Source organism: Coprobacter fastidiosus (genome assembly GCF_982245605.1).
The window spans coordinates 1-57,671 of record NZ_CEVCIF010000011.1 but is presented as its reverse complement, the minus strand read 5'-3'; the positions used below and the strand labels follow the sequence as shown (position 1 = coordinate 57,671).

Annotated in this window: 36 protein-coding genes and 1 tRNA gene (1 of these 37 running past the window's edge); 18 read left to right on the top strand and 19 right to left on the bottom strand. The window is 38.9% G+C overall.

The features are described from left to right. The 5 genes from AC0UMU_RS04525 to AC0UMU_RS04505 all read right to left on the bottom strand — a co-directional run. A protein-coding gene (locus tag AC0UMU_RS04525; protein ID WP_416241626.1) for a glycosyl transferase family 90 crosses the window boundary here: on the bottom strand, nucleotides 1–304 show its 5' end (the start). The gene continues 713 nt to the left of window position 1, outside the view; only the first 304 of its 1,017 coding nucleotides appear in the window; its start codon is at nucleotides 302–304; the stop codon falls past the left edge of the window. A gap of 673 nt (nucleotides 305–977) precedes the next feature. Then, nucleotides 978–1,059: transfer RNA gene (locus AC0UMU_RS04520), tRNA-Leu, on the bottom strand. Nucleotides 1,060–1,120: 61 nt separating this feature from the next. Next, nucleotides 1,121–2,137 (bottom strand): S41 family peptidase, encoded by a 1,017-nt coding sequence (locus tag AC0UMU_RS04515; RefSeq protein WP_473979883.1) that lies wholly within the window; start codon nucleotides 2,135–2,137, stop codon nucleotides 1,121–1,123. 113 nt (nucleotides 2,138–2,250) lie between these two features. Further along, nucleotides 2,251–3,129, bottom strand: a complete 879-nt coding sequence (locus tag AC0UMU_RS04510) for a DUF3316 domain-containing protein (RefSeq protein WP_009319172.1) — start codon at nucleotides 3,127–3,129, stop codon at nucleotides 2,251–2,253. Between the two features lie 2 nt (nucleotides 3,130–3,131). Then, nucleotides 3,132–5,825 (bottom strand): DNA gyrase/topoisomerase IV subunit A, encoded by a 2,694-nt coding sequence (locus tag AC0UMU_RS04505; RefSeq protein ID WP_288640083.1) that lies wholly within the window; start codon nucleotides 5,823–5,825, stop codon nucleotides 3,132–3,134. 232 nt (nucleotides 5,826–6,057) lie between these two features. On the opposite strand from AC0UMU_RS04505, the gene AC0UMU_RS04500 reads away from it, so the two are divergent. The 3 genes from AC0UMU_RS04500 to AC0UMU_RS04490 are packed head-to-tail and all read left to right on the top strand — an operon-like array spanning nucleotide 6,058 to nucleotide 8,782. Further along, the gene (locus AC0UMU_RS04500) at nucleotides 6,058–7,608 is read left to right on the top strand and encodes a glycine--tRNA ligase (protein ID WP_288640084.1); all 1,551 of its coding nucleotides are present in this window, start codon (nucleotides 6,058–6,060) and stop codon (nucleotides 7,606–7,608) included. 11 nt (nucleotides 7,609–7,619) lie between these two features. Continuing rightward, complete coding sequence (locus tag AC0UMU_RS04495) at nucleotides 7,620–8,210, top strand: LemA family protein (RefSeq protein WP_270739035.1); 591 nt, start codon at nucleotides 7,620–7,622, stop codon at nucleotides 8,208–8,210. 26 nt (nucleotides 8,211–8,236) lie between these two features. Beyond that, nucleotides 8,237–8,782 carry a BamJ family beta-barrel-assembly machinery protein gene (locus AC0UMU_RS04490; protein ID WP_122304056.1) on the top strand — a complete coding sequence of 182 codons (546 nt, stop codon included), beginning with the start codon at nucleotides 8,237–8,239 and terminating at the stop codon, nucleotides 8,780–8,782. A 135-nt stretch (nucleotides 8,783–8,917) separates the two neighbouring features. On the opposite strand, the gene AC0UMU_RS04485 is transcribed toward AC0UMU_RS04490, so the two are convergent. The 3 genes from AC0UMU_RS04485 to AC0UMU_RS04475 all read right to left on the bottom strand — a co-directional run bounded on the left by AC0UMU_RS04485 (nucleotide 8,918) and on the right by AC0UMU_RS04475 (nucleotide 12,643). Then, a complete protein-coding gene (locus AC0UMU_RS04485) occupies nucleotides 8,918–10,519 on the bottom strand; it encodes a DUF4932 domain-containing protein (protein ID WP_009319177.1) in 1,602 nt (533 codons plus the stop codon). A 119-nt stretch (nucleotides 10,520–10,638) separates the two neighbouring features. After that, nucleotides 10,639–10,839 (bottom strand): PG1828 family lipoprotein, encoded by a 201-nt coding sequence (locus AC0UMU_RS04480; RefSeq protein WP_009319178.1) that lies wholly within the window; start codon nucleotides 10,837–10,839, stop codon nucleotides 10,639–10,641. Nucleotides 10,840–10,969: 130 nt separating this feature from the next. Next, the gene (locus AC0UMU_RS04475) at nucleotides 10,970–12,643 is read right to left on the bottom strand and encodes an AMP-binding protein (RefSeq protein WP_288640087.1); all 1,674 of its coding nucleotides are present in this window, start codon (nucleotides 12,641–12,643) and stop codon (nucleotides 10,970–10,972) included. 148 nt (nucleotides 12,644–12,791) lie between these two features. On the opposite strand from AC0UMU_RS04475, the gene mtaB reads away from it, so the two are divergent. Genes mtaB through AC0UMU_RS04460 form a run of 3 tightly spaced genes read left to right on the top strand, consistent with a single transcriptional unit; the run spans nucleotide 12,792 to nucleotide 16,074 of the window. After that, nucleotides 12,792–14,117: a tRNA (N(6)-L-threonylcarbamoyladenosine(37)-C(2))-methylthiotransferase MtaB gene (gene mtaB / locus AC0UMU_RS04470; protein WP_278716241.1), complete on the top strand. Its 1,326-nt coding sequence runs from the start codon at nucleotides 12,792–12,794 to the stop codon at nucleotides 14,115–14,117. A 10-nt stretch (nucleotides 14,118–14,127) separates the two neighbouring features. Further along, nucleotides 14,128–15,024: a lysophospholipid acyltransferase family protein gene (locus tag AC0UMU_RS04465; protein ID WP_278716242.1), complete on the top strand. Its 897-nt coding sequence runs from the start codon at nucleotides 14,128–14,130 to the stop codon at nucleotides 15,022–15,024. A 33-nt stretch (nucleotides 15,025–15,057) separates the two neighbouring features. After that, nucleotides 15,058–16,074, top strand: a complete 1,017-nt coding sequence (locus AC0UMU_RS04460; RefSeq protein WP_278716243.1) for a glycosyltransferase family 2 protein — start codon at nucleotides 15,058–15,060, stop codon at nucleotides 16,072–16,074. Between the two features lie 31 nt (nucleotides 16,075–16,105). Here AC0UMU_RS04460 and AC0UMU_RS04455 read toward each other — a convergent pair whose 3' ends face one another. From AC0UMU_RS04455 to AC0UMU_RS04445, 3 genes are read right to left on the bottom strand one after another with little or no spacing between them, the layout of a single operon-like run. Continuing rightward, nucleotides 16,106–17,518 (bottom strand): phosphohexomutase domain-containing protein, encoded by a 1,413-nt coding sequence (locus AC0UMU_RS04455; RefSeq protein WP_278716244.1) that lies wholly within the window; start codon nucleotides 17,516–17,518, stop codon nucleotides 16,106–16,108. Continuing rightward, nucleotides 17,515–18,222, bottom strand: coding sequence for an N-acetylmannosamine-6-phosphate 2-epimerase (locus AC0UMU_RS04450; RefSeq protein WP_022390487.1), 708 nt, complete (start codon nucleotides 18,220–18,222; stop codon nucleotides 17,515–17,517). The genes AC0UMU_RS04455 and AC0UMU_RS04450 overlap by 4 nt, the downstream gene beginning before the upstream one ends. 5 nt (nucleotides 18,223–18,227) lie before the next feature. Next, the gene (locus AC0UMU_RS04445; protein WP_270214546.1) at nucleotides 18,228–19,466 is read right to left on the bottom strand and encodes an MFS transporter; all 1,239 of its coding nucleotides are present in this window, start codon (nucleotides 19,464–19,466) and stop codon (nucleotides 18,228–18,230) included. A gap of 413 nt (nucleotides 19,467–19,879) precedes the next feature. Here AC0UMU_RS04445 and AC0UMU_RS04440 point away from each other — a divergent pair, with 413 nt between their 5' ends. The 7 genes from AC0UMU_RS04440 (at nucleotide 19,880) to AC0UMU_RS04410 (ending at nucleotide 30,779) form a co-directional block, all read left to right on the top strand. After that, the gene (locus AC0UMU_RS04440) at nucleotides 19,880–22,072 is read left to right on the top strand and encodes a DUF8202 domain-containing protein (RefSeq protein WP_278716245.1); all 2,193 of its coding nucleotides are present in this window, start codon (nucleotides 19,880–19,882) and stop codon (nucleotides 22,070–22,072) included. A 31-nt stretch (nucleotides 22,073–22,103) separates the two neighbouring features. Continuing rightward, nucleotides 22,104–25,166, top strand: coding sequence for a SusC/RagA family TonB-linked outer membrane protein (locus AC0UMU_RS04435; protein ID WP_278716246.1), 3,063 nt, complete (start codon nucleotides 22,104–22,106; stop codon nucleotides 25,164–25,166). Between the two features lie 11 nt (nucleotides 25,167–25,177). Further along, nucleotides 25,178–26,515 (top strand): RagB/SusD family nutrient uptake outer membrane protein, encoded by a 1,338-nt coding sequence (locus tag AC0UMU_RS04430; RefSeq protein ID WP_278716249.1) that lies wholly within the window; start codon nucleotides 25,178–25,180, stop codon nucleotides 26,513–26,515. Nucleotides 26,516–26,537: 22 nt separating this feature from the next. Continuing rightward, nucleotides 26,538–27,656: an SGNH/GDSL hydrolase family protein gene (locus AC0UMU_RS04425; protein ID WP_022390482.1), complete on the top strand. Its 1,119-nt coding sequence runs from the start codon at nucleotides 26,538–26,540 to the stop codon at nucleotides 27,654–27,656. Nucleotides 27,657–27,663: 7 nt separating this feature from the next. Beyond that, entirely contained in the window at nucleotides 27,664–28,494 is an 831-nt protein-coding gene (locus AC0UMU_RS04420) for an endonuclease/exonuclease/phosphatase family protein (RefSeq protein WP_022390481.1), read from the top strand. Nucleotides 28,495–28,565: 71 nt separating this feature from the next. Further along, on the top strand, nucleotides 28,566–29,426 hold the full coding sequence (locus AC0UMU_RS04415; RefSeq protein WP_022390480.1) for an endonuclease/exonuclease/phosphatase family protein: 861 nt from the start codon (nucleotides 28,566–28,568) through the stop codon (nucleotides 29,424–29,426). 129 nt (nucleotides 29,427–29,555) lie between these two features. Next, entirely contained in the window at nucleotides 29,556–30,779 is a 1,224-nt protein-coding gene (locus tag AC0UMU_RS04410; protein ID WP_278716252.1) for an ROK family transcriptional regulator, read from the top strand. 13 nt (nucleotides 30,780–30,792) lie between these two features. Here AC0UMU_RS04410 and AC0UMU_RS04405 read toward each other — a convergent pair whose 3' ends face one another. Then, nucleotides 30,793–33,261 (bottom strand): bifunctional UDP-N-acetylmuramoyl-tripeptide:D-alanyl-D-alanine ligase/alanine racemase, encoded by a 2,469-nt coding sequence (locus AC0UMU_RS04405; protein WP_022390478.1) that lies wholly within the window; start codon nucleotides 33,259–33,261, stop codon nucleotides 30,793–30,795. 4 nt (nucleotides 33,262–33,265) lie between these two features. Continuing rightward, nucleotides 33,266–34,258 (bottom strand): GSCFA domain-containing protein, encoded by a 993-nt coding sequence (locus tag AC0UMU_RS04400; protein ID WP_473979880.1) that lies wholly within the window; start codon nucleotides 34,256–34,258, stop codon nucleotides 33,266–33,268. A 524-nt stretch (nucleotides 34,259–34,782) separates the two neighbouring features. Between AC0UMU_RS04400 and AC0UMU_RS04395 the strand changes: the two genes are divergently transcribed. Continuing rightward, nucleotides 34,783–35,355 carry a hypothetical protein gene (locus AC0UMU_RS04395; RefSeq protein WP_122337369.1) on the top strand — a complete coding sequence of 191 codons (573 nt, stop codon included), beginning with the start codon at nucleotides 34,783–34,785 and terminating at the stop codon, nucleotides 35,353–35,355. 40 nt (nucleotides 35,356–35,395) lie between these two features. Here the strand turns inward: AC0UMU_RS04395 and AC0UMU_RS04390 are convergent, their stop codons facing one another. The 6 genes from AC0UMU_RS04390 to AC0UMU_RS04365 all read right to left on the bottom strand — a co-directional run bounded on the left by AC0UMU_RS04390 (nucleotide 35,396) and on the right by AC0UMU_RS04365 (nucleotide 50,513). After that, on the bottom strand, nucleotides 35,396–37,405 hold the full coding sequence (locus AC0UMU_RS04390; RefSeq protein WP_022390475.1) for a glycoside hydrolase family 97 protein: 2,010 nt from the start codon (nucleotides 37,403–37,405) through the stop codon (nucleotides 35,396–35,398). 157 nt (nucleotides 37,406–37,562) lie between these two features. Further along, nucleotides 37,563–39,836 (bottom strand): choice-of-anchor D domain-containing protein, encoded by a 2,274-nt coding sequence (locus AC0UMU_RS04385; protein ID WP_022390474.1) that lies wholly within the window; start codon nucleotides 39,834–39,836, stop codon nucleotides 37,563–37,565. 24 nt (nucleotides 39,837–39,860) lie between these two features. Further along, the gene (locus AC0UMU_RS04380; protein WP_147590018.1) at nucleotides 39,861–40,448 is read right to left on the bottom strand and encodes a hypothetical protein; all 588 of its coding nucleotides are present in this window, start codon (nucleotides 40,446–40,448) and stop codon (nucleotides 39,861–39,863) included. A 100-nt stretch (nucleotides 40,449–40,548) separates the two neighbouring features. Then, nucleotides 40,549–45,360 (bottom strand): endo-beta-N-acetylglucosaminidase, encoded by a 4,812-nt coding sequence (locus AC0UMU_RS04375; RefSeq protein ID WP_473979879.1) that lies wholly within the window; start codon nucleotides 45,358–45,360, stop codon nucleotides 40,549–40,551. A gap of 26 nt (nucleotides 45,361–45,386) precedes the next feature. Further along, a complete protein-coding gene (locus tag AC0UMU_RS04370; protein WP_473979878.1) occupies nucleotides 45,387–47,141 on the bottom strand; it encodes a SusD/RagB family nutrient-binding outer membrane lipoprotein in 1,755 nt (584 codons plus the stop codon). Between the two features lie 15 nt (nucleotides 47,142–47,156). Continuing rightward, nucleotides 47,157–50,513: a SusC/RagA family TonB-linked outer membrane protein gene (locus tag AC0UMU_RS04365; RefSeq protein WP_122337364.1), complete on the bottom strand. Its 3,357-nt coding sequence runs from the start codon at nucleotides 50,511–50,513 to the stop codon at nucleotides 47,157–47,159. 379 nt (nucleotides 50,514–50,892) lie between these two features. On the opposite strand from AC0UMU_RS04365, the gene AC0UMU_RS04360 reads away from it, so the two are divergent. From AC0UMU_RS04360 to AC0UMU_RS04345, 4 genes are read left to right on the top strand one after another with little or no spacing between them, the layout of a single operon-like run. Next, the gene (locus AC0UMU_RS04360) at nucleotides 50,893–54,135 is read left to right on the top strand and encodes a SusC/RagA family TonB-linked outer membrane protein (protein ID WP_472301067.1); all 3,243 of its coding nucleotides are present in this window, start codon (nucleotides 50,893–50,895) and stop codon (nucleotides 54,133–54,135) included. 19 nt (nucleotides 54,136–54,154) lie between these two features. Next, entirely contained in the window at nucleotides 54,155–55,579 is a 1,425-nt protein-coding gene (locus AC0UMU_RS04355; RefSeq protein WP_288640103.1) for a SusD/RagB family nutrient-binding outer membrane lipoprotein, read from the top strand. A 19-nt stretch (nucleotides 55,580–55,598) separates the two neighbouring features. After that, entirely contained in the window at nucleotides 55,599–56,129 is a 531-nt protein-coding gene (locus AC0UMU_RS04350) for a hypothetical protein (protein WP_288640104.1), read from the top strand. A 42-nt stretch (nucleotides 56,130–56,171) separates the two neighbouring features. Further along, the gene (locus tag AC0UMU_RS04345) at nucleotides 56,172–57,584 is read left to right on the top strand and encodes a calcineurin-like phosphoesterase C-terminal domain-containing protein (RefSeq protein WP_288640106.1); all 1,413 of its coding nucleotides are present in this window, start codon (nucleotides 56,172–56,174) and stop codon (nucleotides 57,582–57,584) included. Nucleotides 57,585–57,671: the final 87 nt, after the last annotated feature.

Here is a 57,671-nt window from a genome sequence, read left to right as displayed (position 1 = left end):
CGAAAGTATCGAAAAAATAAACCTTCTGTTTACACATCGGCTGCCTCCTCAAGGGTATAAGTTCATCCCTCCAACTATCATAAGCCGCAGATAAAGATAAGGAATCTCTATCAAGTTGATTATAATAGTTTACACGCTGCATAATATAGTCTTTATCTGTCGATTTATTTAATTTTTCCAGCTCCTTTTTCAACCGAATTCGAAAAAAGAACTTAGGAATTATCAACCTCAGATAATTAACCCCATAATACACAAATTTGGGATTTTTCCCATTTCGCAATAAATAGGAAAATTTAGAATTTATCATAAAACCCGATTTAGCATTCAAAAAAATATGAATGTGATCTTATTTCCAATAACAGCATCAGTATAAACATACTTACTCAACGACACGATCAACTATCTATATTTTCCATGATCGCAATCAAAACCGCAAAAAAAATAGCTTAGATTGCGACGAGGCAAACCTACATCTCCTCTTTTTTACAACAAAGATAGAAATTATCTCTACCTTAACAAACATTTGTATGCATTAGGTTAATATTGTGCTATTCTGCCATATTAGAAGCTGTTCAAATTCTGTATAGGGATTTTTTAAGAATGATTTTTCGAAAGTGTTTTTCATCCGATAAAAAGCGAACAAGCATGTAGGTATACAGAAATTGGAAAACATACCCCCGAAAGAGAGATTAATAGAGCACAAATATTCAGGGAATAAAAGCCTGTTTAAATTTTGCCCGGGTCAGGTTTTAAGAATTTCTTCCGAGTATGTTTTTCTGTTTTTAGGAGGATGATAGCGGGCTATCTGACGAGGGAAAACGGGGAAAAAGATTGGAAGAAAACGCAAAATGAGCTGATAGTATTTTTTATTGGAAAATTTAAACAGACGCTAAATACCCAAAATTTCTTTTTAAAGCTTAGCCGGCCCGGACTAACTAAAAAAACAAAAGCCTGCAGAATATTTTCTACAGGCTTTGTGCGGATGAAGGGACTCGAACCCCCACGGCTTTCGCCACTAGATCCTAAGTCTAGCGCGGCTACCAATTACGCCACATCCGCGTTTTGCTTTGCAAAGGTAATCGAAGTTTATGAATTTGCAAACATTATTCGCTTTTTTTCCTCATTTACCTCCAGACATAATCCATTCCTTCGCACGTTCTATGATCGCATCCCGATCTGGAGTATCTGCCATATTCACAAAAATATCGGGAGCAATCCCAAATTCAGTGTGTTCTTTATTAACATTATAAATGGGAGAAGCGGAAAAACGCACCGACCAGCCGTTCGGCAATTCAGAAGATACAGGAAGACCGCTTCCACCTCCGGTATAATCTCCTATAATTTTTACTTGCGGCAACTCTTTCATTACCGATACAAAATTATTCGTTGCACTATAACAACGGCGATTTGTCAGTACGGCAACGGGCTTCAGATAATGTATCCGATCAGAAGGAGCTGTTTCTAACCTGATTTCATGAAAATCGGAGAAGGCATCATGAGCCGGACCGGTTTTATGTCGAATATAGCCGCAAATCCGATCTTCTGTAATAAAACGAGAGGCTATACGATTTACTGTCGTCAGGATTCCTCCGCTATTGTCTCTCACATCGATAATAATCCCGTCACAAGACGAAAACGCAGCAAGTATCTGATCCAGATTACTCTCTCCCACACCTGAAGAAAAACTCGCATAATATATATATCCGATGTTCGTATTTGCTAAAATACGATATTTCATACCTCCGGCTATTTGATAATCGGGCTGCTGCAAATAATATTTATTGACAATCTCTTCACTAAAGTTTACCGGATAGTCTTCGAACCATTTCCAATACCGGGCCATATCGAACGAAGAGGATAGGTTCACATGCCCGTCTTGCAACTCCGCCAGCATATCCGCCAATACACCGAACAACTCCTCATCTGTCATATTCTGTGCAATTCGCGACCGATAACGTTGATGAACTTCATTCCAGTCTATATTTTTATAATCGAAAAAACAATATCTTTCGTCCATAATAGACCACAAAGCCTCAAAATTACCTTCCGGATCATCTGTAAAATCCGATTCGGGAATACAAGAAGAAAAAAGAAACAACATCCCGAACGAACAAACCATAAAAATCCGGTTAAGCATTTTACAAACTTTACCTCGCAAAAACACATTAGAGGAAAAATATTCCGCCATATCCCGACATTCGAGAATATATTTAAAAAGTATCCGCCCTTTGACTATCATAGTATACCATATCAATAAAATGCAGAAATCGAAGAAGCTGCCGACATCACTTTTCTACGCTGACTACGTGTTACAAACTCCGTTGCGATTCCGACAGTAAATACATGTGTGTACATTTTATAAACCAAATGATTCTGGTGTGTAGATCGCAGCCGGTTTTTATACCCGATGCGCACGGCACTTCTTCCTACCGGAAAATCGACGGTAAACATATTACTCATATCGAACTGATTATGAAAAGAGCCGAAATGGACAATACCCTTCGTATTCCCGAGACTGAACATCTCATAATAAGTTTGTCCGTACCCGGGACAAAAAAATGTTCCTATAAAAGGTAAAGACATTGAATAACGGAGCGTAATCGGATAACCGGATACACGCCACGTATAAACGGCCATACCGGAAACTCCTGCATTGACCGAAGCCTTTGCCGCCGCCGGATTATTAGAATTTCTGAGATTATATATTCCGCCGACATTTGTACTCAACTCCCCGCCTCCCAACAATTTTAATTTACAAGGCAAACGGAAAATCCGATACAACCCGAAAGAATAATCAAACATACCAGTAATCATCATGCCGTTTCCGGGACGATTCCGAGTAGTTGAAAAATCGACTTCGAAAAGATGCCGTGCAGCCAATCGCCCGGCACCGAAAGGAGCTACTCTCATTCTTTCGTGTCCGATACCCACATCAAGACCGCTATACCGATTGATCGACAAGTAAGTGTCGTAAACCTGATTATTTCCGACAGAGAAATAGGTCGAGGCCACAACCGGACGAACAATCTTCACCGAATCGTTATCTCTTTCAACAGCCTGCATGATATTTTCTCCGAATAGAAAAAATATCATTAAAACAAACATTCCTCGGTACTGCCGGATTCCCATTCTTAAAATAATTTCATTTGACCGGTAATTTCATCCAATATATCGCTATTTCCTTCACTCTGAGAACCCGTAACCGTATCCGTATCATCCGGTAACTCGGCTTCCGGAACTTCCGGCTGCGGAATCTCCTTACGCAAAGGTTCTAATTCATTGATTGTCTCTACCGTATAGGTAGATATACGCTTACCTTTTGCCTTAAAGCTTTTCACACCGATAAACTCCTCCGCATCGATTATCAACGGATCTCGGAAAGCATCATTTCCTCCGAACACCACTTCAAAACGAGGGAACGATTCATCGGTAAGTAAAATCAAAGATGATTTAGGATTCTCACCCAAAAAATTTTGCTTCTTTTGAGTCGGCTCTAACTTGAATCGTTTCAAATAAGGATATCCTTGATCTGCATCATTTAAAGCCGCAGTCCATGTCTTACCGGAATCATACTTCTCTATAATCATAATATCCGCTTCATAATGGTTAGTCGCATCAAAAGAAGTGGTACAAAAATCTCCGTTCTTCATAATCACAAGAATCTGGTCGTTCCCGTGAAATTCACCCAGATACTCTCCCCGCCCATCATAATTAAGACGCAAAATATCCCGATCGAACCAAACCTGCCGTCCTCCTAACGTAGAACCGCCTTTTTCTTTCAAGGAGATTTTATGTATCTCATTTTTAGTTACGATATTCCCCATAGACTGCCGCCCTTTGATCGCAATGTCGCTAAAATCTTTATCGATGAACAGACACTTAAGTCGAGGTTTGGGTTTAAATGTAATTTTCAATATTTCAGCTTCACCATTCGGATTTGCAGTAAACCAAACAACCCGAGATCCCGGTTTTCCTTGGGTCAAATCATACTCTTTGTCACGAGTCACACCGGTCACGGCAAAACGCTTGATATAATGAAGACCGTCTTTCCCGTCACGATATATGACATTATAGATGGTTCGGGTATCGTTTTTCTTGAATACATTGATATACAACACATTTTTTCCGATAAACATTTTCTCGCTTACCCGAACGACCTTATACTTGCCGTCTTTATAAAAGATAATTATATCATCTATATCCGAACAATTACAAATAAACTCGTCTTTCTTAAGGCCGGTTCCCATAAAACCTTCCTCGCGGTTGATATACAATTTTTCATTTGCTTCGACCACCTTAGTAGCCTCGATCGTATCGAAACTCCGGATTACCGTCCGCCGAGGATAATTCTTTCCATATTTACTCTTCAATGCTTCATACCAGCGAATCGTATAATCTACGATATGAGCCAAATGATTCTCTATCTCTTCGATATCCGTCTTTATCGCAGCAATCTGCTCTTCAGCTTTCTCGGAGTTAAATTTAAGGATACGTCCCATTTTTATCTCCATAAGCTTTAAAATATCTTCCCGAGTTACTTCTCTGACAAACGAAGGTTTAAAAGGCTCTATTCTTTTATCGATATGCGCCACGGCAATATCCATAGAGGTACTGTCCTCAAAAGCTTTATCTTTATAAATCCGCTCTTCGATAAATATCTTTTCCAACGAAGCAAAATGAAGAGTCTCTTCCAACTCGTGTTTTTGAATGCTCAACTCTTCCCCCAGCAACCGCACCGTATTATCGACGCTGCGCCGAAGGACATCGCTCACCGTCAAAAAATGAGGCTTACTGTCACAAATCACACAACAATTCGGAGAAATACTTACTTCACAATCGGTAAACGCATATAGCGCGTCGATAGCCTTATCAGAAGAAGTACCCGGGATCAAATGCACCAATATTTCAGCATGCTGAGCCGTATTATCATCTACTTTGCGGATTTTTATTTTACCCTTTTCCAAAGCTTTCAGGATAGAATCAATCAATGTCGACGTCGTTTTTCCGTAAGGGATTTCGGTAATTGCCAAAGTCCGGTTATCCCGTTTCTCGACTTTAGCCCGAACTTTTACAGAACCGCCACGCTCTCCGTCATTATAACGGGTCACATCGATAAATCCGCCCGTCTGAAAATCCGGGAACAGTTCAAAAGGTTCATTCCTCAGATAAGCTATTGCAGCATCCAATATCTCATTAAAATTATGAGGCAATATCTTTGATGACAATCCTACCGCAATCCCTTCGACTCCTTGAGCCAATAATAACGGAAATTTAACCGGAAGCGTTATAGGTTCTTTATTCCGCCCGTCATACGAGGGCTTCCATTGCGTAGTTTTGGGATTAAACACGACATCGAGAGCAAATTTCGATAACCGCGCCTCGATATAACGAGGAGCTGCAGCACTATCTCCTGTCAATATATTCCCCCAATTTCCCTGACAGTCGATCAACAGGTCTTTCTGCCCCAATTGCACCAAAGCATCCCCGATAGAAGCATCTCCGTGAGGATGGAACTGCATTGTATGTCCGACAATATTCGCAACTTTATTATAACGCCCGTCATCCAATCGTTTCATTGAGTGAAGAATACGTCTCTGTACCGGTTTTAAACCGTCCTCCAAATGAGGAACTGCCCGTTCGAGGATTACATACGAAGCATAATCCAGAAACCAGCTTTGGTACATTCCCGTCAATTGATATTTAAAATCCGGCTTATCGCCTCCCGGCACTTTATAAGACGAATGGCTATTCTCTTCCGCCACATCGTTGCTTGACGCATCAAATTGATCATCAGCAGAAATCAGCTCTTTATCTTCTTCACTCATGAATCTAAAATATCTGTGTTTTTAACGCTCGAATCATATCGTCAATTTCCCTGAAGTTTCAAAATCTGCGGTTTTAACATTTTTATCAGCTTAATAACGACATGCTCATGCAAAAATACAAATTAAATCGAAAAAAATCATTTACTTTGCGCTTTATTAGCCTCAGAATCGAGGTTATAAACAATCTTTTTTTAAGTAAACCGACATAAAGATATAAAACATAACTAAAGATATGGCACAACAAGAAGACGTTTTTAAAAAACTGGTATCGCACTGTAAAGAATACGGTTTTGTTTTCCCGTCCAGCGAAATTTATGACGGACTCGCTGCAGTCTATGACTACGGACAAATGGGTGTAGAACTGAAAAACAATATAAAAAAATATTGGTGGGACAGTATGGTATTGCTCCACGAAAATATCGTCGGTATCGACTCTGCTATTTTCATGCATCCGACAATCTGGAAAGCATCAGGACACGTAGATGCATTCAACGACCCACTGATAGACAACAAAGACTCTAAAAAACGTTATCGCGCAGACGTCCTGATCGAAGACCAGTTGGCAAAAATGGACGAGAAGATCGAAAAAGAGGTTGAAAAAGCGGCGAAACGGTTCGGAGAATCGTTTGATGAAGCGTTGTTCAGACAAACCAATCCCCGTGTACAAGAGCATGTAGCAAAACGAGAAGAATTGCACAGTCGTTTCGCCAAAGCAATGAATGGCAACAACCTCGAAGAGTTGCGCCAGATCATCCTCGACTATGAAATCGTTTGCCCGATCAGCGGAACAAAAAACTGGACGGATGTACGTCAGTTCAATCTGATGTTCTCCACAGAAATGGGATCTACTTCCGATGGAGCAATGAAGGTATATTTGCGTCCCGAAACTGCTCAAGGGATATTCGTAAACTACCTGAACGTACAAAAAACAGGCCGTATGCGCATTCCTTTCGGAATCGCTCAAATAGGAAAAGCATTCCGCAATGAAATAGTAGCTCGGCAATTTATATTCCGCATGCGTGAATTCGAACAAATGGAAATGCAATTTTTTGTACGCCCGGGACAAGAGCTCGAATGGTTTAAAACATGGAAAGAAATACGACTCAAATGGCACAAAGCTTTGGGATTAGGAGACCATAAATACCGATTCCATGATCATGACAAGCTGGCACACTATGCAAACGCCGCTACCGACATCGAATTCGAAATGCCTTTCGGATTCAAGGAAGTCGAAGGTATCCACTCCCGTACCAATTTCGATTTGGGAAGTCATGAAAAATATTCAGGGAAAAAACTCCAATATTTTGATCCCGAACTGAACGAGTCTTACACTCCTTATGTTATCGAAACATCCATCGGTGTAGACCGCATGTTCCTCAGTATCATGGCTGCAGCTTATTGCGAAGAAAAACTCGAAAACGGAGAGTCTCGTGTAGTATTGAAATTACCTGCACCTTTAGCTCCGGTAAAACTCGCAGTCTTACCTTTAGTAAAGAAAGACGGACTGCCTGAAAAAGCTCGGGAAATCATTGATACACTGAAATTCGATTTCAAATGCCAATACGACGAAAAAGATTCTATCGGAAAAAGATATCGACGTCAAGATGCAATCGGAACTCCGTTCTGCGTCACCGTAGATCATGATTCTCTTCAGGACAACATGGTCACGATCCGTCATCGCGATACGATGGAGCAGCAGCGTGTCCCTATCGATCAATTGGCACAAATCATCGGAGAACAGGTTAGTTTAAAGTCTCTGTTAAAAAAAATCGTTGAAAAATAAATAACGGATATATGAAAAAATCTCTTATCGTCTTAATAAGTATCCTTGCCTTGCTGGTAATCATTATCGGCTACGGAATATCGATAAACAACAAAATGGTAAATGCCGATGAAGCCGTAATGTCTCAATGGGCAAAAGTAGAAAATCAGTACCAGCGCCGGGCAGATCTGATCCCGAATCTCGTAAATACAGTCAAAGGGTATGCTTCTCACGAGAAAGAGACTCTCGACGCTGTGGTAAATGCCCGGGCTAAAGCCACACAGGTTACAATCAGCCCCGACAACCTAAACGAAGTTTCTTTGCAAAAATATCAGGCTGCCCAAGGTGAACTGAGCCAAGCTTTAGGGCGGCTGTTAATGGTAACGGAGAATTATCCCGACCTGAAAGCAAACCAAAACTTTCTGGAACTACAAGCACAACTTGAAGGGACAGAAAACCGCATTTCTACCGAACGGACAAGATATACAGACATGGTACGGGACTACAACGCCATGATACGTCGTTTTCCTGCGAGCATTATAGCCGGAATAGGCGGATTTGACAAAAAACCTCAATTTACAGCCGAAGCCGGAGCTGAAAAAGCACCGGAAGTAAAATTTTAATTGATGAATAAAAAGGAATAAAAACAATGAAAAAATTTCCGGGAATTATAGTATTACTGACTATTGTTTTCATAATGTCTTGTAAAGACGATAAAGAAGACACATGGACACAATATCAGAAATGGAGAAATGAAAATGCGGCCTACTTCAATCAGAAAAGGGCAGAAACGGATGAAAACGGATTTCCGGTTTACACAGAAATTTATCCGGTTTGGGATCCGGGAAGTTTTATTCTGATGAAAACATACAAAAAAGGTGATGGAACAAAACCTGCTCCGCTAAACAACAGCACTGTAAAATTCATGTATAAAGGAATGCTGTATAACGGCACAGCTTTCGACTCGACTTATCTTTATACCGACAGTGCAACCACCGGAAGAGTAGATCAATTCATACAAGGATTTCAGATTGCTCTCACAAGTATGCAACCCGGTGACAGTTGTCAGGTAATTATTCCTCAAAACTTAGGATATGGAGCAGAAATGTCTTCTTCAGTCATATTGCCTTATTCCACCTTGATTTTCGATCTCAAGCTGATAGACGTTCTCGGTTATGAACATCAAGTTCCTTAAAAAAATAAAAAATTACAAATAAGTAAAGAGGGGCAATTTAATTTCGCCCCTCTTTACCATTTTAATAATATATTCTTTATTAAACTTTTATCCCCAATTAATCTTAATCGAGCATAGACTTATAGATAGTACCTTTTATTTAATAAACTTCCACGGAACAGATTTTGTGTCATAAAAACCTTCAGACAACACCGTCCGATTACCGCTAAAAATATGATAGCTATAACTTCCATGGGAATAACTGTTTATATCAAGAATATTATCATTCTTAAAAGCCGTATATACAATCATTCCATTTTTATTGTTTTGCGGATTTGGTAAGCAAGTAATAAATCTTAGACTCGGATCATTATATTTCTTATCAGCAAAAAGTTCGCCATTTTTAATCTGAAACGGAAAAGTCTCTTTGTAATGAGACAAAAACAAGTTACTCTCTATCGTTCCATAACATAATATTCCGTATTCATCCAAAGGTTTACTCAAAGCCACACTATCAGATATCACGACACATTCTTTTATTGTACTTTTTTGCTTTATAAAATCAGCGACATAAGCTGTATATTGTTTTATTTTATATATAAGCTCTTGATTGCAATCTGCCGTAGGATAGACAACTGCGATTTTTCCGGTATTAAAAACACGATCTATAATGCCGTTAAAAGCAGCAGTATCAAAATTATTAACAGGATTCAAATCGGCCAACATCGACAATAGGTTTGGAAAATATTCAGCAAATGTTACACCATCAGAATCTCGGAGACTTTCAAACCGTTTTAAACTTTCAATAATCGGCTCAATATATACAAAGCCTTGTTTTTTTTCATAAATTACCCATTCCGCTCCGACTTGCTTACCGAACAACATTTCCATCATTCTTGCCGTAACAGCTCTTACAATATGTTCATCTAACGTTATTTTCCACTCACCATACGCCTTAGAAGTCATAAATTCTCTTATCGGCTCAAAAAGTTTTTTACTTAACTCAACCTTATCTCTATATTTTTCTGTTAATGGGTTAACAAACGAATGATTAAATTCATGCAAAATAACATTATCAAAAAATCGTTCTCTATACTTCCCCTCCCCACATATCACAGGATAAAGATCATATTTGTCATTACTCGATTTAAATCTCAGACCATAATTATTGTTCCCGTTAAGAGGGCATATAATCATATTATAACTATTGCAACTATCTTTATAATACTCTTCTACTGTTTTGACTAAGTCCCGACCTTGAAACATTTCACGAACTGATGCAAGAATACGCTCATAAAACTCTTTCTTAGATACATAAAAATGTTCAAATCCAGATTTTTTTGCAAAATCGCGAATCGCATCTCTATATACAGAAAGATTGGCTTCTCCTCCAGCACGATTTTTCACATCCTCAGAATAAGGTACGATTCTTTTTAATTGAAGAGGTTGGGACAATCGCAATATAAAATCCACAGGAGCATCATAACTAAAACCATACTCTTGTAAAAGCATTCTCGTCACTTCAACAGCCTTCGAATCTTTCATAGGCTCAAAATATGCTTTTACCTCATTACTATAAGGCGAATTTTTAGTTACGAGTGGATAATCGGCCATAATCTGTATCACCCCTAACAACTCAGTCCTTGGATCAACGGATACATTCAACTTGCCAACACTCGTACGAACCGGTTCTAACTTTTTAGCAGGTAAAGAAAAACAAAAGAGTAAAAGAACTAAAAGTAATATTATCTTTTTCATATCATTACAATATTAAATTTCCAATAACATCCACACTTTTTCTACTGCAAAAATATAAAAAAAATAGAGCAGCTCTTCTCAGAACCACTCTATTACTCCTTTTTGTTCTTATCGCTAAATTATTCAGCAACAACTGCAGCTGAATCAACGATAGCAGCTGAGTCAGCAGCTACAGAATCAACGATTACAGTTTCTTCTACTACAGAAATAGAATCAACCATAGTTGAATCAGCGCTAGTAGCGTCGCTAGTAGTTTTAGAAGAACAAGCTGCAAATGACATTGCAAATGCAACAGCGAAGAACAAGACTAACTTTTTCATTTTCTTTAAATTAAATATAAAACAATAAATTATTGCTTCAAAAACGGTTCAAAGGTATAGATTATTTTCTAATGTTGTATCACCTGAACTCATTTTTTTTCAAAAAAGTCAACTTTTTTCTTCAGAAATGCTATATCGGAGAAAAATTTGTATAAAGATACCGTTTTATACTCCGTTTCGGAGTTTTCTCAAATTCAGTCGGATAAAGATGAATTTTAGCGATTTGTTCATAAGGAGCAACCTCCTTATTTAAATTTTTCCGAATTTCCTCCATTGCTACCGGCAAATCTTCATTCGCAATTCCATAATCATCAACAGCCTCATAGTCAGGATATACCAAAGCGACCAAACGTCCATCCTTTTCAATAACAAGGCTTTCCATTATAAACGGCATATTATTCAATTTCGACTCGATCTCCTCCGGATAGATATTTTGCCCGCTCGCCCCCAAAATCATTGTTTTGTAACGACCCTTTATAAATATGGTATCATCGTTATTCACCGTACCCATATCGCCGGTATGCAACCAACCATCCTTATCGATCACCTTTTCGGTCGCTTCCTGATTTTTATAATAACCGGCCATTACGTTCTCACCTCGTACACAAATTTCTCCCGGAATCAGCTCGGGATCAGAAGAGTCGATCTTCACTTGCATATATCCTTCAAGAATTCGTCCAGAAGAACGTGGTATAAATTCAGAATGGTGAGTATAACTGATCAAAGGACCGCATTCTGTCATTCCATAACCGACAGTAAACGGAAATTTAATACGATGCAAAAAAGCCTCAACTTCGGCATTTAAAGGAGCGCCTCCGACAATTACCTGCTCAAAACGTCCACCGAAAGCATCCACCAGTTTTTTTCGTACCTGCCCATAAATACGGGAGTCGAGCAACGGAACATTAAGAGCCCATTTCAACGGACGTTTATTCAACATCGGCAATATCTGCTTCCGATATATCTTTTCTAATATCAGAGGCACGCAAATAATAAGATTAGGCTTTACCTCTTCCAATGCTTTCAACAATATTTTAGGCGAAGGAATTTTCCCCAATAACGTAATGTGCGTGCCGACAGCCAAAGGTACTAACAAATCAAATGCACATCCGTAAGCATGTGCCAAAGGTAAAAATGAAAGACATTTACTTCCTGAAAAATGAAGTTTCGAAGATATTCCGAAACACACATTTCCTCCGAGATTATTTCCCGTAAGCATTACCCCTTTACTAAAACCGGTCGTTCCCGAAGTATAATTAATCAAGATTACCTTGTCATTAGTTAATTCGGCAAAACGGACATCGTCTCTCGTAAAACCCTTAGGATATGCTTTTTTAAACAACTTATCCATATCACCCAAACATTGAGTAATACATTCTCCGTCCCGCTGATCAAGACAAGTATAATCCACCAAAGAAATAGTCGCGCGTAATTGGCTCAGTTTATCCACTTCGAGATTTTCCCAAATCAAATCTCCGGCAAAAAGCAAAACAGAATCTGAATGATTAACAATATGCTGAACATCATTTGCATTAAAATCCTGCAATATCGGAACGATAATCGCTCCATAAGAAACCGCAGCCATAAAAGCTATACACCATCGGGGAGTATTACGGCCGACAAGAGCAATCTTGTCCCCACGCCTAATCTGACAATATTTAAATAACAGATGCAAACGGGCTATTTGCTCTGCAACTTCTCCATAAGTAAAAGTTTCTCTCGTATTATAATCGGTCAATGCAGGCAGATCCCAATTTTCCTTAAAACTTTTCTCATAGATTTTGATAAAATTTTCCTCGATCATGGCAAATTAAGTTATGTCGAACTGCAAATTTATAATGAATAGTTGGTATTCTCCCTATAATATAGCTAAGGAATGTTACAGCACCGACGCTTTTTGCCTTAAAATGACTAACTTTGTTTCGTTTTTAATATGAATTACAGTCTCATTAATGGTCGATCATACAATTTTTGAAAATAAAACAGCAGTTTATTATACATTAGGGTGTAAACTCAATTTTGCTGAAACTTCCGCGATTGGAAAGATTCTGGAAGAACAGGGAATCCGCAAAGCCAGAAACGGAGAAAAAGCTGACATCTGTATTATCAACACCTGTTCGGTAACAGAATTAGCCGACAAAAAATGCCGGCAAACCATTCGAAAAATCGCCCGACAAAATCCAGGGGCATTTATAGTAGTGACCGGATGTTATGCCCAACTGAAGCCCGAAGAAATAGCACATATTCCCGATGTAGATTTAGTTCTCGGAGCAGAACAAAAACTAAATATATTAGATTATCTGGATGATCTGCATAAACAAAAGGGTAACGGAACGATCATCACCACGCAAAGTCAGGACATACGGACTTTCAGTCCCTCCTGTTCTCGAGGAGACCGAACCCGCTATTTCTTGAAAGTACAGGACGGTTGCGACTATTACTGCACTTATTGCACTATTCCTTTTGCAAGAGGCAGAAGTAGAAACGGATCGATCGCAGAAATGGTAAAGCAAGCTGAAACTGTCGCAGCATCAGGCGGAAAAGAGATCGTTCTTACCGGAGTAAACATAGGGGACTTCGGAAAATCGACCGGAGAATCATTTTTCGATCTGGTAAAAGCTTTAGATCGGGTAGAAGGTATAGAACGTTACCGGATTTCTTCCATAGAACCTAATTTACTTACCGATGAGATCATCAATTATGTTGCAACGTCCCGCCGTTTCGCTCCTCACTTCCATATACCGTTGCAATCGGGAAGCGACGAGGTACTTAAACTGATGCATCGCCGATATGATACCGCACTCTTCAAGAGCAAGATACAAAAAATCAAATCTGTAATGCCCGATGCATTTATAGGAGTCGATCTCATTGTCGGAGTGAGAGGTGAAACCGAACAATTCTTCAACGATGCTGTTCGATTTGTTTATGGGCTCGATATTTCTCAGTTGCACGTATTTACTTACTCAGAACGACCCAATACACAAGCTCTTAAAATCGATCATGTAGTAAATCCCCAAGAAAAACACGAACGATGTAAAAAGATGCTTGAGATCTCCGAAAAAAAGACACACGAATTCTATTCATCCCAAATAGGAAAAACGAGACCTGTTTTATTCGAGCACCCCAAAAAAGGAGCGCCCATGCACGGATTCACAGACAACTATATCCGAGTCGAAATGCCTTACGAGAAAAACAGGGTAAACACGACATGCAAAATATTATTAGGAGACTTCAATGAAACAGGAGATGCTCTTACCGTAACACGAATTATCGAATAAACCCGTAGATATGAAAAAAGAAACATCTGAAAATATCCTCTATTTTCCGTTGTATTTCTATTTTTGGCTACATGCTCTGTTACCGCTGAAAATATTATACATATTATCCGATATTCTATTTTTTCCGATGTTCTACATAGTACGTTACCGGAGAAAACTGGTATATCAAAATATGAAAGATTCATTTCCTGAAAAAAGCAAAAAAGAAATCCGTCGGATGGAAAAAGCTTTTTACCATCACTTCTGCGACTATATCGTAGAAACAATCAAATTACTCCATATCTCCGACAAAGAGACTCGAAAAAGGGTAAAATTCCACAATACAGAAGCATTACAGGAAATTGTCGATAACGGAGGTTCATGCCTGATGCTGCTCGGACATTACGGCAACTGGGAATTTGTTCCGTCCGTCACTCTCTGGATGCGTAATGGAAGCGTAATTTTCGCACAAATATATCGTCCTCTGAAAAACAAATGGTTCGATCGTTTCTTTCTCAAACTTCGGGGAAGATACCATTCCGAATGTATTGCCAAACAAGACACGCTAAGAAGTATTTTACGCTATAAATCCTCAGGCAGACCGTCTATCACCGGATTTATGGCAGACCAAACTCCTTCTCCGGCAAATATACACCATTGGGTAAATTTCTTGAACCACGACACTCCGGTATTTACCGGAGTCGAAAAAATCGCCCACAAAGTCGGCTTCTCTGTTTTTTATTTCGATGTCGAAAAAATAAAAAGAGGATATTATTCCGTAACAATCCGGGAAATATCTAAAAATCCGAAAGAGACCGAAGAGTTCGAAATCACGAACAAATATATGGAAATGATGGAAACAACGATACTTCGTGCGCCGGAATATTGGTTATGGACTCATAACCGTTGGAAACATAAACGCTCCTGATAACCGATTTATCAAACTTAAAAAATTTCTCTTTTGAAAAAAGTTGCAGTCATCATATTGAATTGGAACGGATTGGCTCTTCTGGAAAAGTTTCTTCCGTCCGTATGCCGATATACAAATCCCGAATTGGCTGACATTATCATTGCAGACAACGGTTCTGACGATAATTCTATCGCATGGATACAGAAAAATCACCCCGAAGTGAAAATCATGGCATTCCCGCAAAATTACGGGTATGCCGAAGGGTATAACAGAGCCATCAAAGCGCTCGAATACGAATATGTAGTATTATTGAACTCGGACGTGGAAGCCACACCTGCATGGATAGAACCGCTTGTCGAATACTGTGACAAAAATAGAGACGTTGCTGCCTGCCAGCCAAAATTGAAAGCATACCGACAAAAAGATTATTTTGAATATGCCGGTGCGGCCGGAGGATTTCTCGACCGATATGGCTACGCTTTCTGCCGGGGCAGGATATTCGACACGATAGAAAAAGATTACGGACAATATGATTCGATAACCGATATATTTTGGGCTACCGGGGCATGCTTATTTATCCGGAGGGCAGAATACTTGAATGCCGGCGGTCTCGATGCCGATTTCTTTGCACACATGGAAGAGATCGACCTTTGCTGGAGAGTGCATCTTATGGGCAAACGAATTGTAATTATCCCGCAAAGTACCGTCTACCATCTGGGAGGAGGAACACTAAACGCCTCGAACCCCCGAAAGACATATCTCAATTTCAGGAATAATCTATTAATGCTTTATAAGAATCTTCCTCTCAAAGAAGGAAGATCTTTATTATTCATCCGCAGACTTATGGACACGGCAGCAATGGGAAAATTCCTTTTATCGGGAGAGTGGGAAAACGTAAAAGCCGTATGGAAAGCTCATATAGACTACCGGAAAATGAAAAAACGCTATAACTCCCAACCGAAAACCAACCTGCTTAAAAACTTTCCTGAAACTAACCGGAACATTACCGTAGATTATTTTCTCAAAAAAAAAAGATTTTTTGAGAAAATAAATTCAAAAAAACAATAGCGCCTATTTTTTTAATACCTCATAAGTCTTGTTATATTCCCAATATTTCCCGGCCACACGACAACAACATTTCTGTTTCTTTCTCAGATTGCCCTTCCGCATAGAAACGAATGATATCCTCAGTTTCAGAACTTCGAATAAGTAACCACCTACAAGGACCTAACAAAAATTTAATACCATTGACAATATTTCTACTACTACAAAATGATTGTATACCAAACACTCTAAATCCATTGATCATTCGCGGTGAATTCAAAAATAGTTGAGGTAACAGATCATTTTTATTTTCATATCTGTATACTAAATCCATACGGTTATAATAAATCTGTCCGAGAGTAGACAATTTTCTCTTGAAATATTCAGATAATGTTTTACATGAAGATGTTGCCAACATCTCTAATAAAAGCAATGAAGAAAATATCCCATCCCTCTCAGGAATATGTACTCCATAACCAAAACCTCCACTTTCTTCTCCTCCAAAAGCGATATCATGCCGAATCATAACATCACATATATATTTAAATCCAACTTGCACTTCATATATAGGAGTAGTCTCATTCTCAAATAAAATACGAACTTTGTCAGATACCGAAGATGTTTTTATTATTCCTCCCGAAACTTTTTTTACATTCTTCAAATAATCAACAAGCAACAAAATCGTATACTGTGCAGACAGCCAATCTCCAGAATCAAGACAAACTCCAATTCTATCAGCATCACCATCCGTAGCTACTCCAAATGAGTAATTTCCTTTTTTTAAAGATTCAGACAACGGTTTCAAATTCTTCTCTATGGGTTCTGGTGATCTACCGTAAAAATCGGAAACAGGATCAGCAAAAATCGAAACAGCCTCTATTCCATGCCTTTTTAAAATTTGTTCTGTAAGCCTTTGCCCCGATCCTCCCATACTATCAATAAGCAAACAAAGACCCGACTCTTTTATCTTATCAAAATTAATAATTCTTTCAGTGTGCCTGATATATCCATAGATAAAATCACATTTGGTGACAAATTTTTTTGATTCCTTTATCTTTGAACGATAGAGATATGACTCGACGATCTTCGTCTCTTCAGTAGAAAATGGACCTCCATACTCCGATTTGAATTTTATACCGTTATATTCTTTCGGATTATGAGATGCAGTAATCATAACTCCAGCATCACAACCAGACTCTAATACTTTATAAGATAAAACAGGAGTCGGGATAATCCTATCTGACAGATAAACTTTTATCATGTTTCCCGAAAGTACTTGCGCAAAAATATTCGCAAACAGCTCCGAATTTTCACGGCTATCATAGCCGACAGCCACAACTGGTGTTCGATTTTTTCCCAGTAAATAATCACTAAAAGCTTGTGCTATTACTGCAACTGAAACTTCATTTATTTGAGAGCCATTCAAAGCTCTCCAGCCATCTGTTCCAAAAAATATTTTCATTTTCATATTTGTCCAACTTTTTTCTTAATTGCATTTACATACCAACGCGTTATTATTTGAGGTCGAGTAATAGATGTTCCTACAATGACAGCCCAAGCCCCATTTTCTATAGCTTGTGCAGCATATTCCGGTTTATTAAATCTTCCCTCAGCCATAATCGGGAAATCCCGAGGAACAAACTTTATACATTCTTCCAATAACGAAAAAGAGGGATACTCCTGATTAACAAAAACCGTATCGGGCGTATAACCACACAGTGTCGTCGATATACAATCAGCTCCCGCTTCATAGCAGGCGAATGCCTCCTGAGAAGTAGCAATATCTGCCATTACCAGAATTTTGGGATACATTTTTTTTATTTTTTTTATATAATCCGGTCCCGTATATTGTTTCTCCCTTATTCTATACGTCCCATCCACAGCTATAAACGTCGCATTTATTTTAAGCAAAGCCTCGACTTCCGCAAAAGAGCCAGTGATACGTACAAATCCATCTTCAAATATCGATTTAGTAAGACAAATTACAGGTAAAGATGTATTTTGCATTATATAACGACACTTTTCAATACCACAACTTCGAATTCCGACAGCACCGCCAAGTTCGGCACACCTTGCAAAATCGCCTACACCTTTCGGTGTATTAAACGGAGAACCCTCTTCTGCCTGACAAGAAACGATAAGGCCATTTTTAATTTTTTCCAACACATTCATGACAATTAAACTCTTCTATGGTGTTTATAATATATACATATTAACAGGAGTAATGAAACCATTGCAGACAGTATCCAAAACATACGGATAAATGAAAAATCGATGATTTCTACCCCTCCAATAATCTGTTTTTTGCTCTCAATAAAAAAGCCACTTAAAATATCCTGAATGCCTGCTGCCATATAGCTGGCTATTCCTATTACACCTACAGCCGCACCCGTTGCCTCTTTTGGAGCCAAATCTATAGCCATAAGTCCGCCCAAATAACATATCAAAATACCAATAGATATTCCGAAAAGAACCATGGCTACAATATCCATAAGCTTACCACCATCGGGAATATATAAAAAAAGATATAAAGCGATCAAATTCATAAAGCTTGCCAAACAAGCCGGGATATACCGCTTTCCTCTAAAAAGTTTATCAGATAACAACCCCGAAAATACCGTACCTATAATTCCACATATAGAACTTATCGAAATCAATCCACTAGCCTCCACAATAGAATAATGTTTTTCTACTTCGAAATAATAAACTCCCCAACTATTGACTGCATAACGGCTGATATACATAAAAGCGCTTGAAAGAGCAAGCAGCCAAATAGTACCGCTCTTTAAAACAGAAAGCTGCTTTTTCCCTATTTCCTTTCGGTTAACAAATACGTCCCCGTCTATTGCATCATGCGGAAAAGGTTTTAAGAAAATAAATATAAGAACCGCACCTATAATCCCCAACATTCCGGCACTTAAGAAACCAAACTGCCAACCGGTCATACTGACTACAAATGCTATAAATATAAAAGTAAAAGCCTCTCCTATATTATGGCTCGCACTCCAAAAACCATATACTGTACCTCGCTGCTTATCCCCGAACCAACGATTAAGAGCAATAGCACTACAAGGCCCACCAAGAGACTGTACCCATCCGTTAATCCCCCATAGCACTACAAAAACGCCAAACAATACATGCATACCCAATATCAGATTAAGGAGCGCAGCAACCAGCAACCCGCCGGACATTAAAAAACGTATATTGAAACGATCGGCAAAAAAACCGTTTACAAATTTTCCTACTGCGTACGAAAAGAACAGAGATCCTCCGATAATACCCAACTCTGTCTCACTCAAATAACCCGAATCCACAATCGGCCTCTTTACGACATTGATACTTAAACGGCACACATAGAAAAGACTATATCCCAATGTCGTAATAAGAAATATAATCCATTTGTAATTTTTTTTCACGGCTATCTTAATTTTACATTTAACATATTCACGATGCAAATAAAATAAATATTTTTATAAACAACAATATGTTACAAAAATATTTTCAAAATAAAAAAATCATCATACACACCTATATTCCTACAATATCCAGCCTTTAACCACAAATACAATACAATGTAAAACAAATAATTATAAAAAAAATAGACAACAAACACATATGCAAAACACATCTATCATAGAATCGAAACACTTTTGTAATATTTTTGTAATATACTCATGCATATACAAAAAATATTTCGTAAATATTTTGCAATTTACAATTTTATCATTTTATTTGCAACAAGAATTTAAAATAATATTCAAACTCCTGACATAATTAACCAGAGATTTCAAAACCATTATATCTAAATCAACCATTAATACAATCAATTATGAAAAAGGCGTTTTTATTATCGTTATTATGTATTGAAACGGTTTTTGCTGCAAATGCACAAATAAAACCGGGAGGAGTATCAGGATCGGTTTTATGGCTTAGAGCAGATAAGGGTGTGACCATAGATGCTGATAATAAATTGACAAGTCCGTACTGGGAAGATCTATCTGACCAAAAGCAAGAAATCGAACTTTTCCAAAAAGATGAAGGAGGTTCCGAAACATTAACACTGAAAAACAGCACCGTCAATTTCAATCCAACAGTTTACTTCAATGGGAAAATTGCATTAAAAGGATTAGAAAATAAAAAATACCAATCAGTTTTCGCAGTTTATTCAGCAAATCTAACTACAGAAAATAAAGAGGAATCAACAGTTTTATCTATTCAGGAAAAAGGTATAACAGATTACGGGAATAAAGAAGACCTTGTTTTTTTTCAAACTTACAAAATGGGGTCTAATCCTACTCCGACATGGTTAGTTTCTGATGGAATCAACAATTATTGGGGAACACGTTCTACAGCAATAACAAGTAAAGCCACTGGCTTCCATTCTTGTTTTGCAGCTTTTGGCAACCCAAAAGGAGATATGGTAACTTTCGACGGAGGTCTGTTCAGCGTCCTGACAAGATTCGTTTCCTCCCCATCGAAAGAGGGTATTTTCTATGCCGGAGTTAGTGTTGCAGGAACGACTAAAATAGGTAAATGGCTCGAAGGAGATATTGCTGAAATTATAGCTTTCGACAGACTTATTACAGATGAAGAAAGATACAAAATAGAGTCTTATCTTGCTGCGAAATATGGTATTACTCTAATTAAATCCTCTTCTTCCAATCCAACAAAAGTACCTACTACACCAAACTATAAATTCACTTATTCAAGTAGTGCAGGGCAAATTTGGTGGGCAGGAGAAACTTCTGACTATTCTTCTTATAATAATTATATTACAGGCATTGTACGCGATGATGCTTCCGGACTTTCTCAAATAAAATCGACCGGACGGATCGGTTACGGGTTAACTGAAGATGAAGGTATATTGACAATATCAAACGGAAGTTCTTTTTCATCTCCTGCCAAATTTCAAGAAGATGGACAATTTGCTTTTGTCGGAGCAACATCTGACGCTCTTAATACTACAGAACAAATACAAGCCTTTAATGAAGACGAAAAAGAAATAGCCTGTACAGTTTTAAAACGAAATTGGAAAATCAATTTATCCGGGATCAATACGATTAGCCTACAATTCAAAGTTTCGCCAACAATAGCGACATTATTGGCAGAAAACCCTAAAGTCGGTTTGATAAAAAAAACAGAAACCAATACAATATTCATACCGGTACAGTATGATGACGAAGCCATGACTATAACAGCAGAAGGTATCGAATTCACTTCCGGAGATATATTTACAATTGTTGTCGACTATATCGACAAACCGCAAATCAACCACAAATCTCAAAAAGTATGCTTAGAATCAACTATCTCACTATCTGCCACACCCGCAGGAGGCAGTTGGTCAGGAAAAGGAGTTACAGGATCAACGTTTAACGCATCCTTAGCCGGACTGGGCGAACATACAATAACATACACATTGAATAACATGAGTGAAAATATCATATTCACTGTTGAAAACGAAATAGAACCATCTGTATCGCTGACATCCAATATTCCTGAATCGGATGAATGGGATGCCATCATTATCGAAGCTCAATCTGTAACAGGTGGAGAAGATCCTCTATTTCAATTTGCATTAGATGACCCCGATTTTGAATACCCATTGGATGTTTTCTCGTCAAACAACATATTGAGATTGGCCGGTTACCAACTGGAAGAGGGAAATCATACAATATATGTACGCATGAAAACTTCTTTACCTTGTGCAACAAAAGAAATTGCAACAAACCAAATTAACATAAACAAGACTCCTACCGGAATCATTGTTTCTCAAAAAGCGACAATAAGCTGTTTTCCAAATCCTTTCGATAAAGAAATTAATTTAACCGGTCTTGACAATGATAAAGACTATATTATTAACATTTTCACGACCAATGGGAAATTAATATTCTCAAATAATTGTTCAGCCGGACAAAATAAAATCGATGTGGCTCATCTTAATACCGGAATATATCTGTTACAAATCTCCGAAAAAGAATCTCGCAAAAAAGTTGCAGTAATCCAGCTTGTGAAGTATCAGTAAAGATTCATCCCACAAAAATTTATAATTTATCATGAAAATATATCAAATAACACTTACAATTCTCATCGGGCTATTTACTGCCGGAAAACTTCCGGCACAAAGCCTTGAGAAAATAATTACCGGAACTGTAACAGATACAAAAGGTGAAATTCTTATCGGCGTATCAGTTTCTGTAAAAAGTAAAACGACTCAAACAATTACAGATATAAACGGTAAATATCGGATCAAAGCCGCACCTCGAGATACTTTGGTTTTTTCCTATATCGGCATGGAGACAAAAGAATATTACATAAAAAATAAAAAAGAGATAAATGCCATTCTCGAAGAAAAGGAACAATCCATGAAAGAAGTTGTTGTTGTAGGATATTCAACACAACAGCGCAAAGATGTCACCGGAGCCATATCTTCTTTGAAAATAAAAGATGACTTATCCGTTTCGTATGCCACATTCGACCAATTATTACAAGGCAAACTTAGCGGAGTACAAGTACAGTCTGTATCGGGAAATCCTGGAACTGCAGGGACAATACGCATTAGAGGAGTAGGATCTATTAACGGAGGGAATGACCCCTTATATGTTATCGATGGCATACCTATGGATACTGAAGACGGTTCAGAATTAACCGGATTATTCGGGTCTTCTTATCAGTCTCCTTTATCGCTGATAGACCCTTCAGATATAGAATCTATAGATGTCCTTAAAGACGCCGCAGCGGCCTCTATATATGGTTCAAGAGCGACAAACGGAGTAATTCTCATTACTACAAAAAAAGGACAGAGTGGACGCACCAGTTTCTCGCTGAACATGTCCTGTGGATTTAGCCAAGTACATAACCTACCAGAAATGGCAGATACAGATTTATACCTGACCGTCATGAACGAAGCTTATAATAATTATAACAAGGATAACAATTATAATCCAGGAGATGCTGGATATCAACCTTTATTAAAAGACCCGAGAGGAGTTAATTATCCCGGAGATTATGACTGGGTAAAACTCCCGTTCAGGGAAGATACACCTATTACTCAACGTTACTCTCTATCCATGAGAGGAGGAAATAGAAATACGAAGTTTTACTCAAATATTTCCTATTATGACCAAGAAGGTGTCATAAAAACAAACCGACTTAGAAGAATCAACTTCCGTTCAAATATAGACCATATCATATCTTCCAAAGTCAATTTTGGAGTTACAATAGGCCTCGGACACACAATTAATAACAGAGTACCGAGTGAAAACGGAAATTATGGATATATATTACGATCATTTCCACAACGTCCGTATGACCGACCTTACAAGAAAGATGGCTCGTATGCGATAGGAGGTATCGACCTCCGATATCACAATGTCCAGGCCATGATAAACGAATCTGCTTCCGATTACAAGATTTACTCGGCAAATGCATCTACTTATCTGAACTGGAAATTAGCAAAAGGCCTAATATATAAACCACAGCTAAGTTTGCTATACAATACGAATAACGACTTTTATAATCGGACAACAGATTTTCCGAATATGGAGTCTTACGATGGTTATACCCGAGAATCACGTGCAACTGCAATTCGCTACGTATTACAACATACGTTAACATATAAAACTATGATAAAAGAAAAGCTGGGATTAACTGCAATGGTAGGACAATCTTACGAACATTACAACCGTTCATGGAATATCTCCAGCGGGTGGGACTTTCCCACTAAACAATTCACATATATTCGTTCTGCCGCTTCATTCGGTGCTAACGGATATGCTTATGGAAGTACCCTGATCTCTCATTTCGGAAGATTAGACTTGAGTTGGGACGATAAATATTTGCTTGCAGCAACAGTACGCGCTGATGGATCTTCCAAGTTTCCCTCAAATGGCATGTGGGGAGTCTTCCCTTCTGCATCTATTGCCTGGCGCATCAATAAAGAAGATTTCATGAAAAGCTTCGACTTTATCAACGACTGGAAAATAAGAGTCAGTTGGGGTATGACCGGAGAACAATCAGGCGTAGGATATTATACAGCTCAACGGTACATGGGTGCTGAAGCTCCATATTATGGACAAGCCGGCATTATCCTTGAGAGTCCGGGCAATCGCGATCTGAGTTGGGAAAAAGCAGAACAAATAAATGTGGGAACTGATGCCGTCTTATTTAACGACAGGTTGAATATTTCGATTGATTACTATATAAAAAACACACACGGACTCCTCTTTGAAAAACCGATGCCAGCCACATATGGTTATAAAACAAAACTGGTAAATATCGGAAAAATGAGAAACTCCGGGCTCGAATTATCTCTGAAATCGGTAAATATCAAGCAACGTAATTTCGAATGGACTTCAAATCTAACTTTCACGACTATCAATAATAAAGTAAAAAAATTAATGGAAGGGAATACTCCCGTATATGTCGGCAATTACCATATTCTTGAAATCAACAAACCTGTTGGATCATTTTACCTATACAAGCAAGAAGGCATCTATCAGTCTGACAAAGAAGTGCCTGAAAACTTATACAAAAACGGAGTTCGAGCAGGAGATATGAAATATGCATTGGATGAAAACGGTAATCCTAAACGGATGATTACGGGAAAAGCTATGCCCGACTGGTATGGTGGATTTACAAATACCTTTAAATTTTATGGATTCGATCTAAATATTTCTCTTTCCTATCAATATGGGAATGATATATTAAATATTTTTCGAAGTGGATATTCTGACAGATTGGGACAAATGGATGCAAATATGTTGAAAGAAAGTGCTGAAAACAGATGGACAGGACCGGGAACGAGTAATAAATATCCCAGAGCATTATTTAATTCAGAATACAACAATATGGCCTCAGACCGTTATCTTGAAGACGGTTCTTTTCTCAAATTAAAAGATATAACACTAGGATATACCTTTCCGGTAGATTGGGTAAAACATATTAAGCTAAAACATCTACGTATATACGCAACCATGCAAAACGTAGCAACATGGACAAAATACTCAGGTATGGACCCAGAAGTAAGCTATACACTTTCTCCTAAAGAAATGGGGCAGGACTTTTTCGGCACACCTAATCCCAGAATGTATTTAATAGGCCTTTCCTTAAACTTTTAATCTATAGAAATATGAAAAATTTCAAACTTATAACAACCTTACAGATACTTATCTTTTTCTCGTCATGTAACTTTCTTTTAGAAGAAACACCTGTCGATACCCTTCAGGAAAACGAATTATCGTCAGAACATATCCAAAGTCTTGTTCGAGGAGTCTATCATACTCTAGCAGATTGTACACCTGCCGGACTTATATTGAATGATTGCCTGGGAGAAATAATTGAAAACAATTCAAATAATGGAAGTTTAGTTAATGCCAATATTGCCCATAATAATTTTTCGTCAGACAATAGCTTCGTCGAGAATTATTATTATCATTTCTATAGTGTAATACATCAAGCAAATTATGTGCTCAATTATTTGTCCACTAAATCCGACCTATCAAACATAAGCAACAGACAGATGATCGGATCCCTCCATTATCTAAGAGCTTATTGTTATTTAAAATTAGTAACACAGTTCGGAAATGTGCCAATATCTACCCAGATTACAGAAGAGGTCATACCGAGGTCCCCTGCATCCGATGTATGGCAACTTATTAAAGATGATTTAGATATTGCAATAACTCAATGTCGTTCATGGGATCAAGCTCCACCCGAATTTCCTACTGCAGCTCGGTACTACTACTATGCATCTTCCGAAGCAGCATCAGCCCTGTTGGCTAGAGTATATTTATACAATAAAGAATATAACAAAGCCAAATCGATAGCTCGCCGTTTTCTCGAAGACTCCCGCTTCCAACTAATTCCAGCTGCTAATATGGCAGCATCAGCTGTAGGTGTAGGGCCTAAAGAACTTATCATGTGTATCTCAAACAATACCGGAGCGTACTACTACAGAAACATATTTAACACCTACGCCATGACTCCATCAGGATCATACCAATTCAAGCCATCTCAATCTTTTATAGATTCAATGGACCCTACAGATGCACGTTATACACTCTGCATCGGACAAAGTAACGACGGTTATACAACAGTAAATAAATTCAACTATAATTCTGTAAGTACATGTCCGTTCACCATATCCAGATTTACAGAAATGTACCTAATTTTTGCAGAATGCGCTCCTGACGAATCAGGACTTGAGAAACTGAATTATTTACGATCTGAAAGAAATCTCCCTCCATTAGACAAAAAAATTCTGAATGATCCCAGTAAATATATAGATGCCATACTCGACGAACGCAAATTCGAATTCTATGGAGAAAACCATTATTTTTATGATCTGGTTCGTCTAGGTAAAGCTCTCGATAAACTGGTCTATACCAAAAACAAATATCAGTTTTTATTACCAATTCCACAAAGTCAGGTCAATTTAGGATTAAAACAAAATCCAGGATACTTCTAGCAATTTTAATATTACTTTTATTATGAATCACAGATTAAACATATTTTGTTTATATTTTTTCTTGAGCATCATAGCAAACGCTCAAGAAATGAAATGGTGGAATCCCCAAAACTCAACGATAAATGCTATCGAAGGACAAGCCTGGCAAGGAGAACACGAAGGTTTTTATGACAGGCTACCTACTCGAGCAAAATCCATTGTCAGACCGGAAGTCTGGGCTCGTTCTAAATTTTCATCCGGACTGACAATTCGATTCAAAACAAACTCCCCAACAATACAGATACGATATAAAGTCGGAGGTAGACTAACTTTACCAACCATGCCAGCAGTCGGAGCAAGCGGCCTCGATTTATATGCGGTCAATGGGGACAAATTCTATTGGTGCCGTCCTGCAACGACATTCGGGGATACCATTATCTATAAATACACCGGATTAAAACCGACTCCCAGTTATTATGAAGAAGGGCTGGAATATAAGCTCTTTTTGCCTCCCTATAACAGCATACTCTCATTAGAAATCGGAGTATATGAGAACCGGACATTCATGCCACTTAGCTCACGTGACGAACTCCCGATCATTGTATATGGCACTTCTATTACACAAGGTGGATGTGCCAGCCGACCGGGAATGACATGGACGTCAATACTTCAGCGAAAACTAAACAAACCACTCATTAATCTAGGATTTTCAGGAAACGGACGTTTAGAACCGGAAGTCATACAACTCATTTGCGAACTGGACGCAGCCATTTTCATATTAGACTGTTTACCAAATTTAACCTCTGAAACAGTATATGATGATAAAAAATTAGAAACATTGATCATAAATGCCGTAAAGGATATTCGAGACAAACATCCGCAAACTCCTATAATATTAACAGATCACGACGGATATAGTAGCGGGTTTAAAAACGCAATATCACAACCCCGATACCACCGATACTATAACCGAGTAAATAAAGTTATGGATAAAGCATTCGCTAAGTTAAAAAGACAAGGAATAAAGGATATATATCATTTAAGCTTCGATGATATTGATCAATTACAGGACGGAAAAGTCGATGGAACTCACCCGAGCGATCTCGGAATGATGCAAATAGCCACAGCTTACGAAAAAATCATACGTGAAATATTAAAATAAAATTATTATGAAAAGAACAAGTATATTTATATTTATTTTATTCTTCATCATTTCTGCAAAAGCTCAACAGAAACAAGACAATTTCAAGATCCTATGTTATAATGTGCTACACGGATTCGAAAGTAATCCGAAAGTTATGGATAAATATGTAACATGGGTAAAAACAATAGATCCGGATATTGTCGCTTTCCAGGAAATGAATAAATTTACCGATAAATCTTTAAAAGAACTTGCTGCTCGTTATGGACATTACTATTCGGCAATTTCTAAAGAAAACGGATATCCTGTCGCCATAACGTCCAAGTATCCCATACGTGACCTTATAAAAGTAGACGATCACATGGAACACGGATATATGTACGCAAAAATAAACGATATCAATCTATTCGTCGTACATTTATCATCATGGAGCTTTTTCTTAAGAGAAAAGGAGATACAGCGCATTCTTTCACATGCAGCCCTAATTCCGGAGAACGAAAAAATCGTTATCACAGGAGATTTCAATTCTCTATGTGAAACAGATTCTTTAACTCACAAAGATGGATATCTAGAGCGAGTCAAACGCCGAGAACAAAAAGATCCGAGATACAAAGCCTTAAATAACGGAAAACTGGATTATTCCGTTATCCACACTGTCAAAGATGCCGGATACTCCGACTCATTCCTGATGTTTCATGATGCTTTTACCCGGGCATTTCCCAAACATTTAAGGAGAGTGGACTATTTGTGGCTAAATCCCCAAATGGCAAAATATGTCATAGCTTCCGATTTTATTTATGATGATAAGAATAACGAAATATCAGACCATTTCCCATTATTAGTAAAATTTAAATTCTAAAATATACAATAAAGTCGGGGTATGATTTTTAAATCTTGTTCATATTCCGACTTTACAGAATTCCCAATCTCATGAAAAATCTTGATTTCTATATAACCTTTGCAATCCTATTGTGCTCCTATTCCAGCATAATATCCTGCACTCAAAACGAACTACCAGAAAATACCAATAATAAAGAAAACAATGACTATATATCATTAAAACTCGTGAGTTATAATGTCAAATATTTCAGCTATGATAATAATGACCCATTAAATTATTTTACAATAGCATCGCTTATGCGCGAACTAAAGGCCGATATTATATGTCTGCAAGAACTGGATAGCTGCACCACTCGTACAAACGGCCATTTTCAATTAGCCAGATTTACCCAATATATGGGATGGGACAATTACTATTTCGGTAAAGCAATAGATTATCAAAAAGGAGGATATGGTATCGGCATATCTTCCCGAGAGAAAATAGAAAACAGTTTCAAAATAATTCTGCCCACCGGAGCAGAAAACCGTATCATCGCCATCGCGGAATTTCAAGACTACATCGTAGCATCAGTGCATCTGGACCATAAACTAAACCAATTGGCCGAGGCTGAAGAAATTAACAAAAACATGTACAAACTGTATCAAAACAGTAATAAACCCGTTTTCTTATTAGGAGACTTCAATTCAAAGACTGACTCTGAAACTATTTCCCTATTAAAAGAGAAATGGAAGATTATCTCTTCCGACAAAAACACATTCCCAGCCTCATCTCCTTCTCAACGTATCGACTATATCATGCAACTAAAAAACGGAATAACTTGTACTGTAGTAGAGACAGACGTTCCTTCTGCATACACCTTAACACAGGGTGACATATCGAGAGCTTCCGACCACAGACCAGTTTATACAATTGTCAAATTTAAAAAGAATAAACAGACCGACATTCAGTAAAACAGAACCGTTCCGAATGTTTGAAAATATAATTTATATGAAATTTACTAAGTTATAAATTCAGAAAACAGAAATCAATGAGTTATTGAGTATATTTGCTATTTATATTAAAATGGTTAAAAAATAGGTATGGACAACAGTTCGATATACGGAGTGGACACAAAAAAGATTCTTATAAAAAAGAGTATTATAAATTTTTACATCTACAATAAAGGAGCAACAATTGCAGATCTTTCAAAAGAGTTCAATTTAAGCGGACCTACTGTTGCAAAAATCATATCTGAAATGATTGAAGAGGGGTTTATTATAGACTATGGTAAACTTAAAACCTGTAGTGGAGGCAGACGCCCCAATTTATACGGATTAAATCCCGAATCAGGTTATTTTGTAGGAGTTGATATTAAAAAATTCGGAATTAATATTGGCATTGTAAATTTTAAAGGAGATATTGTTGATTTACAAACGAATATTTCATTTAAAAACGAGAATACAATAGAATCATTCAATGCCCTCTGCGAAATAATACAAACTTTCATAAACAAGCACAAATCTATCCGAAATAAAATATTGGACATAAATATCAATATATCAGGACGTATAAACGCCGAATCAGGATATAGCTACAGTATATTCTATTTCGGCGAGCGCCCTTTAACCGATTTATTTTATGAAAAATTAGGATATCAAGTTTTCATAGACAACAATACTCGTGCTATGCTTTATGGCGAATACATGAGTAATAATACCAATAATGCAAAAAACATTATTTTTGTCAATATCAGTTGGGGACTGGGTATAAGCATAATGATAAACGGACAGCTATATTATGGCGAATCTGGCTTCTCCGGAGAATTCGGACATATCAGTGTATTCGATAACGAAGAATTATGTCACTGCGGTAAAAAAGGATGTCTGGAAACCGAAACTTCAGGATCGGCCATTCATCGTATCTTTATGCAACGTGTTCTCAATGGTGAAAACTCAATTCTTTCAGCATCAATAAAAGAAGGTAATAATCTAACATTAAGTGACATTATAGATGCAGTGAACAAAGAAGACATATTAGCCATTGATATTATTGAAGAAGCTGGAAACAAATTAGGAAAATATATTGCCGGACTTATCAATATTTTTAATCCCGGATTAGTGATAATCGGAGGAGAATTATCACAAACCGGAGATTATATCAGTCTGCCAATTATAAGTGCTATTAATAAATTTTCTCTTAACCTTGCCAACAAAGACTCCGTTATCACAATTTCTAAATTAAAAGATAAAGCTGGAGTCATTGGAGCCTGTATGTTGGCTCGGAACAATTACCTTAGATTATCACAAATCGGATATAAATATTAAATACAAAAAAGAACTATTCTCTATAATATACCCTCTTCACTCGGGAAGAAACCGAGGTCAATATTTCATACGGAATCGTTTGTAGCCATTCTGCAACTTCCGTTACCGGTAACTGTTCCCCGAATATCTCCACACGATCTCCTTCCTTGCAATCGATATCCGTAACATCGATCATACAAACATCCATACATATATTCCCGACAATCGGCGCTCTCTTCCCATTAACGACAACTGCTCCTTTTCGATTGCCCAAATGCCGATTCAATCCGTCTGCATAACCGATAGGAATAGCGGCAATCCGAGAACGACGTGTAAGTACTCCACGTCGGCTATATCCGACCGTCTGGTCCTCATCCAGTTCTTTAATTTGTAAAATCGTAGTTTTCAACGTCGAGACAGTACGCAAGTCCGTATCCATCCCGCAAGCCGAAATGCCGTAAAGACCTATCCCCAAACGAACGGCCTCCATCTGCTCTTCGGTAAACCGGGTAATTCCGGAAGTATTCAGAATATGCCGCATTACCGGTTGGGGAGTAGCAGATTGCACCGCAACGGCACACTCCTTAAACAAAGCGATCTGCTGACGTGAGAAAGCATCGAAACGAGGTTCGTCGCTTCCGGCAAAATGAGAAAATACAGATCGTGCCATCACTGTCGTTTGAGATTTCAGCCGCTCCGACAAACGTGGCATATCTTCCAATGTAAATCCGAGTCTATGCATTCCCGAATCTATCTTGACATGTATCGGATAACGCATAATTCCCTGTCGTTCTGCTTCATATATTAAAGCATCCAATAATTTAAAACTATAGACTTCCGGTTCAAGAGAATAACGGAACAACGTACGGAAACTATTCATTTCAGGATTCATAACCATAATCGGCATCGTTATGCCGGCTTTCCTCAACTCAGCGCCTTCGTCCGCCACAGCCACGGCCAGATAATCGCATCCCCGATCCTGCAGAGTTTTAGCCAACTCATACGAACCCGCTCCATAACCGAAAGCTTTCACCATACAAATAATTTTGGTTTCAGGTTTCAGCTTTTGTTTATAATAATTATAATTATCTATAATTGCATCCAGATTAACTTCCAAAATCGTTTCATGCTGCTTCAATTCCAAAGCTTCCGAAATTTCTTCAAAATGATAATTCCGAGAACCCTTGATCAAGATAAGCTCATTCGAGAAACACTCTGCCGCCCCTGACGACAAAAACTCTCCGGTAGTAGAATAAAATTCCGCTTCCATAGGGAAAAGGGACTTATATGACAAAAGCTCCCGGCCTATCCCTATAAACCTGTCGATCTTCTTATGAATGACAATCTCGGCAACACGCCGATACAACTCATCGGGCGACATTCCCGATTGCAATATATCCGACAATATCAACGTACGTCTCATTCCCCGTGCCGCCGAACGCCTGTTCTGAAAATCAAGGGCAATATCCAAAGAATTAATGTCCGAATTATACGAATCATTAATGATAAGACAACCATTACGACCCTCTTTTACCTCCATACGCATAGCGACAGGCTCAAGCTTACACATGCGAGCTGCAATTTCTTCTCCGGTTTTACCCAAGTAAAGCATAACCGCCAGACAATGTATCGCATCTTCTATCGATGCATCTTCTACAAAAGGTATCGTAAATGAAGAAGAAAAACGCAAATAATCATAATCGATACGGGTCGAATCTTCTCCTTTTACAATTTTAGAAATATATAAAGCCCTGTCTTTGTCTTTTCTCGACCAGGCTATTTCCCGTGTTCCCATGCACATTTTTTCGGCAGAATCTACAATCAGAGGATCATCTCCATCATAGATAACCGATTCGGAATGCGTAAAAAGAGAAAGTTTCTCGATACATTTCTCCTGCATCGAAGAAAATCCCTCCTGATGGGCATCTCCCAAATAAGTCAAAATACCGAATGTCGGTTTTATTATCGCTTCCAACTTATCCATTTCTCCGGGTTTGGAGATTCCGGCTTCAATAACGGCAAGCTCGGTATTCTCATCGATCTCCCAAACAGAAAGCGGCACTCCGATCTGCGAATTATAACTACGCGGAGAACGCACCATATTATAATCCTCATGCAATAACTGGTAAAGCCACTCTTTTACTACGGTTTTCCCATTACTCCCGGCAACTCCTATCACCGGAATCTTGAAACGTTTTCGATGTGCAGCCGCAAGACTTTGCAAAGCAGACAAGGTATCTTTTACCAAAAGGAAATTGGCATCTGCCATCTGCTTCCGGTCTTCCGGTAAAGAGCTCACGACAAAGTTACGGACACCTTTTCTATACAAGTCTCCTATATATCGATGAGCATCGTTACGTTTTGTCACCAATGCAAAAAAAAGAGTCTTTTCGGGGAAAGTCAAAGAACGACTATCCGTTAATAAATCCGATACCGTACACTCATGTACTATATCGCACTTTGCCTGTAAAATGCAAACGATATCTGTTATTTTATAATTCATCCGGTTATAATGTTTTTAAAAACAACTCCAGAGAATCTATCTCTTTCGAAAGATCAAAGTAAGAATATTTTTCCCGGATTTTTTTCAGTTTAAACAAATTTTGCATAGTAAAATCCCGGAATGCGTCCTTATCCGGAGTAAGAGGGCGATGATTCAACGCTTTTTCAAGACGTTCCCACTCCCGGTTCAAGGTCTGGGTCTCTTCAGAGAAACACGCTTCGGAAAAACGCTCCCAAATATATCTTATCGCCTGCTCATTCGGATGTGTCATTCCGGCATCATAAAAACGGTAATCCCTCAACTCGTCCATAACGATCTCATAAGAAGGAAAATAGATGCACCTATCAGGATACATCCGACATAACTCGTCCACGAATAAAAGCAAGACAGATTTACTAAGTTGGTTTTCATGCGCACCGTCTCTTAAATGACGGATCGGGCTGACCGTAAACATAATTCTTAATTCGGGGTTCGAATCTGACAAACGTTCTATCAGAGGAATCCATCCCCGAATCATCTCATCGACTCCGACACGACGACGATCGAACAACGAAGCCGGCAATTTATGACAATTAGCAACCACCTTTCCGGTCTCCCGCAAAGAATAGACGTATGCCGTACCAAAAGTCACCAACAGCCAAGACGCCCGGTGCAGTTGTTCCGCTCCAGCCTTCAACTCCCGATTAATTCCGTCAATACATAGTTCCGGATCTGTATGTGAAAAACGGGAATGATGCCGAAAACTGTGCCAAAGATTACCATCCCGAAAAATATCATTTACTGTATATTGATAACGGTCCGACATCATTTGCAAAGCGTCTGCAATGGAAACCGGATTATACAAAATACCCGTAGGATTAATTTTTACATTAAATTTATGAGCAACCAATAAATGCCCTATATTCTCGGCAAAACAAGAACCCAACAACAAAATCTTATCCCGATGAGAGATCTGATGTTGCAATTTTTCACAAGGTACGATCGTTCTAAATTCCATGTAACAAACATACAAAAAATAATGAAGCTTTTTAGAGCCTATCTAAAATTTACTCGGACAAAGTTTAAGAAAAATCCACATGAACAGGCGGTTCCTCTCTCAATAGCAAAACCATACCGATACCGTCAATATCGTTATAGACCGGAAGAAAAGGGGAAAAACAACCGGATAATATTTTTTATTAGAGAAATTAAACAAACTTTTGAAATAACAAATCAAAAACTAAAAGATAATTTTCCCACGATATTTAACAAAAAAATATCTCTCCGACAGATACATACAATAAAGCTTTTTACTACTTTTGTAGCCCGAAATCGATCTTGAAGCGATGGTGACAACTTCAGGATTTTAGTTAAAGAGCTTTAGAGCCTGTCTAAATTTTGGAGAGTTTATTTTGAACGATTTTCTTGAAGATACTATTATGTATTTTACAAAAGGAAGATAATGGATCGACTTGATCGACAACTTCTTGATCGGGAAATTTAAACAAGCTTTTAATTAAATAAAATGATTCATTACGAATTATGAAAAAGCATCTTTTTTCTTTTGTAGTAATTTTTCTTCTCTTAGGATGCAATTCTCCTAAAAACTCAAATGAAGAGGCTCGTCAAGAAAATGAAATTCTACCCGCTGTTATCATCGAAACAAAGCAAGAAACGGATACAGTCAAACCTTCGGATATGTACAGCAACGCTTTAGATCTTCCCGAATTTCAAGATTGTACCGATTTCGGAGGAGCATTAATTTCGGACGATTACGGTGTGCATGTACTGCAAAACGACAAAAAAAGAATTACCTATCTGCTATTTGACGAACTCTCTGCAAGAAACAACAGCGGTATGCCTCTGTGGAAACTTCTCGACACACTTCAGTTGCAAGGGACAGAACTGAATATCGGATGGACAGGAAACGTAATGCTGAACGGTCGAATAGACAATGAACTCATCGTTCTTCTGCCGGATGATATAGATTGGATCGATACCGAAATATTCGATACGGTAAAACAAGCTTGGAGATTTGACCGAATACGAAAAAAAATCATAGAGATACCGGTCAAAGGTATTAAGTGCAAAAACGATATGTACGGCATCGATTGACATACAAAAAATGCGGGATATCCCGCATTTTTTATGTTCATCATTCCGGACGGAAATAAACAGCCTGCCCTCCTCCGTCTGCCAATTTCATATGTAACGTATCGGCAGAAGTCACAATCCTATGTTCTATCTTATAATCCGTAGGATTATCTTTCCAATGTGCATTATCCCCGTCAGCATAAATATCCGCGTGATATTTTATGTCGGGGCTTAAAAAGTCAAGAGGAATGTTTATCGTACGTCCGTTTTCATTCGTAGTCGCTCCAAGGTAAAACCGATCACCGGCTTGACGCATAACCGCGATATACTCTCCCGGTTCACCGACTAAGGCTTCAGAACGGTCGCAATCGGCATCAAAATCAATAAAGAACTGAAATGCCGGATGATTTTCATAATTCTCGATCATATCCGAAGCCATCTGCAACGGACTGTACAAAATTACCCAATTCGCAATTTGTTTGGCAAGAGTCGTGTTTACTCGACTATTCCCTTTATCCAAGTCGTTCCATTTTTTACGTAACGGAGAGTTGCGGGTTTTCTTGAATAGGATATCGAATGTTCCCGGAGTATAATCCATAGGGCCACCCAACAAACGAGTAAAAGGCAATATTTCATGATGAGACGGCGGATTTCCTTCACTCCATGCATTCCATTCCATACCTCGAGCTCCTTCTCGAGACATCATATTCGGCCATGTCCGACGAATACCGGTATCCTTTATCGGTTCATGTGCATTTACGGTTATTCTATATTTTGCCGCAGTTTCCACTACCTTCTGGTAATGCCGAACACCATATTGACTGTGATGCCAATACCCTCCGGGCATAGCTCCGGCATAACCGGTTTTCAGATCGTGTACTCCATAATCGACATACCAACGCAACGCCTTATCCAACTGCCTTTCATAATTCGGGACATTTCCTCCGGTTTCATGATGTCCGATAATACGAACTCCCTTTTCCTGTGCATAAGCAGCAATTTCATCCATATCGAAATCGGCATAAGGCTTCGTATAGTCAAAATTCTGACGGCCGCCCCAACTTTCCCAGCCCTCATTCCAACCTTCAAATAAAACACCTTCGATATTATGGGCTGCCGCAAAATCTATATAGCGTTTAGCATTCTCCGTTGTCGCACCATGACGGTCATTAATAACCCAAGACTCGACACCAAGATGCATCCCCCACCAAACACCAACATACTTCATCGGTTTTATCCAATCTATAGAATCAAGGACACAAGGATCGTTTAAGTTCAAAATAAGAGATGAGTTTATCAAACCTACAGCCTTAGGAGCGATCTGAATCGTGCGCCATGCCGTTTTAAATGCACCCGGGACATGAGCTTTCGTGCCATCGGGCAAAGGAGCTAACTCGGATTTGAATTTCCGCTCTCCGCATTTTTTTAATGTCATCTCCGGGAAATCATATAACGCAGCCTCATGAATGCTTGCATAGATACCGTTATCCGTCCTAAAAGTAATCGGAGTATTAGCGGTCTCCACTTCACTGATTTTTTGTGGAATATATAACAATTCGTAAGTCTCGAAATTTGCAGGAATCGACCAAGACCGGCCATCCTGTGCAAAATCGAATTCGGTCAGTTCATCCATAACGACTAAAGAATCCTTGTCAGGATGCTCATACTCATATCTGAATCCGATACCGTCATCAAAGACCCTGAAACGAATCACCAAAGACACATCTTCTTCGTTCTCCAGACAAACAGACATCTCGTTATAATGATTTCTGTTCTTTTTATTTTCCCCCCACGGTTGAGTCCAAACTTCATCTTTCGAAGAAAATTCGGTCTTACTTATTCTAAACGGCCCTGATATAAGGGAATCTTTAAAAACAAAGCCCAAACGGGAATCCCTTATAAAACTCTCTCCTTCTACATTCACCGAGTAACTAAGATTTCCACCGTCCGGATTATTCAAGACGACCTCAATACGCCCGTCAGGAGACAAGACCCGCTCTTGCAGCGAACTCCGACACCCTATCAATAAAAACAGAATCGTAACAGTACAACAATATAACTTCTTTCTCATTTTTCACTTTTTTATAAATAATCCATTTCAAACATAGTAAAAAAACATAAAAAATAAAACAACTCCATACTATTATTCAACAAAAATTCAGGGCCGACTTCAAAAAACGAAAATCAACCCTGAATTAACCCATTGATACCGTCAGGACTCTTCGCTATTACAAACTAACCTTATACGCTTTATTCTCAACTACCACAATCACATTCTTTTGAGGAACGGGGATTACAATTTCCCGACCTGTCGCCTTTATCATTTTTACAAGAGTTCCCTTTAAAGTAAATACATTCACAACAGTACCCCTCGGTGCTGAGACATAAAGATTTCCATTAAATCCGTAAGGTCTCTTTTCCGATACCGAATCGCCTTTTATTCCGGAAACAGAAGTAACGACCGCCGAAAGAGCAATTTCATAAGAAAAACCTTTACCATCAGAAAATATCACTGTTGCATTATAAACTCCTTCAGACTCAGGAGTAAATGTAATCTCTATATCCTTTTCACCGTTTTCCTCATCTCGACCAATAACAGAAGATGAAACGGCAAACAACGCTGCATCTTCACCTTCCAATGTTACTGTCACATCATTCTCCATATGCAACAAAGACAATTTAAGTGAACGGGATACCGGTTCCGTTGTCAAATCAGATCCAAAGTCCAATTCCGTTATTCCGGCAAAATCAATGACTGTATGATAATATGCTTCTGCCAAAAGGTCTATACTCTTTACCTCTTCTCCGCCATAATAGATTAATATCTCTCCAGATATCCGTCCCTGCTCATCGGGAGTAAATGTCACGATTATTTCTTGCTCACCGGATGCATCTACCGGAATCTCCGTCTTAGAAAGGACAAAGCATTCATCAGACGAAGTCAATAACACACTTTCTTTCAAATTGGCAACATCCAATATAAAGCGTCTCTTCTCAGGCTGATCACCGATAGCGACACGTCCGAAATCCAGTTCAGCGACATCGGTATCAACAGAAGGTGCTGCAACAGATTTTCCCCGAAGAGCAACAGTTTTCTCAACTTCTCCGCTTTTCAATAGAAGTAAAGCGGTATATTCCTGCACTGAACTCGGTGCAAATTTTACCGTAACGGTTTGTTCGCTTTTACCATCAACTATTATCAAAGAAGGATTCACTTCAAATATAGGATTATCGCACGTCACTGTTATATCTTCTGATAAACCAGAAAAAACAACCGTAAATGTCTGTTCTTCAAATTGACCGGCAACAACATCTTCAAACACCAACTCTTCAATGCTCGTTTCCATCAAGATCGGAGGCATCACAGCCTCTCCTACACCCAAAACCTTCACAGTCTCATTTATGCCATCTCCTTTTATCGTAATAAAACCCGTTGCATTACCACCTCTTACCGGAGTAAATTTCACTTTCACCATCTGCGGTTCGGTGCTATCCTGATCTACGTGAGACAAATCGACCGAAAAATCGGCATAATTCGATATAATATCCAATCCGCTTGCCAAATCAGTCGGGGTGAAAGAAAACTGCAATTCTTTGCTTTCCCCACATGCCACGGTACCAAAATCCAATACCGAAGTCGAAAGTTCGACTTGAGGAGACTTTATCTCTACAGGAACATAAAAGCCGATTTTATCTCCTCCGGAAATTTTAAACCCTGCCGCACAACCTTTGCCAGAAGGATCGTTCCCCACATTACCTTCTACCCAAATCTGACGTCCGATTAACTCCGGATGCGATTTGCTACCCCACTCATTTCTCGTACTGCCGGCAGGCAGTTCTATCACCATAATTTTATGCTTTCTATTATTATAAACTTCATCTTTCGAATCGGCAATAGCGATATAACGATCTTGAATATACCCCTCATTCAAACCAGTCGAAGTAATACATCCCAAATAATAACCAACAATCCGCTTAGCTCCTTTTTCCGCTATGGCATTCTCAACCGACACAGGAGTCTCACCACCCGCTGCTCCGATACCGGTTAAAGAAATTTTCTTTTCAAGTCCGAAAGCAACAAAAGAAAGTTCTCCCGAATATTCATTTTCCGTATCCGGAGCAAAAACGACAGTTATTTGCTGTGGTTCAGACAGATTTGCAGGAATAACCTCAGGAGTCACCGAGAAAGAAGAATTATCTGCTGTTATCATCACATCTTCTGCCAGATTCTCCGCTGTCACATAAAAAGAAAGCTGACGGGAAGAGCCTTTTGACACCGCTCCAAAATTAAGATCTCCAACCGAAGAATATATAACCGGAGAATTCTCAGATAACCCTTTCCCCGAAACAGTATATACGACATCCAAGTCTGTTCCGCTCACCTGTATGTTTCCTGTATAAGATGTCACCGCCTTAGGAGAAAAAGTTACCGTTATCACCGTCGTGGACACATCCTGTAAAATTTTTGCAGGTGTTATATCAAATGCATCATTATCACACATCAAGGTCAAGTCATTTTTCAGTTTTCAGGTCTCAACCTCAAACGTCAATACAGAAGATTCTCCCTCCTTAACATATCCAAAGTCCAAAGTTTCAGGAGAGAATGACACTTCAGGAGACTGGGAAACCCCATTCATTTGCAAAGATGTCACAACCAAAGGAGCTTGGGCATACTGTCCTGCAGTAATAACAACTGTAAATCGCTCCACGAGATCTCCAATTTCCATGACTTGACTCGTACCATACTTATCGACATCCTGTATATTAAGTTCTTTCAATACACGCTGATCCACAGCGCTAATAATTCTCACATTCAATGTCGTATTCCAATCCCCACTTGATTTTCCGAAAATTTCTAACGAAAGTCCCGTATGCGGACCGAAAACCGGAGATGTTATTGATCCGGCATCTAATCCGGCACCGGTCGCTTTCTGCTCTAAAGTCAAACGATCCGTCCCGATAACAGCCCTGTTATTACAAACCCATCCGTCTTTTTCCATAGACGAGAAATTCCCTTTATACTGAAATACCATATCATCCTGTGCCATAGCAGACACCCCATATCCACCAAAGAAAAACAATACAAATACAAGCCAAATTTTAAATGTTTTCATAAGCATTAATAAGATAAAATTAGCATTAAAAAGATAGGGGCACGAGGTTTATACTCTTGCCCCATAACTACAATATTAGATATTCAATTTGCAACCGACATTACTTGACAGTCACTTTCTGTACTTTCATGTCGTTTTCCGTATCAATAATCAGCAAATATACACCAGAAGACAGGTATCCCATATTCAATTCGCACCGGTCACTTTCTACCGCTACTTCTCGCAACAAACTTCCTTGCAAAGTCAGAATTTTTACCATACGTATTTGTTCTGCCTCAATAACCAAAACTCCTCCTTTTCTCACCGGATTAGGATAAACTTTGCAAGCAACAGTTTTCACATTTTCAATTCCGAGAAGCGGATCATCGGAAAGAACCGAAACATTCACATCAGATGACGTACTCCATTTCCCGTTTTCAAAAACGATACGAACTCCGGTAGTTCCTTTCTTCAGGCCTCTCAGTTCAAAAGTTATTTTTTGTTGTACCTCATCATACATTACTTTGGAAACCTTTACTATATTTCCATCTTGAGCAGATACAGAAATGTCAAAATTCTCTTTTTGAGAAGCGCCACCCAAACTATAGGAAGTTTCCAAAGTCTTTGATTCTCCACCATTCAATGTCACGGCTTCGATCGGTGAAACAGATAAAGTATTAGAAGGAGTCTCTCCATCGGACGATGATTCTCCGTACACTTCGATCTCTCTCAATGCAACAGCCATACCATACTCATTATTTTGTGTCAACTGCAACTTAACATAACGTCCCGTCATCGGAGAAGGCAAGTGATAGTCAAACTCCATGTGACGATACTTGTTAGGTGTTTCATATTCTGACGAGCGCTTCCATGTATAAACTTCTTGATAAGACGATTCAGAATCTTCAGAACCTATAAAAATCTTAACTTCCCCAGGAACAGACACTGTACTCCAAAACACGGCGCCAAATACTTTTATATCAGATATCGAGGCTTCACTCTCCAAATCAATCACCACCGTAGATTTTGTATTATTCTGCCACGACGGTCCACACCAAAGATTATTAAAATCGGCACTTCCATCACCCTTAATCGGTTTAATACCATCGACAAGTGTCTTAACATCTGCCTTTCCGCCTCCGGAAAGCGGAGTACCAGTCGCACTTACATGCGATTCCGTAATTGACTTACCTAAAGCTAAATTGCCTCCAGAAAATACGACAACCGAAAGATTGGTACAAACCTGCCAATCTCCATTCTTCAATGCAACTACCAAATCAGCATTACCAGGTGTTTTACCCTCAATATCCAGCAATATCTTTCGAGCATCTTCATCATAACTGGCATTAACTATTGCAACATCACTTCCCGATACACTTTTTAACCGAGAAACGACCTCAAGATTATCTTCTACCGACATGTCGCCAAGATCTACCGGTATCTTCTTTTTCACAGATTTCCCCACCTCGATTTTCACACCGTTCACATTGCCAATAAGCAAAGGATTTTCTTTATCTGTTTTAGCAAGGACCTCTATCTCCTGCAAGAATACTCTTCTCTCATCATATCCTGTTACCTCCAAACGCACATAACGGACCTGACGACCATCAACGGGAAGCACGACTTCATTTATCTCCTGAAGATTCTTATTTTCAAACCATGCAACTGAAGCATAAGCACTCTCTTCATCGGTTTGAGCAGTATATACTTTCACTTCACTCGGGAAATAACAACGATTACCTACAACATTATAATCCGCCGGCTCAAACATAAACTTAATAACCCTTGCATCGTAAATTTTCCCCAAATCGATTTTTACCGAGAAAGTCTTCCACCCGGCCCAAAAAGTCGAGCGATTACCATCAGTCAATGCATTTTCCGGTTTCAAGTTTGGTTCGTTAAGTATTGCACTCATGGCGTCTTTCATTACGATTGACGGTAGAGCTCCTCTTGCAATATTTATCAAGCTAAGGTCTTCGATCTTAACTTCAAAAACAGAAGATTTCACCCAATCACCGTTCTTGATAGAAACTTCCACTTCTGCCGTTCCTATCTCAAGAGAGAGCATGTCGAAAGAAATTTTATTCTTTACCTCATCATGTCTTATGTTTTTAATCTCCAATAAATCAGGACGATCTGTTTTTACTTCAATGTTAAAGTTTTCCTCTTTTTCCGTACCACCGAATCCATAAGAGAATTCTTTCTCCGCAGATTCACCCAGCCCCAATAACAAATTCTCAGACTTATCCAAAGTCAACTTCGTTGCAACACCATAGGCTTCAAATTCCCATATACGAATAGTAACCGGTTCTGTAGAATAAGGGACAAACTTAACATAACGGGCTATCGTTGGTTTTACCCAAATTGTTTTTTCCGTAGCCGGATTACTTCGTTCATCGGCAATCAATGTCCAATCTACAGCATCATTGCTGACATATATTTTATACATGGAGATATTATCAAACTCCGGTTCTCCCTGTTTACAGTCTATAATACGGAACTTATATAACTTATAAGATTCTTGCAAATCGACAACCACCCAATGTTCTTTCTTACCACCGATGCACCATTTCTGATGCACATCCGAGAAATTTTTAGTTACACCATCAATCAAATGATATGCCTCTTCTCCCGCCAATTGTCCACTTACCGAGTGAATCTGCTTATCAACGCTCACCACTTTGAGATCATCGGCATTATTTGCGACTTCAACAAACGCTTTTTCGGTTATTTCAGTAGTCCCGGCTTTGTTCGTCACTTTCACTCCTATATCGAATACTCCTGCCTGAGTAAATTGAACAGAAATCTGTCCGCCATTTCCGGTTTTACGAGCCGAAGAGGGAAGAATCCACTCATATCCAGTCGGATTATCTTCCGTTTTTGCATACAAAGTTACCGTTCCGTTTACAGGAATCAACGTTTGTGAAGCCGAGAGAACAACTTCGGGAGCAGCAAGATCACGATAATTCACCGATGCCGAGACTTCCGCTCCTTCACGCATATCTTTAACTACTGCCGTCACAGATACCGTAACTCCTGTCTCCGAATCGCTACTACGGTTGAATTTAGGAATATAGAATCCTTCATCACGAGTTTGTCCCACCAATGATTTCACACCGTTTCTTTGCAGATAGATATTATAGTGATCAATATCTTCAGATTTCGGAGCATCCCATACTACACGTATATCTCCGCTATTGGCAGCCAACTTATTCTCAATCTTAAGATTTTCAACACGAGCCAATTCCGGATAATACCCTTGCGGATAAACAGCCAATTGACCCAACAAAACTTCATAAGAAGACAGATTCGAAGAAGAACGGAAATTCAATGCAATAATAGAAACCGTTTTCCCCTCCAAAGAAGACAAATCTCCCTCAGCTACTGTCCATCCGTTATTCGTCGAGACAGTATTTAATGTAACGGTAGCAAATTCATTAGCATTCTCAGAAATACCCAACTTGGCATCTATAACCGCTCCCGAACCTTTATATACCAATTGAATCTTATCTCCCGAAGCAATTGCCAAACGAGTCTTATAAAGACGCATGATATGGTCAGCATCAGCACTCAACGCCCCCGATACCTTGACCGATGTCCCCATATTATAAGCATCATCAAGATAGATATCAGCCGAAAGAGTTTTATTATCAAACCACCAGCGCCAAGTAGGCATAATTGTCTGCATTCCACGATGATACCAGTCATGATTTCCCTTCTCTTCTCCGTTTACAAAACGTTTTTTCCCTAAACCTGCACCAAATGTCGTTACAAAGGGTTTGGTCTGAATAACCGAACGCTCCAATATCGTATTCGCCAAGCCTGGCCATGTAGAAGATCCCCAAGCCGAATTATCGGAAGGATCCCCTTTCGCATTTGTCCAAAAGCGAGACTCGTTTTGAAATACCTCCTGCATTTTCTTATATTGTTCAGCACTGCCGTTCACGGGATTTTTTCGAAACTCATCCACGACTTTTTTCCAAATTCCCTCCTCCGGGTTAAAGATATTGGGCGATCCTCGATGTCCGGTAGAAGTAAATAGATTTGAAAATTTATCCGCATTTCCGGTAAAACCGTTTATTGCAGATTCGATTCCGAAATACAGTTTAGAAAATGCGATATCTGCCATACCTGCATTCTTTACCGCCTGCATTTGAGACTGAATATTCGACACGGTATTGCTTCCATAATCCAAAAAATAAGATACCCCGTCCATTTTCACCATATCCATATAATCTCCTACAACAATATCGTTATTATACCATTGTATCTCCATATATTCCTTTCCTCCCGCTTTCTTGCACTTATTAAAGGTCTCGATAAATCCCATCCAGTCTCCCGGCAAAGCGCCATGAAGTTCTTCATTGATAAACCAACCGTCAAAGCCATAATAATCGGCTATCTCATACAACTTACGGGCATATGGGTATTCTCCGCCTTCTTTAGTCAACATCTGACGCAACCATGCCGGATCTCCAGAAAAAGCCCTAGGTGGAAAAAACAACTGACCCAGAACTTTTACTCCATTCATGTGCGCTACATCCACTACCGGAGCCGAAGGAGGTATAATAATGCCTTCTCCTGCAGATCCACCCCACCAAATCAGCAAATCCATATATTGCCAATAAGTAGGATTATATCCGAGAATATTGTCCGCATCCTGAGAAGGAGTAAGACTGCATTCAGGATTCATTGTCAAACAAGCCGCCACACGGGAATCTGCAAATTGAGAAGAGTTCGCTTTCACCGTATTATCCCAAAAACGTGGTTGAAGAGGAACTCTACTCCTATTAAATTTCGCATCTTGGTCATCCGAAGGCTTCCAGTTCTTAATATTGTCCGGATGCCAACATGGACTATATGGCTGTTGCGCAACTGCACTGCCTACGCCCAAAATAACAAAAAGCGTAATAAATAACTTTTTAATGTTCATGATATAATTTATTTTACAGGTTTTGATTATCTGAAATTATTCGGCTTTACACGCTCTCCCTGATCATTATTCGTATCAGAAACGTCCCAGAAAATACGTTGAGCCTGACTATCCCGATATTTTACCGGTATATTATCGAAATTATGCTCAAACTCACTATTCGAATACCGTATGCGCTTAATAAACTTCCCTTGAGGAACATCAGAAGAATAATTTCCGCTTTTTGTCTGAAAATCCATCAGCCGAGGATAATCGGTACGACGGAATTCCGCCCACGCTTCATTCCCGTTCGGGAAAACAGCCAACCATTTTTGAGTAATAATTTGTTCCAACATGCCTTCTCTATCATTCTTTTCAAACGGGTTATCTTCATCTTGCAAACAATGCAGCATCATTATATATACATTCGTTTTCTGAGGCAGAATTTTATAATAATCCATCGAAGCTTTAATTCCGGATTTAAAATACTCCAAGACATCTCCTTCGACCCATCCGCGAAGAACTGCTTCCGCCAACAAAAACTGACATTCGGCATACCCCAACCATACAGACTCACGAGAAAAACCAAACCAATTCATATCTTCCAAAACTTTCGGAGCAGTTTGGTTGCAGCGCAATACAGAATGCTTCGAACTCTCTTTATGAATAATATCCCGACTACCTATCACACATCCGTTAAAATCTTTACTCGTATCCTCGATATTATTCTCAAGAGAGGCATACGGTGTAGGACGATACCATAATATCTCCATACGCGGATCTTCAAAATCAGCCAGACCTTTATATGCCAACTCAATATCCTTAGACATAACACAATCTCGGTAATTGGTAGAACACAAAGCAAATATATTCTCGTCTCCTCCGGAATCGATACCGCCAAGTGCAACCGGAGCATAGTCGGGGATAGTCACCATATTATCCTCTTGACCTTTCATCACACCTTCAGGAGCAGAAAGTGCGGCCAAAGCTTCCCTTTTGGCCCATTCGGGATTTGCAACAGATATCCTCATTGCCATACGCAGACGGAGCGTGTTGGCAAAGCGCATCCATGCCCGTTCGTCACCACCATATACAAAATCTTCTGTCTTAGTAAACTTAAATTCGCATTCTTCAGGGCGCATATTCTCTACCGCCTGGGCCAATATACGGAAACACATATCATAAACTTTCTCGGCATCATCATAATGCACCTTCTCAGGAGCCTCCCAACCACGTACATATTCAGAGAAAGGAATAGGACCGTACGTATCAACCATCTGTACTGTTAAAAATGCCATATAGATGCGGGAGATATAATAAGCATTCTTATACTTCTCCCTATCAACATAATAAAACGGCCGTATCAGCTGCGCATACTCCTTTACCCTTTCCTTATAGAAATGGTCCCAACGCCGACCGCTATAATCTTCAGTATAAACATATCCAGGAGAAGAACTGAGGAAAGCAGTATTATTACAAGCAAAATACCCCCCATACACATCATGAGATAGATTAGTCGTACGTTGATAATCGTTATACATCCCCTGATATAAAAATTTCTTAAATGTCGCAGGTGCATTTCCTATAATCGTTTTCAGATATTCTAACTCCTGCTCACTTACGGTAGCATTCAGATCAATATCAGCGAGACCTTCATCCAGATCTTCCGGACCGCTAACCACATATTCCGGATTTAGAGGATCAGTATTTATCTCATCAAAACTATCTGTACAAGCAGTAAATATGCTCATGATAAAAGCCTGTACAACAACACATAAAAAGAATTTCATATTATGTAGCATAATTTAGTCCTTAATTTAAAATGAAACATTTACAGAGAAACCAAACGTACGGGTATAAGGTACAGCCAAATAGTCTATCGCTGACGAATACATATTAGTATCGTAACCTCCCTCAGGGCTAGTTCCCGGTGTATGTTTCAGCAAATAGCACAAATTTCTGGCGACCAATGAAAGTCTGAGATTTGTAAAAGGTGTTTTCTTCAATAACGTTTTCGGGAAACTATAAGACAACGCCAATTCTTTCAATTTTATATAAGAAGCATCATAAATAAACTCTTCAGCAAAACCATCCGTAGAACCGATAAGCTTATAATAATCTTCGGCTGATACCGGTTTTGTATTTTTTTCTCCAGAAACAGTCACACCATCAACGATTATATCCGTACGTTTTGCCGTACGTTTTGCCGTACCATAAAATGTTGCCATTGCCTCTGTCACAGAAACGATATCCCCGCCAAACTTCATATCAAACAAAGCCGACAAAGTGAAATTTTTATATGTAAAAGAGGGTGATACCGACATCAACAAATCTGGCTGGATATTTCCAATAGCCTTAGGATTTTTTTCCGAATTTACCAAAGGTAATCCGTCCTCACCTACGATAATACGACCCTCAATGTCTCGCGCATAACTTTTCCTCGGGAAAATATCGCCCAACTTCCCGCCAGAAAACGCTCCTACATTGACCAACAACTTTTCGGAATTATCAAAATCCATACGAGATACGCCATCGGCAAGTTCTTTCACGGTAGAACGATTATGTGCCAAGTTAACACCCAGATCGAAAACAAAGTCCTTTGTCTTTACCGGAGTCGAATAAATCATCAACTCGAGACCTTTATTTACTATATTTCCGGCATTAATACGTTTCCATGCATAGGCTCCACTCATGGGAACTTTCATCACCTGGTTCTTTGTATCGCTATAATAATATGTAAAATCAAATCCTAAACGATTGTCAAAGAAACGCATATCCAGTCCGGCTTCATACGATGTAGCAATCTCCGGTTTCAGATTTGCATTTTCCAAAACATCTACGGCTGCTGCTTCCGGACCGTTCGGTGTCTGATGATATACAAAGCGGTTGTACAATTGATAAGGGTCTGTATCCTTACCCACTTGAGCAAAAGAAAGACGCAATTTTGCAAAATTTAACCATGAAGGCAGTGAAGCATCCATTTTTCGGACAAAATCGGATATAACATAGCTCACATTTACCGATGGGTAAAAATAAGACCGATTATCGGAAGGCAGTGTCGATGACCAGTCGTTTCGGGCAGTTAAATCAACCGACAAATAATCATCCCATGCAAACTGAAACGTCGCAAAAAGAGAATTTACCCGCTTACGTTCAAACGCTTGTTCCGAAGCATTAAAACCAAGTGCCGAATTCAATACCCAATCGTCTTTTTTCCGCATATTACGGGCTGTACCCAATAATCCTTCAGAACGCATATCCATAAAATTCGCACCTAATGAATATCCCAACTGCACCCGATCTCCGACTTTATTGCTTCCAGTAAGCATAAGTTCTACATTTTGTTCAAAAAAATTATTTTCACGAAGATTCATTTCATCAGCCAATACCTCTTTTGTATAATCGGTACGGTCTGAATCGAACAACTGAGTACGATAATAATCGAACATATATTTCCCCGAGAAATGTAACCACGAAGTGAAATTCAACTTCAGATTATAATATCCGAAAGCCCGCCAACGATCATCATAATTGTCTCGTTGATTATTGATATAGTAAGGATTAAGATCGGTATTACTCGGACCAAACCAATTAACATGTTCACTGGTTTCAGTACGATAATGTTTCAAATCATCAAGGCTTACGTTATTAGGGATCATCAACAATTGGGCAATCTCGCCATATTTACCAAAATAAGGGCGATTATCTGCTTTCGTCCTCGACAAGGAGATCTTTGAGTCCATACTCAAATATTTATTAAAATCTGTCCCGGCTTTTAAGTCAGCATTATATTTCTGCAACTGTTCTTGGTGAAAAACCCCAGAACTCTTCACATATCCGAATGAAGCGCGGTAATTACTCTTCTCAGTAACCGTACCGAATGAAACATTATGATTTTGAGAAAACCCTGTTCTGAAATAGTCCTTTAAAGGATCTCCATATTTCTTATAATTACGGATCTCGCCATTCCATGCAATAAATTCATGACCATCCAATAAAGATCCCCAACTCCCCGACTTAGAAGCATCGGCAACTCCACCTTCTCCCTGGCCATAAACATCTTGCATATCAAGTGTCTCAGCAACTTGAGTCCAAGTGCAACTGCCAGAATAAGAGACACCCCAACCATCGCTTTTCGTTCCTCTCTTAGTCGTGATCAAAATAACTCCGTTACCTGCCCGGGAGCCGTAAAGTGCAGCGGCATTAGGACCTTTCAAGACTGAGATAGATTCTATATCGTCCGGATTGATATCAACCGAAGCTCCACCTCTGTCAAAGCCTCCGTATTCCGATGCAGTAGAATTATTCATATCACTAAAAGGCACTCCATCCACAACCCATAAAGGCTGATTATTATCCGACAAAGAAGAATTACCACGAATAGTGATCTTCGTAGATCCATTAAGTCCTGTACTAGAAGTATTCATCTGCAATCCTGCAACTTTTCCCTGCAACGCACTCGTTACGGATGGATCTCCGGTTTTATTCAGATCTTCACTTTTCAATTCTTGCACAGCATAACCCAACATTTTTTTCTCTCTTTTGATACCCAAGGCCGTCACGACAACCTCCGAAAGCACTTTATTATCTTCTTCTAAAGTTACATCGACGGTAGTCTGATCTTTAATTTCTACACTAAACGGACGATAGCCCACATACGTAATTTTCAGTTTTGCACCTACAGGAACGTCTAAAGCATATCTCCCGTCTATATCTGTTGCAGTACCGGTGGTAGTACCTTCTACTACCACGCTGGCACCGATAACAGTTTCCCCTTTCTCATCCTTTACGACTCCGGATATATGACGTTTTGCCGTCTTCGATCCTGAGCTTCTTTTAGAAAGAAGGACTATCTGACGATTCGATATTTCAAAATCCAGATTCGTATCCTTCAAAAGGGCTGTCATGAGACTTTGCATATTTACATCCTTTACATCCAGCCTGACCTTTTGATTTACATTTACATTCTTTTCATCATAAAAAAATGTATAATCACTTACCTTTTCTATACGTGAAAGAGCTTCCCGAAGAGGAATATCCGAAAACGAAAGTGTAATCTTTCCGTCTTGTTCGGCAGCATAAATCTGCGAATGAACACCAAATGATAAAATGAAAATAAAGAATGCAAGTCGCCACAACTTACTAATTGATTTTTCTATTTCTCTGTACTTCATGCTGATTAGATTTATAATCTGTTATCTTCTTTTATTTATTGCCGGAATGGCCGGTTCCGGCAAACAATTATTTCAAGTTTATAAGTACCGCAAACTATCGGTATGTTTTTCCGGTACATTCAATTGTATGACACAGGAATCTGTAATAACCCCTATAAGAGAATGCGATTTTTTTACCGTTCTCCCATAAATACCTTTTGATCCTTCAATAGTCCTTCCAAAAATCCGGTCCGATATTTCCCTTATATATCTATCATATAAGATATTACACTTTCCAAAACTTTCTTTTGTAATCTAAAAGCAATATTTTTTTCACAGAAAAGTCATACTATAAAAATATCCGTCAGATACTTTTGACGTATCAAAAAAATACACCATTATGACAAAAAAAGCTTTCATTCTTTTATTGAATTTAATGGCACTGACAGTCCATGCACAGACAGTCATTAAAGGAAAAGTTATCGATAAAAACGATTTACCGCTTACAGGAGTCAACGTTTCGGTAAAAGGAACAAATCAGGGAACGATAACGGATATTGACGGGAATTTTTCTCTAACATGCAAAGGAACACCTAAGAATACAGACATGATTGTATTCAATTTTTTAGGTTATGAAACAAAAAACATTCCATACGAAAAAATGAAACAGAATGGGACGATCCGATTGAAAGAGAAGAATGTCTCTTTGAACGATGTCGTTGTAACAGCTTTAGGCATTAAAAGAAACGAACGTGGATTAGGGTATTCAACCACAAAACTGGAAGGAGATGATATTACCAAAGCCATCTCAGCCAACTGGTCACAAGGGTTAGTAGGGAAAGTTGCCGGACTGAGCATTAATGCCCCGTCCGGTCCATTAGGCTCCACAAGAATTTCTTTACGTGGAGACGTTTCTCTGAATCAAGGCGGAAACAATGCCCTGATTGTTGTAGACGGAGTCCCGATGAGTGCTCCTATGCTCAATTCAGGAAACGCCCTTGCTGCCACATCGGAAGCGTCAATCGACTTCGGAAACGGTTTTTCAGATCTGAATCCTGAAGACATAGCCAGCATACAAGTGCTGAAAGGAGCCAGCGCGACTGCGTTATACGGCTCTCGAGCTGCAAACGGTGTCATTATGATCACAACTAAAAACGGTAGCGAACAAGACAAAAAGTTGGGAGTTTCATTCTCTTCGAATACAAGCATCGAGAATGTCTTGATGTGGCCGGATTATCAATATGAATTCGGACAAGGGCAAGCTACCAATATAGGACCGGAAGGCAGTATATATGCCGGACAACACTATTATTCCTACGGTGATGCTCCCGATGGCACATACACCGGAAACGGAGGAACAAGCAGTGCTTTCGGACCTCGGTTCGAAGGACAGTTATTCTATCAATATGATAAAGACAAACAAGACCGGGCCGATGAGCCTACACCATGGAGAGCCTATAAAAACAACCGCAAAGACTTGTTCCGGTTAGGCTATACAACGACCAATTCGCTTTCCATATCAGGGAACAACGATCGGGGATCGGTAAGGGCATCCCTGACACATATGAAAAATAACTGGATATTGCCGAATACCGGTTTTCAACGGGTCACAGCTACATTATCCGGACAGCAACAGGTTTCCAGATTATTAAGTCTTAACTATCGCACCACTTATACTTGGCGTAAAAGCGACAATCTTCCTTCGGTAGGATATAGCAGCAATTCTATTGCCTATTTCCTGATATTCCAAAATCCGAGTATCGATTTAGACTGGTACCGTACCATGTGGATAAAAGGAGAAGAGAACGTCACCCAATCACAACCGTTCAGTAAAAATATAGGTAACCCTTTCCTAACATTGTACGAATGTGTAAACCCGACAGAAAAACACTCCAACATATCGATGCTTTCAGCCAATTTAAAACTCAACAATCATTTTGATTTTATGATTCGCTCGGCTTTTCAAATGGAAAACGATATACGGGAACAACACCGTCCGGTAAGTACCGTCGGATTTGCCAAAGGTTATTTCAAAACACAAAATATTTTCAACTACGAGTTGAACAGCGATGTTTTACTGACATACCACAACAGCTTTTCCAACGGACTCACATTAAATGCTGCTGCGGGTGGAAATATGATGGTGTATAAAGTAAATATGCTGTCTAATGCAGCCAATGGATTGATTACTCCCGGAGTTTATAAACTGGCAAATGCGATATCTTCTATCGAATGGGATCAGAAAATTCTTAACAAACGTGTGAACAGCATTTACTTTACTGCAAACTTAGCATATAAAAATAAATTATTTTTGGATATAACCGGACGCAATGACTGGTCTTCTACTTTACCGAAAAAAAATAATTCGTTCTTTTATCCTTCTGTCTCGGTAAGCACACTGTTGAATGAATGGATAATGATGCCGGATAAAATCAATCTGCTCAAACTACGGGCATCATGGGCCCAAGTCGGGAACGATACCGACCCATATAAAACTTCGCAATATTACGAAACGACCAATTTCGCAGGTTCTGTAAAATTGCCATCGACACTATTTAACGCTGACTTCAAACCTGAAATTTCAACCAACTACGAAGTAGGAATGGATTTCAGGACTTTCAATAACCGTTTAGGTATAGATTTCTCATATTATCTCAATAGAACAAAAAATCAAATTCTGGATGCTCCGATGGATCCCACAACCGGATATTCCAAAGCAACCATCAATTCAGGGGAAGTGCAGAATATGGGGTATGAAATAGAATTAAACGCCATGCCGGTAATAACAAATGATTTCAGATGGACAACCCGATTCAACTGGTCAAAAAACAAAAATAAGATACTGTCTCTATCGGAAACTGCCGATGAAAACCAGTTGATCAGTAAAATCGGTCCTGCTTCTATCATAGGTAGAGTCGGCGGCACGGTCGGAGATATTTGGGGATACAAATTTAAACGGACAGAAGACGGACAAATGATCATAGACGAATCGGGATTACCGGTATTGACCGATGAAATAGAATATGCCGGGAGTGCTTATCCTGCATGGAAAGCCGGGTGGTACAATGAGTTTAAATATAAAAACTTCACATTAGGCATACTCATTGACGGACAATACGGCGGAAAAATATTCTCCGCAACCAATATGAGATTGGGTATTCAAGGAAAAATTAAGGCTACACTAAACGGCCGGTTACCGGGAACTCCCCTTTATATTGCAGGAGACGATCCCCGCATAGCTGATGCAGGATTATCCCCGATAGGAGGATTATATGTTGTTGCCCCGGGAGTCGTAGAAAACGCAGATGGCTCTTATAGCCCGAACACAAAACTCGTCACAGCTCAAGTTTACTACAAAGAATATTATGATCAAAACGTAGAAGCAAGTTTATTCGATGCGTCGTTCTTAAAAATACGGGAAATACGTATAGAATACGAATTCGATAAAAAATTACTCCGCAAGACTCCTTTAAGCCAAGCTTCTATTGCTTTATACGGAAGAAACCTCTTCTGCTTTACGGATTATCCGGTTTTTGATCCTGAAACAGCGGCATTGGATGGAGGTAATATCGTTGTCGGAATCGAAGCCGGCTCATTACCTTCGACTCGTTCTTTCGGCGTGAATTTAAATGTGAGTTTTTAATTGATCAAAAAATATCTATATGAAAAAAAGCATTAAAAACATTTTATTAGGAGGGACTATTGTCGGCTGTCTGCTATCGGGATGCACGCCGTTTGACGAATTGAATGCAGACCCTACCCGACTCAATGAAGCCAATCCGGGCTCTTTCTTAGACCCGATACTATACAATATATCTATTTTCGGTTGGAAACGGTTCAACGACTATACTTATGAATTGATGGGAAATGTCATCGACTATCGGGGAACGAACGGTCTGGGATGGTGGTATGTCTCCGACAGTGAAGGAGATAATACGTGGAGTACCTACTATCAATGGCTGGCAAATGCTAAAGCCATGGGAAAAGAGGCTGTAACATTAAATGAGCCGAACTATCAAGCGGTATCGAAAGTGTTGCAATGCTATATGTTCGATATTCTGGTTTCGACTTTTGGCGATGTCCCGTATATCGAAGCCTGCCGTGGCGATGAACAGATTTATTATCCCGCTTTCGATAAACAAACGGATATATATAAACATATTTTACAAGAATTGGAAGAAGCCAATTCATTATTCGACACATCCGACAATCTAAGATACAATACATCGGGAGATTTACTTTATATGACTACTGACGGGACAGGTATCTTGAAATGGAAAAAATTCGGAAATTCATTGCGGTTGCGGATTTTATTAAAACTGCTGAATGCTCCGGAATTCGATGCAGAAACCGAGATACAAAAAATAATAAACGACCCTGATGCCTACCCTATTTTCGAATCGAACGATGATGCGGCATGGGTCAATATATCCGGAGTATATCCTCAAGAAGGGCCTTTGGACAGACCTAATAATATATCCGGTTATCGGGCATGTTCCGAATTTGTTATTAATACGTTAAAGACTTGGAACGATCCGAGACTTCCGGTATTCGCGACAAAACAAGGAGATGATTATATCGGATGGCCGGCAGGTTTTGCTGTACAGCCAAGCGGGAAAGCCTCAGCTCCTCCCAAAACGTTAGCTACCGCCCCTATGAAACTAGTCTTGATGTCGTATGCAGAATTATCCTTTATCAAAGCTGAATTAGCCCAAAAAGGGATTATCAGTGAAGATCCCCGGATGGCTTATGAAAATGGAGTAAAAGCATCTATCGAGCAATGGGGAGGAGTAATGCAAGAAAATTATTTCGATAACCCGGAAACTGCATATAATGGAACATTAGAAAGAATTATGACTCAAAAATACTTTGCCCTCTATTTCTGTGACTATCAACAGTGGTTTGAATATAATCGTACCGGACTTCCCCATATTCCCAAAGGTGACGGAATCCCCGAAAATCAAGAAATAGCACACCGTCTCAAATATCCGGCAATTTTACAACGGACCAATTTAAAAAATTATCAGAAAGCCAAAGAAAATATGGGTGGTGATAATTTTACGATAAAACTTATTTGGCAACAATAGAAACTTTATCCAATAGATTATGAAAACAATAATTATAATTTGTCTCTGGGGGCTAACCCTTCCTTGCTTTTGTCTCGACAAAACAGCAAATGAGGTCATTTCAAAAAGAAATGTAGAAAATATAGATTCTGAGAAAAAAGAAACTTCCAAAAAGAAATATACTTTTCTGATATATGAGAGTGAAAATAAAAGCACATTCAATATTCCCCATTATCTGGGAGAACCTTGTGCTTCTAAATGGAGTGCTTTCCAGACAAACTATACTCGTGTATATGACCAAAACATCGGTTTTTCCAATACGACCGTAGAATTTGCCAAACCGGCAGTTTATCACGCTGTAACGAAAATAAACAAGTATGTAATAAAATCAGTAAAAAAGGGGAAAATGACAAAAGAAAAAGCCTCAAAACTATTATGTTATATACTGGATTGTGCCAACACGATCATATACGAGCCCGACACAAAAGCATTAGAAGAAGAACTGTCCTCTACAAAGGAAACGTCTCTCTTAATAAACATCTTTAAACAAATAGAACTTGTTAAAGCATAATAAAATATTGGTTATTTCATCGCAAAACAAATCAATCAGAAAATGAAAAAATTAAAATTAGTATTGCTTTGGCTCGGGATATTCGGTTTTTGGACTGTGAACCAAGCCTCCCAAGCCCAAACACCTATAAACGGGAAAGTCGTAGATACACAAAACCGTCCTATACCCGGTGTAGTAGTCAATAATGGCATAAATTTTACAGTTACCGACCAAAATGGAACGTACTCATTGCCTACCGATATAGAAAAATGCCGCCATATCAGCATTTCAGTTCCGGCCGACTATTATATTCCGGTTAACGAACTGAACCTTATAGAATTTTATAAACCGATAAAAAAAGAAAAAAGTTCAGACTCGTATAATTTTACATTAAAGAAAAGAGAACGGATCGAAAAAAAGTTTACCTATCTCGTTTTTTCAGATCCTCAGCCTAAGAACGATTTTCACTTTGTCCGTTTCTTTACAGAAACTGTCCCCGATGTAAAAAAATTCTTAAATACCAAACAAGGAGATGTTTATGGGTTTGTTGAAGGAGACATTGTCAGTGATGCTCTACACCTATACCCATTATACACCAGTGCTATCGCTTCATGGAATATCCCTATGATGCATGTTATAGGCAACCATGATTTCGATCAAAAATTTGCGGCATTCAGCCATACAGGAAACAAGAAGAAATATGCAGAGCATGAATACGAATCTTTTTTCGGACCGACAGACTATTCTCTGAATATAGGAGATATTCATATCATTTGTATGAAAGATATCGATTACTTGGGAAATAAAAAATACAATACTCGTTTCTTAAAAGAACAACTGGAATGGCTAAAAAAAGATTTGAGCTATGTAAAACCCGGAAGTACAGTATTTTTAAATGTGCATGTTCCTCTATTTAATATGCTCAAAGACAGTCAATCCAATGCAAAAAGCGTTTTATCTATACTCCAAAAGTTCAACGTACATATTTTCTCGGGACACACCCACTTTCATAAAAATGAGATCTTGGCAAATAATATTTACGAACACAATGTAGGAGCGGTATGCGGATTCCACTGGCAAGGGAATAGCAGTCGTTGCGGTACTCCGAACGGATATATGATCGTCGATGTAGATGGAGATAATATTCGCTGGCACTTTAAGCCGACTGGTCACGACTTGAACTATCAATTCAAAATATATAAACCCGGAGAATTTTCCTCTCAAGCAGAATATATCGTCGCAAACGTTTGGGATTGGGATAATACCTATAAAATAAATTGGTATGAAGACGGTATTTTGAAAGGATCAATGGAACAATTCTCGGATATCGATCAGGACTTTATCGATTCTGGCAGAGTAAAAGTTTATAGAACGGACCATCTTTTCCGGGCAAAACCTTCTTCTACAGCAAAAAAAATTAAAATAGAAGTCATCAATCGATTCGGAGATACGTACAACGAAACAATAGAATTGTAATAAATATAGAAAGAGTCCGACCGGTATACAATATGACATGAACCCCAAAAGTTGGACAAAAAACTTTCGGGGTTTTGTTATGTCTAA

What these genes read in the sequence shown, in the direction of transcription:
- AC0UMU_RS04455 (WP_278716244.1), bottom strand. Translation starts at nt 17,518, where the DNA reads ATGAAAATGAAAATATTTTTTGGAACAGATGGCTGGAGAGCTTTGAAT.
- AC0UMU_RS04390 (WP_022390475.1), bottom strand. Translation starts at nt 37,405, where the DNA reads ATGAGAAAGAAGTTATATTGTTGTACTGTTACGATTCTGTTTTTATTG.
- AC0UMU_RS04375 (WP_473979879.1), bottom strand. Translation starts at nt 45,360, where the DNA reads ATGAACATTAAAAAGTTATTTATTACGCTTTTTGTTATTTTGGGCGTA.
- AC0UMU_RS04485 (WP_009319177.1), bottom strand. Translation starts at nt 10,519, where the DNA reads ATGAAAAAGATAATATTACTTTTAGTTCTTTTACTCTTTTGTTTTTCT.
- AC0UMU_RS04500 (WP_288640084.1), top strand. Translation starts at nt 6,058, where the DNA reads ATGGCACAACAAGAAGACGTTTTTAAAAAACTGGTATCGCACTGTAAA.
- AC0UMU_RS04395 (WP_122337369.1), top strand. Translation starts at nt 34,783, where the DNA reads ATGAAAAAGCATCTTTTTTCTTTTGTAGTAATTTTTCTTCTCTTAGGA.
- AC0UMU_RS04365 (WP_122337364.1), bottom strand. Translation starts at nt 50,513, where the DNA reads ATGAAGTACAGAGAAATAGAAAAATCAATTAGTAAGTTGTGGCGACTT.
- mtaB (WP_278716241.1), top strand. Translation starts at nt 12,792, where the DNA reads ATGGTCGATCATACAATTTTTGAAAATAAAACAGCAGTTTATTATACA.
- AC0UMU_RS04495 (WP_270739035.1), top strand. Translation starts at nt 7,620, where the DNA reads ATGAAAAAATCTCTTATCGTCTTAATAAGTATCCTTGCCTTGCTGGTA.
- AC0UMU_RS04515 (WP_473979883.1), bottom strand. Translation starts at nt 2,137, where the DNA reads ATGCTTAACCGGATTTTTATGGTTTGTTCGTTCGGGATGTTGTTTCTT.
- AC0UMU_RS04355 (WP_288640103.1), top strand. Translation starts at nt 54,155, where the DNA reads ATGAAAAAAAGCATTAAAAACATTTTATTAGGAGGGACTATTGTCGGC.
- AC0UMU_RS04415 (WP_022390480.1), top strand. Translation starts at nt 28,566, where the DNA reads ATGAAAAATCTTGATTTCTATATAACCTTTGCAATCCTATTGTGCTCC.
- AC0UMU_RS04350 (WP_288640104.1), top strand. Translation starts at nt 55,599, where the DNA reads ATGAAAACAATAATTATAATTTGTCTCTGGGGGCTAACCCTTCCTTGC.
- AC0UMU_RS04490 (WP_122304056.1), top strand. Translation starts at nt 8,237, where the DNA reads ATGAAAAAATTTCCGGGAATTATAGTATTACTGACTATTGTTTTCATA.
- AC0UMU_RS04435 (WP_278716246.1), top strand. Translation starts at nt 22,104, where the DNA reads ATGAAAATATATCAAATAACACTTACAATTCTCATCGGGCTATTTACT.
- AC0UMU_RS04450 (WP_022390487.1), bottom strand. Translation starts at nt 18,222, where the DNA reads ATGAATGTGTTGGAAAAAATTAAAAATGGCCTTATCGTTTCTTGTCAG.
- AC0UMU_RS04505 (WP_288640083.1), bottom strand. Translation starts at nt 5,825, where the DNA reads ATGAGTGAAGAAGATAAAGAGCTGATTTCTGCTGATGATCAATTTGAT.
- AC0UMU_RS04385 (WP_022390474.1), bottom strand. Translation starts at nt 39,836, where the DNA reads ATGTGTGATAATGATGCATTTGATATAACACCTGCAAAAATTTTACAG.
- AC0UMU_RS04440 (WP_278716245.1), top strand. Translation starts at nt 19,880, where the DNA reads ATGAAAAAGGCGTTTTTATTATCGTTATTATGTATTGAAACGGTTTTT.
- AC0UMU_RS04345 (WP_288640106.1), top strand. Translation starts at nt 56,172, where the DNA reads ATGAAAAAATTAAAATTAGTATTGCTTTGGCTCGGGATATTCGGTTTT.
- AC0UMU_RS04510 (WP_009319172.1), bottom strand. Translation starts at nt 3,129, where the DNA reads ATGGGAATCCGGCAGTACCGAGGAATGTTTGTTTTAATGATATTTTTT.
- AC0UMU_RS04480 (WP_009319178.1), bottom strand. Translation starts at nt 10,839, where the DNA reads ATGAAAAAGTTAGTCTTGTTCTTCGCTGTTGCATTTGCAATGTCATTT.
- AC0UMU_RS04400 (WP_473979880.1), bottom strand. Translation starts at nt 34,258, where the DNA reads ATGGAATTTAGAACGATCGTACCTTGTGAAAAATTGCAACATCAGATC.
- AC0UMU_RS04430 (WP_278716249.1), top strand. Translation starts at nt 25,178, where the DNA reads ATGAAAAATTTCAAACTTATAACAACCTTACAGATACTTATCTTTTTC.
- AC0UMU_RS04410 (WP_278716252.1), top strand. Translation starts at nt 29,556, where the DNA reads ATGGACAACAGTTCGATATACGGAGTGGACACAAAAAAGATTCTTATA.
- AC0UMU_RS04370 (WP_473979878.1), bottom strand. Translation starts at nt 47,141, where the DNA reads ATGCTACATAATATGAAATTCTTTTTATGTGTTGTTGTACAGGCTTTT.
- AC0UMU_RS04405 (WP_022390478.1), bottom strand. Translation starts at nt 33,261, where the DNA reads ATGAATTATAAAATAACAGATATCGTTTGCATTTTACAGGCAAAGTGC.
- AC0UMU_RS04360 (WP_472301067.1), top strand. Translation starts at nt 50,893, where the DNA reads ATGACAAAAAAAGCTTTCATTCTTTTATTGAATTTAATGGCACTGACA.
- AC0UMU_RS04475 (WP_288640087.1), bottom strand. Translation starts at nt 12,643, where the DNA reads ATGATCGAGGAAAATTTTATCAAAATCTATGAGAAAAGTTTTAAGGAA.
- AC0UMU_RS04420 (WP_022390481.1), top strand. Translation starts at nt 27,664, where the DNA reads ATGAAAAGAACAAGTATATTTATATTTATTTTATTCTTCATCATTTCT.
- AC0UMU_RS04380 (WP_147590018.1), bottom strand. Translation starts at nt 40,448, where the DNA reads ATGAAAACATTTAAAATTTGGCTTGTATTTGTATTGTTTTTCTTTGGT.
- AC0UMU_RS04425 (WP_022390482.1), top strand. Translation starts at nt 26,538, where the DNA reads ATGAATCACAGATTAAACATATTTTGTTTATATTTTTTCTTGAGCATC.
- AC0UMU_RS04465 (WP_278716242.1), top strand. Translation starts at nt 14,128, where the DNA reads ATGAAAAAAGAAACATCTGAAAATATCCTCTATTTTCCGTTGTATTTC.